The 56823-nt window shown below is 58.5% G+C and carries 52 protein-coding genes, 1 tRNA gene and 1 pseudogene (2 of these 54 running past the window's edge); 21 read left to right on the top strand and 33 right to left on the bottom strand.

Annotated elements, in window-relative coordinates; all coding sequences use genetic code 11:
• From ACFOSS_RS14060 to ACFOSS_RS14040, 5 genes are all read right to left on the bottom strand, one after another.
• On the bottom strand, positions 1–162 hold the beginning of the coding sequence (locus ACFOSS_RS14060) for a hypothetical protein (protein WP_377153583.1). It extends 336 nt beyond the left edge of the window; 162 of the gene's 498 nt are visible here — the first part of the coding sequence; its start codon is at positions 160–162; its stop codon lies beyond the left edge, outside the window.
• 99 nt (positions 163–261) lie between these two features.
• A complete protein-coding gene (locus tag ACFOSS_RS14055; protein ID WP_377153581.1) occupies positions 262–855 on the bottom strand; it encodes a hypothetical protein in 594 nt (197 codons plus the stop codon).
• Positions 856–902: 47 nt separating this feature from the next.
• Positions 903–1310 carry a hypothetical protein gene (locus ACFOSS_RS14050; RefSeq protein ID WP_377153578.1) on the bottom strand — a complete coding sequence of 136 codons (408 nt, stop codon included), beginning with the start codon at positions 1308–1310 and terminating at the stop codon, positions 903–905.
• Between the two features lie 272 nt (positions 1311–1582).
• Positions 1583–1891 carry a hypothetical protein gene (locus ACFOSS_RS14045; RefSeq protein ID WP_377153575.1) on the bottom strand — a complete coding sequence of 103 codons (309 nt, stop codon included), beginning with the start codon at positions 1889–1891 and terminating at the stop codon, positions 1583–1585.
• 113 nt (positions 1892–2004) lie between these two features.
• A complete protein-coding gene (locus tag ACFOSS_RS14040) occupies positions 2005–2442 on the bottom strand; it encodes a hypothetical protein (protein WP_377153573.1) in 438 nt (145 codons plus the stop codon).
• A 925-nt stretch (positions 2443–3367) separates the two neighbouring features.
• Between ACFOSS_RS14040 and ACFOSS_RS14035 the strand changes: the two genes are divergently transcribed.
• Positions 3368–5140, top strand: a complete 1773-nt coding sequence (locus tag ACFOSS_RS14035) for a metallophosphoesterase family protein (protein ID WP_377153571.1) — start codon at positions 3368–3370, stop codon at positions 5138–5140.
• Between the two features lie 72 nt (positions 5141–5212).
• Here ACFOSS_RS14035 and ACFOSS_RS14030 read toward each other — a convergent pair whose 3' ends face one another.
• A complete protein-coding gene (locus ACFOSS_RS14030) occupies positions 5213–6616 on the bottom strand; it encodes an NAD(P)/FAD-dependent oxidoreductase (protein WP_377153569.1) in 1404 nt (467 codons plus the stop codon).
• Between the two features lie 11 nt (positions 6617–6627).
• The gene (locus tag ACFOSS_RS14025; protein WP_377153567.1) at positions 6628–7728 is read right to left on the bottom strand and encodes an extracellular solute-binding protein; all 1101 of its coding nucleotides are present in this window, start codon (positions 7726–7728) and stop codon (positions 6628–6630) included.
• A 494-nt stretch (positions 7729–8222) separates the two neighbouring features.
• Here ACFOSS_RS14025 and ACFOSS_RS14020 point away from each other — a divergent pair, with 494 nt between their 5' ends.
• From ACFOSS_RS14020 to ACFOSS_RS14010, 3 genes are all read left to right on the top strand, one after another.
• The gene (locus ACFOSS_RS14020; protein ID WP_377153565.1) at positions 8223–8570 is read left to right on the top strand and encodes a hypothetical protein; all 348 of its coding nucleotides are present in this window, start codon (positions 8223–8225) and stop codon (positions 8568–8570) included.
• 706 nt (positions 8571–9276) lie between these two features.
• Positions 9277–11595 (top strand): bacteriohemerythrin, encoded by a 2319-nt coding sequence (locus ACFOSS_RS14015; protein WP_377153562.1) that lies wholly within the window; start codon positions 9277–9279, stop codon positions 11593–11595.
• Positions 11596–11627: 32 nt separating this feature from the next.
• Entirely contained in the window at positions 11628–12095 is a 468-nt protein-coding gene (locus ACFOSS_RS14010; RefSeq protein ID WP_377153560.1) for a hypothetical protein, read from the top strand.
• A 138-nt stretch (positions 12096–12233) separates the two neighbouring features.
• On the opposite strand, the gene ACFOSS_RS14005 is transcribed toward ACFOSS_RS14010, so the two are convergent.
• Positions 12234–14417: a TonB-dependent siderophore receptor gene (locus ACFOSS_RS14005; RefSeq protein ID WP_377153558.1), complete on the bottom strand. Its 2184-nt coding sequence runs from the start codon at positions 14415–14417 to the stop codon at positions 12234–12236.
• Positions 14418–14529: 112 nt separating this feature from the next.
• On the opposite strand from ACFOSS_RS14005, the gene fes reads away from it, so the two are divergent.
• Entirely contained in the window at positions 14530–15825 is a 1296-nt protein-coding gene (gene fes, locus ACFOSS_RS14000) for an enterochelin esterase (RefSeq protein ID WP_377153556.1), read from the top strand.
• Positions 15826–15835: 10 nt separating this feature from the next.
• On the opposite strand, the gene ACFOSS_RS13995 is transcribed toward fes, so the two are convergent.
• The 4 genes from ACFOSS_RS13995 to fepB are packed head-to-tail and all read right to left on the bottom strand — an operon-like array spanning position 15836 to position 19654.
• A complete protein-coding gene (locus tag ACFOSS_RS13995) occupies positions 15836–16654 on the bottom strand; it encodes an ABC transporter ATP-binding protein (RefSeq protein ID WP_377153554.1) in 819 nt (272 codons plus the stop codon).
• Complete coding sequence (locus ACFOSS_RS13990; RefSeq protein WP_377153552.1) at positions 16651–17646, bottom strand: FecCD family ABC transporter permease; 996 nt, start codon at positions 17644–17646, stop codon at positions 16651–16653. Before ACFOSS_RS13990 ends, ACFOSS_RS13995 begins: the two co-directional genes overlap by 4 nt.
• Complete coding sequence (locus ACFOSS_RS13985) at positions 17643–18638, bottom strand: iron chelate uptake ABC transporter family permease subunit (RefSeq protein WP_377153550.1); 996 nt, start codon at positions 18636–18638, stop codon at positions 17643–17645. The genes ACFOSS_RS13990 and ACFOSS_RS13985 overlap by 4 nt, the downstream gene beginning before the upstream one ends.
• Positions 18635–19654 (bottom strand): Fe2+-enterobactin ABC transporter substrate-binding protein, encoded by a 1020-nt coding sequence (fepB, locus tag ACFOSS_RS13980; protein WP_377153548.1) that lies wholly within the window; start codon positions 19652–19654, stop codon positions 18635–18637. Before fepB ends, ACFOSS_RS13985 begins: the two co-directional genes overlap by 4 nt.
• 275 nt (positions 19655–19929) lie before the next feature.
• On the opposite strand from fepB, the gene ACFOSS_RS13975 reads away from it, so the two are divergent.
• Positions 19930–20187, top strand: a complete 258-nt coding sequence (locus ACFOSS_RS13975) for a hypothetical protein (RefSeq protein ID WP_377153545.1) — start codon at positions 19930–19932, stop codon at positions 20185–20187.
• Positions 20188–20531: 344 nt separating this feature from the next.
• Positions 20532–21248, top strand: coding sequence for a GNAT family N-acetyltransferase (locus tag ACFOSS_RS13970; RefSeq protein WP_377153543.1), 717 nt, complete (start codon positions 20532–20534; stop codon positions 21246–21248).
• Positions 21249–21355: 107 nt separating this feature from the next.
• On the opposite strand, the gene ACFOSS_RS13965 is transcribed toward ACFOSS_RS13970, so the two are convergent.
• From ACFOSS_RS13965 to ACFOSS_RS13955, 3 genes are read right to left on the bottom strand one after another with little or no spacing between them, the layout of a single operon-like run.
• On the bottom strand, positions 21356–22588 hold the full coding sequence (locus ACFOSS_RS13965; protein WP_377153541.1) for an MFS transporter: 1233 nt from the start codon (positions 22586–22588) through the stop codon (positions 21356–21358).
• A gap of 5 nt (positions 22589–22593) precedes the next feature.
• Complete coding sequence (locus ACFOSS_RS13960) at positions 22594–23364, bottom strand: ABC transporter ATP-binding protein (protein WP_377153539.1); 771 nt, start codon at positions 23362–23364, stop codon at positions 22594–22596.
• The gene (locus ACFOSS_RS13955; protein WP_377153537.1) at positions 23357–24412 is read right to left on the bottom strand and encodes a FecCD family ABC transporter permease; all 1056 of its coding nucleotides are present in this window, start codon (positions 24410–24412) and stop codon (positions 23357–23359) included. Before ACFOSS_RS13955 ends, ACFOSS_RS13960 begins: the two co-directional genes overlap by 8 nt.
• Before the next feature lie 193 nt (positions 24413–24605).
• On the opposite strand from ACFOSS_RS13955, the gene ACFOSS_RS13950 reads away from it, so the two are divergent.
• On the top strand, positions 24606–25724 hold the full coding sequence (locus ACFOSS_RS13950) for an ABC transporter substrate-binding protein (RefSeq protein ID WP_377153535.1): 1119 nt from the start codon (positions 24606–24608) through the stop codon (positions 25722–25724).
• 314 nt (positions 25725–26038) lie between these two features.
• Here the strand turns inward: ACFOSS_RS13950 and ACFOSS_RS13945 are convergent, their stop codons facing one another.
• Entirely contained in the window at positions 26039–29218 is a 3180-nt protein-coding gene (locus ACFOSS_RS13945; protein ID WP_377153533.1) for a multidrug efflux RND transporter permease subunit, read from the bottom strand.
• Positions 29219–29236: 18 nt separating this feature from the next.
• Positions 29237–30439: an efflux RND transporter periplasmic adaptor subunit gene (locus ACFOSS_RS13940; protein WP_377153531.1), complete on the bottom strand. Its 1203-nt coding sequence runs from the start codon at positions 30437–30439 to the stop codon at positions 29237–29239.
• 102 nt (positions 30440–30541) lie between these two features.
• On the opposite strand from ACFOSS_RS13940, the gene ACFOSS_RS13935 reads away from it, so the two are divergent.
• Together ACFOSS_RS13935 and ACFOSS_RS13930 are read left to right on the top strand one after the other, a co-directional pair.
• Complete coding sequence (locus tag ACFOSS_RS13935) at positions 30542–31300, top strand: response regulator (RefSeq protein WP_377153529.1); 759 nt, start codon at positions 30542–30544, stop codon at positions 31298–31300.
• Positions 31297–32367, top strand: coding sequence for an ATP-binding protein (locus tag ACFOSS_RS13930; protein WP_377153527.1), 1071 nt, complete (start codon positions 31297–31299; stop codon positions 32365–32367). Before ACFOSS_RS13935 ends, ACFOSS_RS13930 begins: the two co-directional genes overlap by 4 nt.
• A gap of 114 nt (positions 32368–32481) precedes the next feature.
• Here the strand turns inward: ACFOSS_RS13930 and fos are convergent, their stop codons facing one another.
• Positions 32482–32880: a FosG/FosC2-related fosfomycin resistance glutathione transferase gene (gene fos, locus ACFOSS_RS13925; protein ID WP_377153952.1), complete on the bottom strand. Its 399-nt coding sequence runs from the start codon at positions 32878–32880 to the stop codon at positions 32482–32484.
• Positions 32881–33214: 334 nt separating this feature from the next.
• Between fos and ACFOSS_RS13920 the strand changes: the two are divergent.
• Positions 33215–33430: pseudogene (locus ACFOSS_RS13920) on the top strand (IS630 family transposase); the annotation flags it as partial.
• 274 nt (positions 33431–33704) lie between these two features.
• Here ACFOSS_RS13920 and ACFOSS_RS13915 read toward each other — a convergent pair.
• Positions 33705–33780: transfer RNA gene (locus ACFOSS_RS13915), tRNA-Thr, on the bottom strand.
• 505 nt (positions 33781–34285) lie between these two features.
• On the opposite strand from ACFOSS_RS13915, the gene ACFOSS_RS13910 reads away from it, so the two are divergent.
• Complete coding sequence (locus tag ACFOSS_RS13910; RefSeq protein WP_377153525.1) at positions 34286–35509, top strand: iron-containing alcohol dehydrogenase; 1224 nt, start codon at positions 34286–34288, stop codon at positions 35507–35509.
• Between the two features lie 58 nt (positions 35510–35567).
• Positions 35568–35732 (top strand): rubredoxin, encoded by a 165-nt coding sequence (locus ACFOSS_RS13905; protein ID WP_377153523.1) that lies wholly within the window; start codon positions 35568–35570, stop codon positions 35730–35732.
• A gap of 78 nt (positions 35733–35810) precedes the next feature.
• Here ACFOSS_RS13905 and ACFOSS_RS13900 read toward each other — a convergent pair whose 3' ends face one another.
• Positions 35811–37217, bottom strand: a complete 1407-nt coding sequence (locus tag ACFOSS_RS13900; protein ID WP_377153521.1) for a peptide MFS transporter — start codon at positions 37215–37217, stop codon at positions 35811–35813.
• A 162-nt stretch (positions 37218–37379) separates the two neighbouring features.
• On the opposite strand from ACFOSS_RS13900, the gene ACFOSS_RS13895 reads away from it, so the two are divergent.
• Complete coding sequence (locus ACFOSS_RS13895; RefSeq protein WP_377153519.1) at positions 37380–37526, top strand: hypothetical protein; 147 nt, start codon at positions 37380–37382, stop codon at positions 37524–37526.
• On the opposite strand, the gene galU is transcribed toward ACFOSS_RS13895, so the two are convergent.
• Both galU and ACFOSS_RS13885 read right to left on the bottom strand, forming a co-directional pair.
• The gene (gene galU / locus ACFOSS_RS13890) at positions 37523–38431 is read right to left on the bottom strand and encodes a UTP--glucose-1-phosphate uridylyltransferase GalU (RefSeq protein ID WP_377153517.1); all 909 of its coding nucleotides are present in this window, start codon (positions 38429–38431) and stop codon (positions 37523–37525) included. The two genes, ACFOSS_RS13895 and galU, sit on opposite strands and share 4 nt — an antisense overlap.
• Before the next feature lie 137 nt (positions 38432–38568).
• Positions 38569–38898: a ComEA family DNA-binding protein gene (locus ACFOSS_RS13885; RefSeq protein WP_377153515.1), complete on the bottom strand. Its 330-nt coding sequence runs from the start codon at positions 38896–38898 to the stop codon at positions 38569–38571.
• Positions 38899–39121: 223 nt separating this feature from the next.
• Here ACFOSS_RS13885 and cysQ point away from each other — a divergent pair, with 223 nt between their 5' ends.
• Positions 39122–39883: a 3'(2'),5'-bisphosphate nucleotidase CysQ gene (gene cysQ, locus ACFOSS_RS13880; RefSeq protein WP_377153513.1), complete on the top strand. Its 762-nt coding sequence runs from the start codon at positions 39122–39124 to the stop codon at positions 39881–39883.
• 52 nt (positions 39884–39935) lie between these two features.
• On the opposite strand, the gene ACFOSS_RS13875 is transcribed toward cysQ, so the two are convergent.
• From ACFOSS_RS13875 to ACFOSS_RS13830, 10 genes are all read right to left on the bottom strand, one after another.
• Positions 39936–40883: an L-lactate dehydrogenase gene (locus tag ACFOSS_RS13875; RefSeq protein ID WP_377153511.1), complete on the bottom strand. Its 948-nt coding sequence runs from the start codon at positions 40881–40883 to the stop codon at positions 39936–39938.
• A 434-nt stretch (positions 40884–41317) separates the two neighbouring features.
• Positions 41318–41635, bottom strand: coding sequence for a YciI family protein (locus ACFOSS_RS13870; protein WP_377153509.1), 318 nt, complete (start codon positions 41633–41635; stop codon positions 41318–41320).
• A 69-nt stretch (positions 41636–41704) separates the two neighbouring features.
• On the bottom strand, positions 41705–42250 hold the full coding sequence (locus ACFOSS_RS13865) for a septation protein A (protein WP_377153507.1): 546 nt from the start codon (positions 42248–42250) through the stop codon (positions 41705–41707).
• A gap of 121 nt (positions 42251–42371) precedes the next feature.
• Positions 42372–43181, bottom strand: a complete 810-nt coding sequence (trpA, locus tag ACFOSS_RS13860; RefSeq protein ID WP_377153505.1) for a tryptophan synthase subunit alpha — start codon at positions 43179–43181, stop codon at positions 42372–42374.
• Positions 43181–44371 (bottom strand): tryptophan synthase subunit beta, encoded by a 1191-nt coding sequence (trpB, locus tag ACFOSS_RS13855; protein ID WP_377153503.1) that lies wholly within the window; start codon positions 44369–44371, stop codon positions 43181–43183. The genes trpA and trpB overlap by 1 nt, the downstream gene beginning before the upstream one ends.
• A gap of 25 nt (positions 44372–44396) precedes the next feature.
• Entirely contained in the window at positions 44397–45800 is a 1404-nt protein-coding gene (gene trpCF / locus ACFOSS_RS13850) for a bifunctional indole-3-glycerol-phosphate synthase TrpC/phosphoribosylanthranilate isomerase TrpF (RefSeq protein ID WP_377153501.1), read from the bottom strand.
• Between the two features lie 8 nt (positions 45801–45808).
• Positions 45809–46822 (bottom strand): anthranilate phosphoribosyltransferase, encoded by a 1014-nt coding sequence (gene trpD, locus ACFOSS_RS13845; RefSeq protein ID WP_377153499.1) that lies wholly within the window; start codon positions 46820–46822, stop codon positions 45809–45811.
• Entirely contained in the window at positions 46815–47417 is a 603-nt protein-coding gene (locus tag ACFOSS_RS13840) for an aminodeoxychorismate/anthranilate synthase component II (RefSeq protein ID WP_377153497.1), read from the bottom strand. Before ACFOSS_RS13840 ends, trpD begins: the two co-directional genes overlap by 8 nt.
• The gene (locus ACFOSS_RS13835) at positions 47410–48996 is read right to left on the bottom strand and encodes an anthranilate synthase component 1 (protein WP_377153495.1); all 1587 of its coding nucleotides are present in this window, start codon (positions 48994–48996) and stop codon (positions 47410–47412) included. The genes ACFOSS_RS13840 and ACFOSS_RS13835 overlap by 8 nt, the downstream gene beginning before the upstream one ends.
• A complete protein-coding gene (locus ACFOSS_RS13830; protein ID WP_377153493.1) occupies positions 48989–49273 on the bottom strand; it encodes a hypothetical protein in 285 nt (94 codons plus the stop codon). The genes ACFOSS_RS13835 and ACFOSS_RS13830 overlap by 8 nt, the downstream gene beginning before the upstream one ends.
• Positions 49274–49410: 137 nt before the next feature.
• On the opposite strand from ACFOSS_RS13830, the gene rnm reads away from it, so the two are divergent.
• The 6 genes from rnm (at position 49411) to ACFOSS_RS13800 (ending at position 56547) form a co-directional block, all read left to right on the top strand.
• Positions 49411–50247 carry an RNase RNM gene (rnm, locus tag ACFOSS_RS13825; protein WP_377153492.1) on the top strand — a complete coding sequence of 279 codons (837 nt, stop codon included), beginning with the start codon at positions 49411–49413 and terminating at the stop codon, positions 50245–50247.
• Positions 50248–50276: 29 nt separating this feature from the next.
• Complete coding sequence (locus tag ACFOSS_RS13820) at positions 50277–50897, top strand: L-threonylcarbamoyladenylate synthase (RefSeq protein ID WP_377153490.1); 621 nt, start codon at positions 50277–50279, stop codon at positions 50895–50897.
• A 57-nt stretch (positions 50898–50954) separates the two neighbouring features.
• Positions 50955–52049 carry a 23S rRNA pseudouridine(2605) synthase RluB gene (rluB, locus tag ACFOSS_RS13815; RefSeq protein ID WP_377153488.1) on the top strand — a complete coding sequence of 365 codons (1095 nt, stop codon included), beginning with the start codon at positions 50955–50957 and terminating at the stop codon, positions 52047–52049.
• 14 nt (positions 52050–52063) lie between these two features.
• Positions 52064–52759 (top strand): 7-cyano-7-deazaguanine synthase QueC, encoded by a 696-nt coding sequence (queC, locus tag ACFOSS_RS13810; RefSeq protein ID WP_377153486.1) that lies wholly within the window; start codon positions 52064–52066, stop codon positions 52757–52759.
• A 228-nt stretch (positions 52760–52987) separates the two neighbouring features.
• The gene (locus ACFOSS_RS13805) at positions 52988–54583 is read left to right on the top strand and encodes a TerC family protein (RefSeq protein ID WP_377153484.1); all 1596 of its coding nucleotides are present in this window, start codon (positions 52988–52990) and stop codon (positions 54581–54583) included.
• A 230-nt stretch (positions 54584–54813) separates the two neighbouring features.
• A complete protein-coding gene (locus ACFOSS_RS13800; RefSeq protein WP_377153482.1) occupies positions 54814–56547 on the top strand; it encodes a hypothetical protein in 1734 nt (577 codons plus the stop codon).
• A gap of 104 nt (positions 56548–56651) precedes the next feature.
• On the opposite strand, the gene ACFOSS_RS13795 is transcribed toward ACFOSS_RS13800, so the two are convergent.
• Positions 56652–56823, bottom strand: partial view of an alpha-L-glutamate ligase-like protein gene (locus tag ACFOSS_RS13795; protein WP_377153480.1) — the final stretch only. The gene runs 800 nt beyond the window's last position; the window shows 172 of its 972 coding nt (coding positions 801–972); its start codon lies beyond the right edge, outside the window; it ends in the stop codon at positions 56652–56654.

Raw genomic sequence — 56823 nt, 5'->3', positions numbered from 1 at the left:
ACTAAAAGATGCTTGAAACCTGATTTTCTCGATCTCCAACTGATTTTCATGATTTTTTTTATCTTTATCTAGGAGATGCGTGACCAGATTGCGAGATAAAAAACCAATTATTCCTAAAACAAGTACATTGGATACTAAAGCTGTTGTTAAAACTTCAACCATAAATCCTCCATGACTCATAACATTTTAAATAACCTGCCCGCGTAGCGGGTCCGGCGGAAGCCCGAAGGGCTGTAGCAAAGTTGATTTATTTGTTAATATTTAAGGCTTGCCGTCTAATTCCACAGCTTTGTCTATTTTCCCACAGAGATAGAATAATGCCCAAAGCGACATGGATATAAAAACAAACACAACAATATATAAGAATATGGTGGCCATTGCGTTTTTTGTAAAAGCAATTGTTGTAAAAAGAAGCATGGACATTATCGTGATAGAACAGATTACGAAGGTAAATATCTTTGCGCGCTCTATTAATCGGTGAAACTTTGTGGATACGCGAGTTGTCAGCCTGAATTTTCTATCCTGAAGATCAATCCTAATGTATCTTGAACCAATGGAACCATATTGTTTTAGATTTAGGAATGCACCAGGCTCTTTTATGAACCATTGTATTTCGTCTGTGGTTAGTTTCTTTGTGGTCAATCTGCTCAATACGACTAATATTTCCGCATGGTTGTTTTCTATCGACTCGCTCGATAGTTTTTTAATGTTCTCATATATTTCATGTAAGCCTTTAGATTGCTCGGTCTTAAATTCTTGAATCTTATGCCAAATAGGTATTCCAGTTGCAATCGATAAAACAACTGCAATGATTTTTGCTAGTTCAGGTATGAAGTTATTTAATACGTAATCCATGATTCAATCCATGAAATATGTTGGCCTATCAGATGATTAACGTCTGTTTAACCGGCTGGCTGCAACCGGTGTTGAATAAGGAGCGGCTGCTTATAGCCAGTCCGGTGTTTAAACTTTTGTTGTGCCGTTGCGATGAAGCCGGCTATGCCAGCCGCTTGGGCAACAACGAAATATAGCCGTTGAAACGGACTGGCCTGAACAGCGTCACGAAGAATAGAACGCTGATTCATCGAAACCAACCCAACCTGATTGAGCAAAGAACCGCAGCCGATACGGGCATGGTTCTCGGATTTATTTGGAACAAAGAAGAGTAGGGCGCTGATGCCGATGTTTAACCTGGACCTGCTAACACCACAGAAGAAAACAGCGCAATTGCTGGTATTCAAACTGAACTTCAATCGGCCGCCAAGATGCTGCTGACAGCGCATTGGTTTGGATGATTCACCCAACCACAACGACCGAGCTCGAAGACCTGCAGGATTCAAAATTGCCAGCTATCTAAACCGCTCTTGCCACTACAACTCAGTTGCTTGGCAAACCGCACAACATTTTAAATAACCGGACCGCGAAGCGGGTCCGGCGGAAGCCCGAAGGGCTGAAGCGAAGTTGATTTATTTGTTATGTAAGAAAGAGGCTGATTCATAATGACGGACTATTTTAGTCACCTGCGTAAAACAGTAGCATTCGAACTTTGCGTTGAATGGCTATTGCCCCCTGGATGGAAAAACTAATCTTGTTGGGTATTCTGATTTGATTTTACTTGCACCATATAAAGCAGAACTATGGCCGTGACTACACCAATAAAGACTCCAAAAATTGGTGCGACAGGACAAAGGGTTTGCACCCCAACTCTCCACCATTCTGGTATGGCGATGCCAAATAAAGGGCCACAGTGAGGCTCCATGGTAATGTATATTGGCTCCTCACAAATACCACCAACATTCCACAGTGGGGCAATGAGTGCATATGACGCCATGGATAATATCGCAGCAGCAACAGCAATAAGACAGGCCATAGGGTTTGTAATGTATTTCATTTTTAACCTCTGGTTTGATCATAACATTTTAGTTATGGGGCGCGCGGCTTTATGCGCGTCCCAGTGAGCGAAGCGAACGACTTAAACTATTTGTTAGGAAACTGACTTCAATTTTAAGCTGCTAAAATGGTAGTTGTTATCGCAGTGACAACACCAACGATAATACCAGTAGCTAGTGCAAATAACCTATCATTTCTACGAGTTCGATAGTTTGATAAATAAAGACAACCTTTTGCTGATAACGAAAACTTCTGTTCACTTAACTTTTGTAAATTACCGATCGCTGTAAAGTCCCTATCTCCATCAGAAGCTTTCTTATCGGCGTTATGACAAGCATAAAATTCTCGGGCAAGCAATTGCTCTTTTAATTGTGTGTTATCTCTTTTATCAAAATAATCATCATCTAGTAAATCATTGGCAACCAGAAATGCGATAGGATAGAAGTCTCGATGATCATTATGTTTTTTTGTAATAAGTTTCGATAATTCATACAGTGACACTTCACCGTTTTTATCAATAGCTTTTAATAGCCTAATTACAATGTTACTCACGAGTTACCTCTGCAGTTCCCTAACAATCTTTTTTAAGTGGTGAAATGCCATATATCGTGAATATTCTTGCCATCTATCACGCAAGCGCTCTTCGAGATGGCACTCCTATCCTGTTATCCCTACACAGTTTTTTCCAGCGGAGCAAACTGGCGGCTGGATAGGCGGCATAATCGCCGCCTAGGGCACATATGGACTCACTAGGGCCATTACCGAGCGATGCTCGGCAAACATCATGGCTACCGCCCCTGACTTGCGGCTGTCACTGTGCCGATGGGCGGGATGGCGGCGCGGTCTGGCAGTGCCAACAGGCACCTTGCGCTTTTTGAGTCTCTAGGCTAGCGCAATCGTTTTGCTGATGGAATGGCCTCGTTTGGCCAAGATCATGTTTTATTAAGTTTTTATTCAATAGAGGATGTTTGTGCAGGTCACCGCCACCGGCCGCCAACAGCGATTGGACCGAGGCGCGCCTGGCACGCCTATCGCTAGCTGCGCTGGCTCCGACAAGTGTTTGTGGTTGCTCGGGACATCACGATTGCCCATCAGGGCGGCGGTTGTGTTGATGGGCGCGGGCTGTGGAGCAAGCGGCAGAGCATCGCGCGCTGCGCTGGCTCCTACAAGTGTTTGTGGTTGCTCGGGACATCACGCTTGCCCATCAGGGCGGCGGTTGTGTTGATGGGCGCGGGCTGTGGGGCAAGCGGCAGAGCTTCGCGCGCTGCGCTGGCTCCTTCAGTGGCCTGGCGGGTTCGCTGCCACCTGCCGCCATCGGCCAGGTCAGATTGGGGTCGACTGGCCCGGCCATAGGTCGGCATCGGCCCCGGCTGAGAGCTAGGGCGACAGCCGATGCCTCCTTGTCACGTTGGCGTCAATTGGGCGTCACATTCCCGCTTTAGAGTGAGCACTCCAAAACTCGGGATGGAGTGACAACATGCGTTCGGGATGGGTTTTATCTGCACTGGCAACGGCCCTGCTGCTGGCGGGGTGTGGCAATGATGACGCCGAGACAACGGCTCCGCCAAGCGTGGTCAAGATTGGCGTCATCAGCGACGTGCATGTGTTCGATGCGGTGAAGCTCGGTGGTGTGCCGGGCGAGCCGGCGTATGAAGAGGCCATCGGCAAGGATCGCAAGGCGTTCCTGCAGAGCGAGGCCTTGCTGCAGTCGGCGCTGGATCGGCTGGTGGCGGCGGGTAATCAGCTCATTCTCATCACCGGCGATCTGACCAAGGATGGCGAACAGTACTCCCACGAGGCGCTGCGCGCAGCGATTGCCAGGGTGCAGGCCAAGGGCGTCAAGGTGCTGCTGATCCCCGGCAACCACGATATGAACAACCCTTATGGCAGCAGTGGCGCCATCTTCCTGGAACAGAACAGTCAGGGCGCCGAGGTGGGATCCATCGCCCCCTATATGCAGCATACCGACGGCAGCCCGCTGTATGATGTGCCGCGTTTCGATAGCTTCTATGCCGACTTCGGTTTTAACGATGCGCTGGCGCGCGATAGCCACTCCTTCTCGTATGTCAGCGAGCCGGTGCCCGGTCTCTGGGTGCTGGCGCTGGATCTGGCCAACAGCTCGTTGCCGCAGGCGACCAGCAACTGGTCCACAGAGGCCGGACGGCAGGACTACCCGCCAACCGGCGGCTCGCTGCTGGCGCCGCAACGGGCGCAGACCTGGGCCTGGGTGAAAACCATGGCCGCGCGCGCCAAGGCCGAGGGCAAGGTGCTGCTGACCATGAGCCACTTTGGCGGCATCGAACACTTTACCGGCCAGAACCTGCTGATCCCCGACTATGTGCTGGATGGCGCCGGCAAGGCCTCCTACCTGCAGGGGTTGCAGTGGTCGCCCTATGTCGAGACCTTCACCGCGGCCGATGGCAGCAGCGGGCAGATCAGCTATCAGACCAGCAGCGAATACGTGTCGCGGGCGCTGGCCGAGGCCGGGGTCAACCTGCTGCTGAGCGGCCATTTCCACGCCAACGACATAGCGCGCCGCGATTATGGCAATGGCAACTTCCTGATCGACATCGAGACCGGGGCTACCGTCAGCTATCCCGCCTCGATGCGCCAGCTGGTGCTGGATTTGCCAAGCAAGAGCCTGAGCGTGACGACCGATATCGAAGCGGTGCAGGCCGATGTGCCGGCGGCGGATCTCGAGGAGCTGGTGGATGCCATGGCGGATAACCTGCTGGCGGCATTGGGGCTGGAGGTGCCGGATGCATTGGCCAATCTGCTGGATGCGCTGCTGCTCAAGCGGCCGCTGTGGAACTTGATGGTCGATCTCTACCTGGTTGGCCAGGGGCTGAGTCCGCAGACTGATCAGGCGCAAGGCGAGGCGGCCATGCTGGCGGCGCTGCCCAGCGGTGTGACGAAAGACGAGCTGCAGGCCACCACCCTGACCACGCTCATCTCGACGCTGCTCAAGGCGCACTACGCCGGCGACGAGGGCAGCAATCCGGATCTTGGTGCCAGCCAGCGCTTTGCCATCGGCTGGCTGACCCAGGTCAACGCCAGTCAGCTGCAGGCGTTGATGACGGCGCAGCTCACCGCGATGCAGTTGCAAGGCCAGGTGCCTGACAGCGTGCTGGCGCAATTTAGCCAGATGGTGCCGTTGATTGGCCTGGTCGGTTACGGTGTGGTCAACGATCCGACCCCGGATCGCAACGTGCACATCGACTTGACCAGCGGGCAGCTGGAGGCGCGCTGAGGCGCGGGCCGGTTGACCGTCTGCAGGACAAGGTTGCGGCACGCCGGTTTTCAGCCGGCGTGCCGCAACGGCTCAGGATTCGAAACCGAGCCCCAGCTTGTCCATGGTCTGCAAGAACCAGTCGCGCTGCCCCTGATTGTGGTCTGAACAATCCAGCCGCCACTGCATCAGGCGGATTGCCGGGTAGGCGATGGGCTCCGGCGGGAACGGCAGCGTCGGCTGGCGTACCATCTGCAGCCGGGTGCGCTCGGTATCCAGGCCATGCACCAGATCCAGCAGCACATTGCCGGCAAAGCGGCTGGCGCCGACGCCGAGGCCGGTAAAGCCGGCGGCGTGGGCCACCTTGCCGCGGTAGGCACTGCCGAAGAAGGCGCAGAAGCGGGTACAGATGTCGATCGCGCCGCCCCAGGCATGGCTGAATCGCAGCCCGGCCAGCTGCGGGAAGGTGGTGAAGAAGTGGCTGGCCAGCTTGTGGAACGAGGCGTGGCTGTGCTCGTACTCCTCACGCACCTGGCCGCCGAAGTGGTACAGGGCGTCGTAGCCGCCGAACAGGATGCGGTTGTCACGGGTGATGCGGTAGTAGTGGAACTGGTTGGCCATATCGGCCAGCCCCTGACGGTGCTGCCAGCCGATGGCCGCCAACTGCTCGGCGCTCAGCGGCTCGGTCATCAGCGCGAAGTCGTAGACCGGAATGGTGTGCAGCCGGTAACGCTTGAGCAGCGATGGAAAGACGTTGGTCGCCAGGATCACCCGCGCGGCATCGACGCTGCCGTGGGGGGTGACGACGTCAACGCGTCCACCCGCGAGGCGGCGCAGGCGCTCGACCGGGCTCGATTCATGGATGATGACACCGAGCCGGCTGGCCAGCTGGCCGAGACCGACCACCAGTTTCGCCGGGTTGAGCATGGCGGTGTCGGTACCGTCCCAGTGGCCGGCGAGGAAGGTCGGCGAGTTGACCTCGGCGCGCACTTGCGCCTGATCGAGGAAGCCGTCGCCACGCAGTTCGTCGACCTGATGGGGTTCGACCGCCACCACCAGTTCGCCGGTGCGCTCGAAATCGCAGTCGATCTGGTACTTTTCCAGCGTTGCCTGCATCTCGTCGAGGTTGTCGATGCCCATGCGATACAGGGTGTCGTACTCCTCCGGCCAGCGACGCTGGCCGTTCTTCTCGCCGTGGGTCAGGCTGGCCTCGCAGAAGCCGCCGTTGCGCCCGGAGGCGGCCCAGCCCAGCTGGCGTGCTTCCAGCAGCATCACCTGGCTGTCGGGGAAGCGCTCCTTGGCCAGCACGGCACTCCACAGGCCGACCAGGCCGCCGCCGACGATCACCAGATCGCTGCGGCCATCGCCCCCTAGGCGCGGGTAGCGTGGGCGCTCCGGCAGGGCATCCAGCCAGTAGGGGGCGTGGCGGGTGTCAGCGAGTGCCGCGCGGATGGTCTGTTCCGGGGGTAACTGACGTTCAAACACCGTCTGTAACATAACAACTCCTGTTATTTTCCTGTCATCACCTTGGTCCACTCGCGCGTGATCACCCGGGTGATCTTCTGCGGCAGCACCTGCTGGACAAACATCTTCGGCTTCATCGCGTCGCCATAGTAGATATTCGGATTGCTGCGGATGCTCTCGTCCACCATCGGGGTGGCGGCGGCATTGGCATTGGCGTAGGCGACATAGTTGGTGATCTCGGCGATCACCGCCGGCCGCAGCAGGTAATTGATAAAGGCGTGGGCATTGTCGGGGTGACGGGCATCGCTGGGGATCACCAGCATGTCGTAGAACACGTCGCTGCCTTCCTGCGGGATCACATAATTGATCTGCTGCTTGTTACCGGACTCTTCGGCCCGGCTGGCGGCTTGCATGACGTCACCGGACCAGCCGATGGCCACGCAGATATCGCCGTTGGCCAGATCGTTGATGTACTGGGACGAGTTGAAATAGGTGATGTAGGGCCGCAACTTGGCCAGCATGGCACTGGCATCCTTGTAGTCTTGGGGATCGTGGGAGTTGGGATTCCGGCCCATGTAGCGCAGGGCCACGGTAAACAGATCGGTCGGTGAGTTGAGGAAAGCGACACCGCACTGATGCAATTTGGCCAGGTTTTCCGGCTTGAACACTGCATCCCAGGTGTTCATCTGGAAATCCTTGCCCATCACGGCGGCGACCTTGTCGACGTTGTAGCCGATGCCGGTGGTGCCGCCCAGATAGGGCACGGCATGGGCATTGTCCGGATCCTTCTCCTGCAGCAGCGTGAGCACCGCCGGGTCGAGGTTGCCAAGGTTGGTCAGCTTGCTCTTGTCCAGCGGTTTGAAGATGCCGGCCTGCAACTGGCGCCCCAGATAGTCGGAGCTGGGCACCACCAGATCGAAACCGGTGTTGCCGGAGAACAGCTTGGCCTCCAGCACTTCGTTGCTGTCGAACACGTCATACACCACCTTGATGCCGGTCTCTTTCTCGAAGTTGGCGATGGTGTCCTTGGCGATGTAGTCATTCCAGTTGTAGACGTGCAGTATCTTCTCCTCGCTGGCTACCGCGGGCTGGGCACACAGCACCAGCAGGCCAGCGACACGCATCCACGCTTGTCTCTTGTCCATAACCTTGATCTCCTTGGTATTGCACTGGGTTGATCCGCACCTGGGGTGTGGCATCGACATAGGCGTACCGGATCCGGGCGGCAGCACGGGTCGCGGTCAGGCATAAGCCCGGCCGATGACGCGTGATAACGTCCGCATACGATGCGCAAAACTCAGGACTGGCGGCGCGGCTTACACGGGTGTAACGCCGCACCGCTGCGGGGTGATCATGACGTGTAACGGGTTGGCAACGACGGTACGGTGCCGTGTCTGCGCCGCTCAGGGCGCAGATTGCGGCAGGCCATGGGCGATGGGCGCCGGCAGGGCGCTGGCGCAGGCCGCGGCAGCATCCGTGCTGCCAGGTCCGGCTGGAGAGGGGGCGGCCGCAAGCCGCCTGCATCATGGGACACATAGGCACGCGCTCCTGCGTAGGCTCAGCGCCGGGCTGGAGCAACGGCTTTGATTCCTCTGTCGTCTGTTATCCAACATCGAATATCCGTAGCGATTAACCAAAGATGGCACGGCCATCGTGGCACAGGTTTGCGTCTGGCTGGACGCCGGGTGTCGCCTCGGTAGTGAGTGACGCCTCACCTGCTGTGTATCAGCTGCAAAGCAACCCCTGTGCCAGCAGTGCAATACCGTCGCCAGGAGCTGGCTCCGCCAATGCGGCACACCACCGACAAATCGCGAGCTACAACGGCGTGCCGGCGGTGTTTTACACCATCACGGACGCTGTCGGGCAGGGGGGAGCCAACCGCGCCATGGCGGGGAAAAGGGCACCGAAACAAGCCGTGGGGTTGCACCACAATAATGCAGGCTGGGTCAGTGAGTCCTCACCGGGTGAGGGCGAGCACCGCGAATGATAAACCCGTTGTCATCGCTCGGTTGCCCTGCAGCTGCCTGGTCACGCGCATTGACAGCCACAGCGCCAGCTAAAGAGCGGTTCCGAATAGTCGCTCACTCCCGACATTGATTTAGCTAGCGCTAAGCGGACCCTCTGCGCCAGGGATGGCGCTGTGCCGCCCCCGGGATGGGGTTACGGCGTGTCAGCGTGTGCTTCCTGGTCGATGGCGCGCTACCAGGAGCGGCTATCTAGCCAAAACAGACCCGCAGCCGCCCGGCATCGGCGTCAGCGCCACTATTCCCGGCGCATCCGCGTAGACATCATCAACGAAGACGGCTGGGCTGTTTGCCATTGTGCTTCAGCCCTTATCGCGCAGAGTGAATTCACTGTTGGCACTGCAATTTCGTCATCGTAACGATTGATTTACGCCTTGCGCTGGTAATGACAATCTAATTAATTAGAAAGAAGCTGGTTATTAATTTCACTGAAGACGGTGCTGAATCGAACGCTATACTCCCTCTAATTGTAATGCATTGATATTTATTGTTTTTTTGTTCTTTACGGCTTGAGGTTTGCTGGCTGGATATGTATGAAAGTGTGAACGGGATCGGCGCTTTTTAACCATGCAAATATATCCTGAAGATGTCACTTTTACAGAGGAGAATTAACAATAATTTAACGAATGACAGTGGTAAATAAATAGATGTGCACACAGCACACGGGACATGATTATGAATAAAAGAATATTGGCTCCACACTCAGCATTGCAGGTTTTTTATTGGGATAGCCGATATGCAACTGGCAATGAACAGGTAGATTCCCAGCATAAAAAATTGATGTCATTGGTTAACCAGTTGGCAAATGGCGTCGTCAATTCGTCAGTGCATACCAAGCTGGATAGCTTGTTCCTGGAATTGATTGATTATACCGGCTACCACTTTACACATGAGGAAATGCTCTTTTCCCATTCGTCACTCCCAGACGAGGCATTACGCCGGCACAAGGCGTCGCATTCTGACTTTGTTGCACGCGTGCTCAGCTTCAAGCAGGCCCTGGCGCAGGCCGACACGGCCAGCGTTTACCACGCGCTGACACTGGAGTTGCTGGGTTATCTGGTTAAATGGCTGGCTGTGCATATTTTGCTCGATGATAAGAGCTTAATTCAGTCGCTAGATCAGCCGGCGAATCACATGGCGGTAAATAGGGCTGGAAATACCGCTGAGGGCGCTCCATTTTTTGATTCGATAGATGTTCTGGTGGATACCCTGGTCAAAACCCAAGTATCGATTCTGGATATATATCGAGATAGTTCACCTAAATCGAAATTCAGGCTGCTGGTTGAAAATTCACAGGATGCTTATTTATGGTTCGATCTGCAGGCGGAATTAATCTGGTTTAACCAGGCGTTTTCGACGCTGTGTCTTGCGACCGGGGCAATGCAACCGCTGATACCCAGCGACCTGGTGGCGCGTTTGCGACAAAGCAATGGCCAGTCGGTGCGCAGCCTGATCGCCGAGGTGATACGCCAGCCAGACATCCGTCGCCAGTCCACGCTGTTCTTGCCGGCAGGCTCGGCAGAGCAGGGAGATGGGCTCGAGCTGCACAGTAAATGGCAACCGGTTTTCGACTGCGACCGCGCCGTGGTCGGAGTCTTTGTCGCCATCGAGGATGTAACCGAGAAGAATCGCCACCACCGGCGGCTGAAACTGTTTCGTGCCGTCATGGATCAGGCCAGCGATGCCATGTTTATCGTCGATCCGCTCAGTTCGCAGATCCTCGATGTTAACCAGCCGACCGCCCGCATGTTGGGTTATACCAGCGCAGAGCTCAAGGCCATGACCCTCTGTCAGCTGACGCTTGGGCTGGGTGATGCCAGCCGCTGGCGGCGCCACGTGCAGCAGGTGCAGCGTCAGGGCGCCTTGATGTTTCGCGATCGGCAGCGCTGCAAGGATGGCGCCGTGTTGCATGTTGAGGTATCGACACGTCCTGTGGTGTTCGAAGGGGTGGAGTACCTGATCGGCATTGCGCGCGATATCAGCCGTCGGGTTCAGAATGAGCGCAAGGAGCGGCTGCGCAACCGGACCTTGTCCCGCTTCTTGTCGCGCAATACCTCACCGGAGCTGGTGCTGAAGACGCTGGCCGGCGAGCTGGCCGACTGGTTGCTGGAAATGGAGATGCCGCTGACCAAGGTGATACTGCATGACCACATTCATCGCCGGCAGCATGTGCTTACGCGGCGCGGTCAGCATGCGGTGAATCCTGGTGCCTGGCCGCCGGCCGCGACGGCGCCTGTGGCGCTGCCGTCGGAGACCTATGTGCGGCAATCTGAGAATGGGATGGCCCGCTATTGCTTTGTCTGCCGCTCATCTGGCCATCATCATGCCGATCTGCAACTGGAGCTGGATGTGCAAACTCACCAGTTGAGTCAGAACGAGATCCGCGCCATCAATACTGCGCTGCAACTGGCGCGGGTGATTTTCGACAAATACCAGGCCGAGCAAGCGTTGCGGCAACGCGAGGCACAGGCGGCATTCGAGGCGCGCCACGACAGCCTGACCGGGCTGGCCAATCGGTTGCAACTGTTCGAGTTTGTCCCCTTGGCGCTGGAGCGCGCCCGGCGTCGGGGCCAGAAAGCGGCGTTCGTCTATGTGGACATCGACCACTTCAAGGCGATCAACGATCGTTACGGACACGCCGTCGGTGACACTGTGCTGCTGGCGTTCTCCCGGCTCTTGCAGCAAGGCGTGCGCCGCAGTGACCTGGTCTGTCGTCTGTCCGGCGATGAGTTTCTGATCGTGCTGGAGGAGTTTGCCGAGGCCGGACAGATTGAACCGCTGATGACAAAGCTGCAGCGGCTGCTGGCGGTGGATATCCCGGTGCATGATGACGAGACGATCCGCATCGCCGCCAGCATGGGGGTCGCCATCTACCCGGACGATCACGACACGCTGGACGGCCTCATCCACTGCGCCGATGAGGCCATGTATCAGGTCAAACAGCGTGGCCGCGGTGATTGGGGCCGTTTTTCCGGCGCGGGACTGTGACGCCTCTTGGCGGTCGAACGAGGAGGCATGTGATGAAAAAGTACTATACGACCCTGTCGGCACTCGGTGGATTGGATAATGATCGCCGCCACCTGGTGGCGCTCAAGGAGGTCGGGGATCTGGTCTACCGCGAGCAGTATCCCCATGCCAGAAAGCTGCTGCACTCTGTCTGTCAGGAGCTGATCCGCTTGGGTCATGCCCGCGAGGCGTTGCATCGGGCGGCGCTGATCAATGGCATCACCGATTATCAAAAGCACAACCTGCTATCCGAGCTGGAGGTGCAGGCATCGCAAATCGAGACCCTGAGCTGGCTGCTCTCGATTGAAGCCGAGGCGGTGATAACCATGTATGCGGCGCGGCTGATCAACGAGAAAAATCCGCTCTCGGTGATTCTTCAACAGATAAGCGATGTGATCGCAACGCGGGAGAAAACGTTGCGCAGCGGTAAAGAGACGGAGCGCTGGGAGTACTACTGCAATCTGGCCTATGGCTGTCGCTGAAGAGGGAAAACAGCCCAGGTGCCGTTGGCGCCTGGGCTGGGTAATAACAGGCCGCTGGGTAGCGGCGGCGCGGGGGCTTTGGCCATGCCGCCCACCAGAGATGGCCGGCGTGGCTGTAGCGCCCCGGCTTGCCTGCGCTTACCAGCTGTAGCCGATCTTGGCCATGGCGCTGCGGCCTTCGCCGTAGAAGCAGGCCCAGGTGGCGGAGCAGCTGGACACATACTCATGGTCAAACAGGTTGTTGACTGTCAGCTGTGCCTTGGCCCCCTTGAGGCTGGAGCTGGCCTTGCCGAGATCGTAACCCAAGGCCAGATCGGCGAGGGTGTAATCCGGCACCGTGATCCGGTTGTTACGGCTATAGGTTTCCCCGACATAACGCACGCCAGCGCCGGTGGTCAGGCCCATATCAAACTGGTAATTGAGCCAGGTGGAGGCGGCATGGCGCGGGATATACTGCGTCTTGAGCCCGACTTCGGCCGGATTTTCCGACTTGAGGGTCTTGGAATCGGTATAGGCGTAGGCGGCGGTCCAGGTCAGGGCCTCGGTCAGGCCAAGGCGGGACTCCACTTCGACCCCTTTGGACCCGACTTCACCGGTCTGTTCGCTGAGGCGAGTCTGTGAGTTGGTGGTGACCACATTCTCCTGATGCAGATCAAACACGGCCACGGTGGCCTGCAAGTCCCGTTCTTTGGGCGCGTACTTGATGCCCACTTCGCTTTGGCGAGCCGTGGTCGGTTCAAACAGCTCACCGTTGGCATCCGTGGTGGTGATGGGTTCGAACGAGGTGCCGTAACTGACGTAGGGTGCCAGACCGTTGTCAAAGGTGTACAACAGGCCGGCACGTCCGGTGCTCTTGCTGGCCGTGGTGTCGATGCGGGTGCCATCGAGGCGATCTTCGACGCTGATGTCAGCGTGGTCATGTCGACCGGATAACACCAGATCCCAGCGCCCCACACTCATCTGATCCTGCAGATAAACCCCGAGCTGCTTGCGTTTTTGCAACTCGTCGGTGACCGCCGACAGGCTGATCTTGCTGGTATCGAGGCCGTACTGCGGGTGGGTCCAGTCCAGATCCAGATCGCTGTCGGCATCCCGATCGGACCAGCTCTTGTTGTCGTACTGATAACGCTTGTAGTCGACACCGGCCAGCAGCGTGTGCGCCACCGCGCCGGTTTGCAGCTGGTATTGGGCCTGGTTGTCGAGTCCGGCGCTGATCACCTTGTCATCAAATTTCTGTGCCCAGCGGTTCATCACCGTCTGGCTGCTGTCGGCCCAGCTGTCATAGATCACGGTCTTGGTCTGTTGCGTCAGGTGGGTGTAACGGGCCGTCTGGCGCAAGGTCAGCTGGTTATTGACCAGGTATTCCATCAGGTAGCCGATCGAGTTTTGCTTGCGGCTGGCATGTTCCCAGTTGGGATCGCTGGCGAAGAAGTCGCTCGGGATCGACCCGTTGGCGTTCGGCAACACGGTCCCTTCTGCCGGCAGGAAGTTACGGTAGCCGGCATCCGGATCCTTTTGCAGGCTGGCCAGCAGCGTAAAGCTGAACTGGTCGTTGGGCAGGAAGGTGACCGCCGGTGCGATGGCGTAACGCTCCTCTTCGACAAACTGCTCCTGACCATCGCGGGCGCGGGTCAGACCGGTCAGGCGGTACAGCACGGTTGCGCTGTCAGTGGCCGGACCGGCCAGATCGAATGCCGCCAGACGCTGGTTATCGCTGCCGTAACCGATCTCCAGCTTGTGCAGCGGGGTGGCGGTCGGGCGTTTGCTGGTCAGGCTCAATAAGCCACCCGGCGCCGATTGGCCGTACAGCACCGAGGCCGGGCCGTGAATCAGTTCGATTTTTTCCAGCAGCCAGGGATCGACCTGGGGCGACAGGCTGGCGCCACTGGAGCCGGAAGCAAAGCTGATGCCATCCAGATACTGCGGCAAATAGCCACCCATACCGCGGGCCATGACTTCGTCATTACGGTTTGAGGTGCCCCGATAATTGGTGACCAGGCCACTGGAGTAGTTCAGCGCCTCGGCAACCGAGTCGGCGCCTTTTTCTTCGATGTCGGCTGCGGTGACCACGGACACGCTTTGCGGCGTCTTGCTCAAGGGGGTAGCGGTCTTGGTTGAACCTGTGCTGACCTTGCGGCTGGTGGCGGCTTCGTCGCTGACGGCGCTGGCCTCGACGTTGACGGTGTCGAGGGTGACCGTCTGCTCGGCGGCAAACACCGGGGTGAGCAGTGCCGGGATCAAGCAACCGAGGGTGGTGAGTCGCAGTGGGTTACGAGATGAGGGGAGTTGGCTACGCGTGGCCAAGACAATCTGTTCAGGCATGGATGGTATTCCTTGTTGTGTAGTGTGAGGGCAAGACCCTTCATCCGAAAGGGGTGACAAACATCATATTATTAATGATAATTATTATCAATTGATCGTATGGGAGAGTCGGATGGACGTTTCCGAGCACGGGCTATTTGCCCAATGGCTGGATAGAAGTGCCGTGGCCGTAGGCAGTGAGGCCTGGTGGCAACAGGTCAAAAGCAGCGAGGTGCCGCTGATTCGCGCCATGGCCGCAGATCGGTATGAGGTGTTGTTCCTGTGGCAGGATCCGCAGGGGACGGCTGAGCGCTCATCGATCGCAGCCGTGTACATGGACGTTAATTCGGTGACCGACCACCACAGTCCGACACCGGCGAGGATGCAGCGCTGGCCGGGGACGGATGTCTGGTTCTGGATGATGCAGGTGCCGGCTAACTGGCGCGGTGCGTACCAATTCATACCTTGTCAGGCCCGGCAGTTGCCGGACTGGGATCTGGCTCAGCGCGACGCAGATCGCCAACGGCAGTGGTGGATAAGCCTGCAGCCGCTGGCGGTGCGCGATCCACTCAACCCGGTTCGTGCCCAGATGAGCCAATGGGGGATCCGCCAATCGGCATTGCAGATGCCGCAGGCGCCGGCACAACCGGCCTGGGTCGCGTTTGATCTCGGCGCCGATACCCTGCCGCCCGAGGTGGTCGAGATGTCGTGGCACAGCGAGCTGTTGGGAAACCGGCGCAGTGTCTGGCGCTACCAGACGGGCTCGACCTGCGAGCGCCGTGAGCCGCTGCCGCTGGTGTTGCTGCTGGATGGCCGCTTCTGGGCGCAGAATATGCCTGTCTTTGATGCCTTGGACTATGAAACCCGGCGCGGCCGCTTGCCGCCGGCGTTGTATCTGTTGATCGACGAGATCGACAACGTCACGCGCGCCAGCGAGCTCCCCTGTAATCCGCTGTTCTGGCAGGCGGTGCAGCAGGAGCTGTTACCCGAGGTTGCCCGTGCCGTGCCCTTCACCGACGAGCCGGCGCACACCGTGGTGGCCGGGCAAAGTTATGGCGGTCTGGCCGCGCTGTACGCGGGACTGCATTGGCCTGAGCGTTTCGGTGCCGTGCTCAGCCAGTCGGGATCGTTTTGGTGGCCGGATCGTTCGCTGGTACACCAGGTCAGTGACCCGATCCAGGGCCGGCTGCCGGGAGCTGGTGGCTGGTTGACTGAACAGGCCCGTCTGCACCCGTTATCCTTGCCGTTGAAGATTTGGCTGGAAGCGGGCACCCGTGAGGGTGAGATGATCAGCCTGTCGGAGACGATGTGCGAAGTGTTGCAGCGCGGCGTGCATGACATCAGCTTCCGCGCCTTTGAAGGGGGCCATGATCGACTGTGCTGGCGCGGTGGGCTGCTGGATGGATTGAGTTGGTTACTGGCGCCTTGAGGGCGCCGTTTTACAACTGCAGCGGCGCGCGATGAGGCAGAATCAGCGGGGTTCCGGTGACCGGATCGGCGATCACGCTACAGCGCAGACCAAATACCTCAAGCAGTAGATCGGCGTTGACAATCCGCCCCGGCTCGCCTTCGGCGATGATGCGGCCATCGCGCATGGCAATCAGGTGTCCGGCATAGCGGCAGGCCTGATTGATGTCGTGCAGCACCGCCACCAGGGTACGCCCTGTCTGCTGGTTCAGCGCATGGAACAGCTCCAGCAGTTCGATTTGATGGCTGATATCCAGATAGGTTGTCGGCTCATCCAGCAAAATCAGCGGGGTCTGCTGGGCCAGCACCATGGCCACCCAGACCCGCTGGCGTTGCCCACCGGAGAGGGCATCGACCTTGTGGTTGGCCAGACTCTGCAGACCGGTCATCTGCAATGCACTATGGACGGCAGCCTCATCGTCGTCGCCCCAGCCACGTAGCCAGGATTGGTGCGGATAACGTCCGCGAGCGACCAGCTCCTGCACACTGATCCCCTCCGGCGCGACGGCGCTTTGCGCCAACAGCCCCATCTTGCGGGCCAGTTCGCGCCCGGAGTAGTGATGCAGGGCCTTGCCATCGAACACTATCTCCCCCTGCTGTGGTGTCAGCAAACGACACAGGGTGCGCAACAGGGTCGATTTCCCACAGCCGTTGGGACCTATGATGGCCGTGAAGACGCCCTGGGGGATCTGGACATTCAAATCCTCGGCGACCGGATGATCCCGATAGCCGAAACTGAGGTGTGTGCCGCTCAAAAGCGGTTGGACGTGGTGGTGCGAGGTCTGGGTCATGGCATGCTCGTGCGGGTTTGGCGCAGCAATAACAGCAGCAGGTAACCGCCACCGAGGCTGACGGACAGGATGCCAACAGGTAACTGGGTACCTGGCAGCGCGTGTTGTGCCAGCAGATCGGCGGCAAGTAACAAGACAGCCCCGGTCAGGCCGATGAGCCATAGCGCCGGAGAGGGCTGGCCGGTCAGGCGTGCCGTGATCGCAGGGGCGGCCAACGCAATAAACGGAATGGGCCCGGTCATTGTGGTGGCGATAGCGGTCAGTGCCGTCGCCGCGAGCATCAATAGTACCCGCACCGGCTGAACCCGGACGCCAGTGGCTGCGGCGGTATCATCTCCGAGTTCGAGCTGGCGCAACGGCGGTTGGCCGGCCAGGCACAATAACAGGCAAGGCAGAACCCCGGCCATGACCGGCAGGCATTTCTGCCAGGTCATGCCATTGAGGGAACCCAGACTCCACAATACGGCGGTCATGGCCGAGTCCAGTGTCGCACTCATCATCAACCAGACATTCAGGGCGCTGAGTATGGCACTGACGGCAATACCGATCAGTATCAGCCGCAGGCGTGACAAACCGTTCTGCCAGGACAGCGCGAAAATCAGTGCGGCGGTGAGTGTGCCACCGAGCAGCGATCCGAAGGCCATGGCCATCTCACCACCGTGCAGTACGACCACGGTCACCAGGACGCCGCTCCAGGCGCCGGTATTGAAACCGATCACGTCCGGACTGCCCATCGGATTGCGTAACAGGGATTGAAAAATGCCGCCGGCAACGGCCAGTGCCATGCCGACCAGAATGGCCATCAGCAGCCGTGGCAGCCGCCATTGCAGAATCACGGTCTGGTGCATCGGCACGCCTTGCAGCCACAAGGCGTCCCAGATTTGCTGCGCAGAAAGTCGCAATGTCCCTAGCCACAAGCCGGCGGCTATCAACAGCAGACCGAGCGCCAGCAATGAGCAGGCGGCCAGATGGGGGAGGCGGCGTGCGCTCATCTCAGCGAGCCGCCATGGCGGCGGACCAGCCAGATCATGATCGGTGCTCCGAGCAGGGCGGTCACCACGGCGACGCGGATGCCGTTGGTCAGCATGAAGCGACCGAGAATGTCGGCCGCCAGCAACAAGCTCGGCGCCAGAAAACAGGCCAGCAGCATCATGCGCCTATGGTCTTGACCTGCCAGCCAACGTACGAGCGGGGGGATCATCAGGCCGATAAAGCCGATGGGGCCGGTCAGTGCGGTGCTGGTGCCGACCAGCAAGGTGAGGCTCAGCAGTGAATACAGCAAGATGAGGCCATGCCGGAGGCCTAGTGACGTGGCAGTCTGCTGCCCCAACACCATGGCATTGAGCGGGGTGGCCAGCCATAGTGCCAGGCCCAGTCCAAGCAACCACAAGGGGCATGCCCAGAGCACCGGGGTGAGATCCAGGATGTCGACTGAGCCGGCATTCCAGAATCTAAAGCGTTCGAAAGCGGCGGGGTTGAGGAGCGTGATCGCCGACGATAAGCCGCTCAAGATGGCGTTGATGGCAATCCCGGCCAGAACAAAGTGTGCCGAGTGCACACTCAGGCCTCGTAGATTGCCGAGAAAGAAGACCAGCAGTGCGGCGCTCGATGTGCCGAGCAGGGCACTGAAGATCACCGCCTGTTGACTGGACAGCCCGAGCAGGCCGACGCAGAACACGACCGCAAAGCTGGCGCCGGCGTTGATCCCCAAAATACCGGGATCCGCCAGCGGATTGCGGGTCAGAGACTGCATCATGATACCACTGAGTCCGAGCGCGACGCCGGCCAGCAGTGCCAGCAAGGTTCTTGGCAGGCGACCATGCAGAATCAGCGGTGAGAAGTCGTTGACGCCACCGCCGAGCGTATCCCAGATGGCGCCGACAGGGATGGGCCGTGCGCCGAGCAGCAGGCTCAATGCCAACATCAGTGACAGCGTCAGTGCGGCGGTCAACCAGAGTAGCGTCTCGGATCTTGCCGGGCTCATGGTGTCGACTGCGTCGCAAACTGCGCGCCCAGGCGAGCCAACAGATGCCGTGCGCTGTAGTAATCGAGGCGGAAGGTATCGGCACCAAGCGCATAGATGCGCTGTGCTTGTACCGCACTCAGGTTTTTGAGCAGGGGGTTGCGCAGAACCTCCGTTACCGTGCTCGCTTCGGTAGCAAACAGCAGCACACTCTGGCCGGTCAGCGCCTCGGCAAAGCGTTCGCCGGAAACCGGCACTATGTCGCGGCGCCCCAGTGCGACGCTCTGTGCACTCAGGCTGGCCGGCAAGGGGGCCAGACGCAGGCCGATCTGTTGCAGCAGCCGCCCTTGTGCGGACTCTTTCGTCCAGATATTGGCGCCGGAGCCATCCTCGTAATAGACCATGGCGGTCACGGCGTCTTGTGGCAACCTGGCTTGCTGATGCAAGGCGCGAATATCGGCCTCAAACTGTTGGCTGATGGCCGCGGCCTGTGCTTCATGGCCAGTGGCCTCGCCAAGCAGGGCGGCGACATCCTGCCAGCGGCGGTCGTCGTAATTGACGACCAGCACCGGAGCGATCGTGGCAAGCAGATCCCGCGATTTCAAGGCCGAATCTCCGCCTGTCGCCGAGATGACAATCAGGTCTGGCTGCATCTCGAGGACGGCGTCCGCATTCACTTCGCCTTGATACAAGGGGACCACGCCGCGGGCCAATGCCACGTCGGCCCATTGACTAAAAAAACCGGTCTTGTCGGTAACACCACCGCTGTGGCGCACCGTCGCCGAGGCCACGACTGGCGCATCAATGGAGAGTAGGGCGCCGGTCAGGGTCACGCTGGTTGACACGATACGTTGTGGTGGCGCATGCAGCGTCAGTGGTCCGGCGGCGGTGTGCAGGGTTCTTGGCCAACCCGATGCTGCGGCGGCATTGTCCGGCTGTGACGTCGCAGCAGCGGGCGGTAATGACACGGCCTGATCACAAGCGGTTAACAGCGGCAGCCATAGTGAGAACAGGATGAGTAGAGATGGACGCAGCATGAGGGCACCAAATAGGAATAATTATCATATGATAACTATTATCATCTTATCAGGCTAGTCTGCAACCATGCCGATGGTAACGGCTCATCCGCGGCGGGCCAGCAATCAGGATGCCTGTGGCAAATCAGACACAGATGCTGTCCTGGATCCGACAGTCGGTCGGACGAAAGTGACATGTTGGCGCCAAATACGCAGTGCTGGCAGTTGGCATAGATATTGATGCAAGCCTGGCTAATGCGTGCATTGTCCATACCCAGGCGGTTGCAGGAGAGAACATGATCAGCGAACAGACACTCGAACAATTAACGACGGCGATTGCAAACCATGGGCTGGGAGACAACGCGATCAGCCAGCTGCGACAGGCGTTCGCCGGGGTGCGGTTGACGTTCTGCCTGCTGGACGAGATGGAGGCCAGTCTGCCGTTTCGGGAGTATGAGGGGTTCAGCCTGTTTTTGGTCGGCGCCAGTGACCACTGCCTCGGCCTGACGCGTCATCTGGAAAAAGCCGTCGGTGTGGTGATTGCCGCAGCGTGAGTCTCATCGCATGCTGCGGTAATTTGAGTCTGCAGCTGTGGTTTACGGGACTTGAACGCTTGTAACCGACCTTGACTGCGCAGCGAGTCTCGATACGCCGTATCGGGGCCGATGGCGTATTCATCTTGCAGGCTCATGCTCTGGATCGACATATCACTATGGATCTGAATGCCGCTCGCTGCAGACGTGCTGCGTGCCGAGGCGGCGCGCGAGGCCCCAAGAGGGCATCGACGAGGCGCAGGCCAAAGTGCGAATCGTGCCGCTGATGGTGTTGCGTGTGCACATCACTCGTTCATCCTGGCATGCTACAGTGGCGAAGAGATCAACGCGACAGGGCACAGCGAATGAGTAGATACAATGAGTACGGACAGCCGGTCGGAGAGGCCGTGAGCGGTTGGTCGCGACGTGCGTTGCCGGAGAGACGAACGTTCCTGGGTGCCTATTGCATGCTGGAGCCCCTGGATGCGTCACAACATGCCGCAAGCTTGTTTTCGGCTTTCTCCCAGGCTGCCGATGGCCGCGACTGGACCTATCTGCCGGTTGGTCCTTTTCCCGACCTGGCAGCCTACCGGGACTATCTGGCCGCCGCGGCCAGCAGCCAGGATCCCGGGCACTATGCGGTTATCGACCTGGCGTCCGGTGATGCGATAGGAACGCTGGCGTTGATGCGAATGGATCCTGGTTCCGGGGTGATTGAGGTCGGACATGTCACCTTTTCGCCCCGTTTGCAGCAGACCCGGCTTGCCACGGAGGCGCATTTTTTATTGATGCGCTACGTGTTTGATGAATTGCGTTATCGTCGTTACGAGTGGAAGTGTGACGCCCTCAATGCACCGTCCCGGCAAGCTGCCTTGCGCCTTGGCTTTCAATTTGAAGGGATATTCAGGCAAGCGCTGGTATACAAACAGCGGACCCGGGATACCGCCTGGTTTTCGGTGATCGATAGCGATTGGCCACTGTTGCGGGCGGGTTTTGCGCGTTGGTTATGCCAAGATAATTTCACGGCGCAGGGCCAGCAGCGCTGTACGTTGGCCGCCTGTCGCGCACCGTCTGCAGGCTAGCCTCTGGTTATGTTGTCCAGGGTCCAAGGGGTTCTAAGGGACTGGTCAGGCGGGTAGGTCCGTTTGCCCGAGACGGCATGCTGATAAACGCGCCCAGGCTGCGAGCGCTAACACGTCGCGACCTCGGCGATTTCACGCCTGACCTGGCGATAAAGAGCACAACCGGCCACCAGACCACACGTCGCCAGCAGATACCAAATCCACTGGGGCGGCGTGGTACCCGAAGCGCCGAGACAAAGACCGAGCAGCACATTACTCAGCAAGGCGACCACGCCCCCCACACTGGCATAAAACCCGTAGTGGCTGGCCAACAAGCCGGGAGCTGCATAGTGCGGCAGGCGTGCTGAGAACAGCGGATAGCACAGAATAGAGCCCAGAGAAAAGAGCACCGCCTGGCTCAGGACGGCCAGGACGGGCCACGCAGCCAACCAACTGAGCAGCAGATAACTGCAACCCATACAGGCCAGCCCCAATCCCATGCCTCGGGCTACTCCTAAACTCCGTTGTACCCAGAGGCTGGCGGGTAGCTGCAGCAGGACACCGATCAGGGCGGTGACGGTAAAGACGCTGCCTAACAGGGTGGCAGTTTGCTGCTGGCTGTGAATATATGCCGGTATGGATAGATAGAGCTGATGAAACAGCACGCCATAGGCGGCGGAGAAGATCGTAAAGCATAAAAAAGCGCGATTGCGAAGAATGGTGCGCCACTGCTGCCAGACCCTCTCGCGAGAGTGAGAAACCGCTGTGTGATGAGGTGGCAGATAGCGCCACTGCAACCCGGTCAGCAGTAAAAACACGCCACCGGACACCCAGCCCGTGAGTGCATAACTGGATTGCGTCAGCCATAAGCCAAGTAGCGGACCGAGCAGCATGCCTGCCTCGCTGGCCAGATTGTGCAACGCAAACGCCTGTTGTCGCTGGGTCGGATGCGGGCATTCCTCAGCCAGATAAGCCTGGGCACAGGGCGTAAAAAGGGCTCCGGCAAATCCGGTCAGGAAGGCCGCCAGCAGTAAAACGGGCAGTTGCTCGGCCCAGCCCAGCAGTGCAAATCCGCCCGAGCGGATCAGACAGCCGCCGATGATGGCTGCCCGATACCCCAGGCGATCACCGAGGGTTCCTCCCAGCAAAAACAAGCCTTGCTGGCTGAACACGCGCATCCCCATGACCAGGCCGACCGCCCAGCCAGCCAGTTCCAGACCGCTGCCCAGATGATGAGCCAGGTAGGGCATCATCATGTAGAAGCCCAGATTGAAGGCCAGGGCATTGATAACCAGCAGACGAGCCGCACGACTCAGCCCGCACCAGCTCTCCCAGCCGGCATGCAGGATCTTGATGACCATCGGCTTCAGCTCGCTCGCCGTAGAGTCCGAATGTAAGGCAAGCCTGCAGCATCATGGTGGATCTGCACCGGTACCTGGTACAGCTGACTGATCAACGCTTCGGTGAGCACCTCGGAAGGGGGCCCCATGGCTTGCAGGCGACCATCGGCAAGGACGATCAGCTCATCGGCAAATTGAGCCGCCAGATTCAGATCATGCAACACCACCAGGCTAATCCAGTTTCGCTGACGAGTTTGATGGTGCAGATGTTCCATCAGTTGCATCTGGTGCTGCAAATCCAGTGCACTGACCGGCTCATCCAGCAGCATGATCTGCGGCTCCCGCAGCAGGACCTGAGCGAACAGTACCATCTGACGCTGTCCGCCACTCAGGGTGCTCATCGGACGATCCGCCAGATGCGCCATCCCCAAACTTTGGAGTGCCGTCATGGCGGCGCGCAGATCATCATCGCTCAAGCGTAATTTGAGACTTTGCAACCGCCCCAGGACCACCACTTCCAGCACACTCAGCTCGAGCTCCAGCTGGTTATTTTGTGGCATATAGCCAAACTGTTGTCGCCACCGGTTGGCCCCCAGGTCGGCAAGGGTGTGGCCATTAAAGCGGATCGTGCCCTCCTGCAGCGGTAATTCACCGAACAAGGCCCGCAACAAGCTGGTCTTGCCGGTACCGTTGGGGCCGATAATCACATGCAGCCGCCCGGGAGAGAGCTGCATACAAAGGTCGCGGGACAGTAGCTGTTTCCCCAGGGCAACCGCGACATGGCTGAATTCAAGCATGCTTGCGTCCCCGTCCCAAAATCAACCAAATAAAAAACGGCACGCCGATGATGGCGGTCACGATGCCGATCGGGAACAGGGCCCCTGGCACAATGGATTTGGATATCACTGAAGACATCGACAACATAGCGGCGCCACAAAGTGCAGAGAGCGGGATCAGAAAGCGCTGGTCTTCGCCGATCAACATGCGGCCAATATGCGGTGCAACCAGACCGATAAATCCGATGATGCCGACAAAACTGATGGCGGTTGCCGTCATCAGCGCTACCAGCACCAGCGTCTTGATCCGTAACGCGTTGATGTTGACTCCCAAGCTGCGCGCGCGGGCCTCACCCAGACGTAAACAGGTCAACTTCCAGGCATCACGATACAGCAGCACGCTACACACCAGTGTGATGACGAACGTGATGGTCAAGGAGTCCCATGTGGTCCGCATCAGACTGCCAAACAACCAAAATACGATCTGCTGATTGAGCTCCGGCGAAGAGACAAACTGCAGCAACGAGAGCAAGGACTGGAACAGGAACAGGAGGGCGATCCCCGCCAGTATGATGGTCTGACTGTTGACATGGCGCATCAGTGCCAATCCGAACAACATCGAGGCAGCCAGCATACTGAACAAAAATGCCCCTAGCGGAATACTCAGCAGAGACTCCAGACCGAATAGACTATTCACCACCAACGCCAGCGCTGCGCCAAAGCCCGCGGCCGCGGCGATGCCGAGCGTAAAGGGGCTGGCCAGCGGGTTATCCAGCAAGGTTTGCATCTGGGCGCCGCCCAATCCCAGAGCGGCTCCGACGACCAGTGCCATCAGCGCAATGGGCAGGCGCATCTCGAACACAATGGTTCGGGTCATGGCGTCGGTGTTGGCGGGTGACCATAAGGTGTGCACCACATCGAGCAACGGCAACCGGGACGGACCGGTTGCGATATCTAACAACAGGGTGATCACAATCAGCACGATAAACGCAGCCAGAAAACGCCAACGACGGGCCTCGCGCTGACGTTGCTGAACCAGCGCCTGTTCCAGCATTGCCACCTCAGCCATGACAAACTCTCCAACTCACGACATTAACCTCGACAGATAAACAAGCCCGAGAAACCCGACGCGACCATGCCGAGCGCGTCCTGGAGCCGCATGTCATCGGGTAGGCAGATTGGGATTGATATTCTCAGCGTCTTGTGAGAATCATTATAATGATAACTATTATCTACATCTTTAGCACTCCTTTGAGGACGTTATGCCCCTGAAAAACGCAATAATTAAAGTCACTTCGCTGTTAACTCTCTGTCTTTGCTCCTGTCTGGCTTTGGCCAAACCCACGATCATTGAAGATGTGCTGGGGCGAAAAGTCAGCGTCGAAACACCGGCCAAACGTGTATTGCTCGGTTTTTATATCGAAGACTATTTTGCTGTCGGTGGTGATGAGGCTTTCGATCATTTGGCGGGGATCTCCAGCGGTTGGTTTATCAAATCGCGGCCTGCCATCTGGAATATGTATCTGGCCAGCAAGCCGCAGCTGGCCCGGGTGCCGGATGTCGGTAATGTGCAGGATCAGACCTTCTCGATAGAAAAGGTGCTGGCCAGCAAACCGGATGTGGTGCTACTGGCTGATTGGCAATTCAAGGCGCTGGGGTCCGAATTAGGGCGACTGGAGCAGGCCGGCATTCCGGTTGTGGTTATTGACTACAATGCGCAGACCCTGCAACGCCATGTGGCCAGTACGCGGATCCTGGGCCAACTGACGGCCAAACCCGAACGCGCCGAACAGATAGCCAGGGCGTATGAGCAAGTCGTCACCACCATTCGCGAACGCGTGGCCGCGGCTCATGTTGCCAAACCCAAGATCTACATCGAACTGGGAGATAAGGGGCCGTCAGAATACAGTTACACCTACGGTAAAAATATGTGGGGCGCGATGGCGGAATTGGTAGGTGGCGACAACATTGCCGCGCCATTTGTCGAGAGTTGGGGCACCATCCACCCGGAGCAACTCCTGGCCAGCAAACCCGATGTCATCCTGATGGCCGGCTATGAAAGTGTGGTCAGCCCTCAGGCCATGCAAGTGGGTCAGGACATTGCTGCCGATAATGTGCTGCGTCGTCTGAAAGGTTTCACGCAGCGCGCCGGTTGGTCCAACTTGCCTGCCGTGAAGAATCACCGCGTGTATGCCGTCTACCATGGCGCCACCCGCAGCATTATGGATGCGGCCTTGATGCAGTTTATGGCCAAGGCGCTGTATCCCGATCTGTTTGCCGATCTGGATCCCTTGGCGACTTACCTGAATTTTTATCAGCAATATCTACCGATTCGCCCACAAGGGACCTTCATGTTAGGGATAGAGCCAACCGCCTCCTGAGTCTGCAAATCGATGGCATCCGGTCAATGCCGTACCCTTCATGGCGGTACGGCTATATAGAGCGATTTAACCGGATGGTCTGCTATGACTGGCTGGGCCATTTCTATCCTAATAGAGCAACGAGGTGCAGGAATACTCAATCGCCTGGATGTGGACAGATAATCACGAACGCCTGAATATTGGGCTGGGTGGGATCACGCAAAAACAAAAACTGACTGTATAGAGCTAGTGATCACCTTACACCGGGCTCCCGGTGTAAGGGATAGCTGCGTCCGGCTTTCAAACCGGACGCAGGTTCGGGGAGTTTTCAACGCTCAGTGTGCGGGGCTGTCTTCTTCAAGCACTCTCTGCTGCTGGTTCATTGAGGAGGCGGGCTGCGGATCCGGGGACGCGGATGAGCGCCATGCCTGGAGCCGCTGCTGCAGAGCCATGACCACCACGAAAAAGACCGGCACAAAGAAGATCGCCAGCAGGGTGGCACTCACCATACCGCCAAATACGCCGGTGCCGATGGCGTGCTGGGTTTCAGCACTGGCACCCGTCGCCAGCATCAGCGGAATAACGCCCAGGCCAAAGGCCAGCGAAGTCATCAGGATCGGCCGCAAGCGCAAACGCGAGGCCTCGACGGCGGCCGATATCAGCGTGTGTCCCCGTTCATGCAGTTGCTTGGCAAACTCGACAATCAGGATCGCATTCTTGGCGGACAGGCCGATGACCGTGATCATGCCTACCTTGAAAAACACATCATTCGGCAGATCCCGCAGCAAGACCGCCAGCACGGCACCGAGCAGGCCCAAGGGCACAACCAGCATCACAGCTAAGGGGATGGACCAGCTTTCATACAGCGCGGCCAACACCAAAAATACCACCCCCATCGACAATGCCATCAGCCAGGGCGCTTGCGCTGCTGCACTGCGCTCCTGCAAGGATTGCCCGGTCCAGTCGATGGTGAAGCCTTTGGGCAACTGTTCGGCCAGACGCTCCATCTCTGCCATGGCCTCCCCACTGGTGACGCCCTCCGCGGCCTGACCCGAGATCAAAACGGCGGGGTAGCCCTGATAGCGCATCAGCTGCAAAGGGCCATCTTGCCAGCGGGGGATCACCACCTCGGACAAGGGCACCATGCCGCCGTTCAGGTTGCGTACATAGAGCTTCAACACATCTTCCAGCTGCATGCGTGCCGAAGCATCGGCTTGCATGATCACCTGCTGCATCCGGCCGGCGTTGGGAAAGTCATTGATATAGAGGGATCCCATCGCCGTGGAGAGGGTATCGCTGATGCTGGTAAAGGAAACCCCGAGGGCCTCGGCCTTTTGGCGATCGATCGCCAGATGAATGGTGGTTCCGGGTGGCAAGCCAGCCGTCATGACCTCCGACAGGTGCGGGTTTTCTGCGGCGAGGGCCAGCAAACGCGCCTCCGCCGCCTTCAGTGCCGCATATCCCCGATTGGCTCTGTCCTGCAGATAGAAGGTAAAGCCGGAATGGGTACCCAGCTCGTCAATGGAGGGCGGCATCTGGTTCATCACTTGTCCCTCGGGCGCACTCGCCATGGCCGCGTCGGCCAGCGCGACTTCCTGCCGGGTGGAGGAGCTGCCTCGTTCGGCGTTCGGTTTGAGCGTGGTGAAGGCCTGGGCTGTGTTGGTGCCAGATCCCGAGAAGCCGAAGCCAACCACCGCCATGGTGGAGTCGATGGCCGGACGGGACAACACATGCTGCTCAAATTGTTTGACGATGGCCAGCGTGCGCTCCGCCGTTGCCTCGGCGGGCAGCTGGATGCTGGTGACAAAGTAGCCCTGATCCTCCTCCGGTAAAAAGGCGGAGGGCAGTTGCCGGAATGCCAGCACCAGCACCAGGGACAGCAGGCCAAACACCAGCATGACGCGACCGGCGCGCCCCAGCAGGGTCTGGACGCTCTGGCCATAGCCTTCGGTCATCCGCTCCACACCACGGTTGAACCGCCCCCAAATTCCCTGGCCGGAGCCGTGGGGCCGCAGCACAGGTTTGAGCAGGGTGGCACACAGGGCTGGGGTCAGCGTCAGGGCCAGGAAGGCCGAGAACAGAATGGAGACCGCCATCGACAGGGTGAATTGTCGATAGATCACGCCCACCGAATCACTGGCCAATGCCATGGGAATAAACACCGCGGTCAATACCAGCGTGATGCCGATGATGGCGCCGGTGATCTCCTGCATCGCTTTGGCGGTGGCGGCCTTGGGGGATAAACCCTCCCGGGCCATCAACCGCTCGACGTTTTCCACCACCACGATGGCATCATCGACGATGATGCCGATAGCCAGCACCATGCCGAACATGGTCAGCACATTGATGGAGAATCCGCTCACCAGCATGATGCTGAAGGTGCCCAGCAAGGCGATAGGCACCACTATGGCCGGGATCAGGGTATAGCGCACATCCTGCAAGAACAGATACATCACCAGAAATACCAGCGCCATGGCCTCGAGCAGGGTGTAGAGCACCTTCTCTATGGAGACTTTGACATAGGGTGCGGTATTGAACGGGATCGAGTAGCTCATTCCTGCGGGCAAACTGAGGCTTAACTCGTCGAGCCGGGTGGCAATCTTGTCGGCGGTGATGACGGCATTGGTGCCCGGTGCCAGCTGAATCGCCGCTGCCGTTGCATTCTTGCCGTTTTCGCGGTTGATAAAGCCATAGGACTGGGCACCGAGCTCTACTCGTGCCACATCGCCCAACACGACTTTGGCGCCGTCAGTCGTCGCCCGCAGCACGATATTGGCAAACTCCTCGACGCGGCTTAGCTGTCCCTCGATGGTCAGCGGGATCGTGATCGTCTGTCCGGCCAGCGTGGGGGCGGCGCCGATGCTGCCAGGGGCTATCTGGATGTTTTGCTGGCTAATGGCCGATGAGAGGTCGTTCATGGTCAGACCGTATGCCAGCAGCTTGGTGGGATCGACCCAGATCCGCATCGCTTTTTCCGCACCGAACATCTGGATCCTGCCGACACCCTCCACCCGCCGTAACTCGTCGACCACATTGCGCACCATGTAGTCGCTCAACTCGGTCTCATCAAATTGTCCGCTTTCCGATTTAAGGCCGACGATCATTAAAAATCCGGAGGAGGCGGATTCCACGGTCAGCCCGCTCTGCCGGACGGCCTGAGGCAGGCGCGATTCAACAGCCTTGAGTTGATTCTGGATATCCACCTGGGCCAAATCCGCATTGGTTCCCGGCTTGAAGGTGGCAGTGATGGTCGCCGAGCCCGAAGTATCCGCCGAGGATTCGAAATAGAGCAGATCCTTGACGTTGGACAACTCGCGCTCAATCAGCCCAAGAACGCTGTCGTTCATGGTTTGCGGTGTCGCCCCCGGGTACGTGGCATAGATGCTGACCGAGGTGGGCGCGACCGAGGGGTAGCGGGCGATCGGCAACTTCGGGATAGCCAGGATCCCGAACAGCACGATAAACAGCGCGATAACCCAGGCAAAAACCGGACGTTGAATAAAAAAGTGTGGCATGCAGGGATCCTCTGGCGGCTAGTGGGGGAGCGAGCTGGCGTTGGTGGGCGTCCAGTCCTGCACGGCAACCAGCTGATCTTCGCTCAGCCGCTCCATGCCTGCGACAACGATGCGCTCGCCTGCCCGAAGGCCTGCGCTGACCCGATAGTGCTGAGCCACCAGCTCGGCAAGGGTGATGGCGCGACGATTAACCTTGCGCTGCGCCGAAATAGTCCACACATAGGCTTTGCCTTCGCTGCGGACCACAGCCTGCTGGGGAATGGTCAGGGCATGGGGGTAACGGGCTTGCGGCACCCGTGCTCGCAAAAACATGCCGGGCAGGAATCGCCGCTGCGAGTTATCGACCAGAATGCGCAACAGCACGTCGCCGGTGCCGGGATCGACGCTGACCCCCGAGAACAGGATGCGGCCGGATTCGGGGTAGGGCTGGCCATTGCTGCGCAGCAGCGCCACGGGCAGACCGCTCTGATCTTGAGCCTGAGCCTGAGCCTGAGCCTGAGCCTGAGCCTGAGCCTGAGCCTGAGCCTGAGCCTGAGCCTGAGCCAGGGCTTCGCGCAAGGTATCCAGGGAGGAGGCCGGGCGGCGGACATCGACATAGACCTGGTCGATCTGCTGGATCCGCGCCAGAGGCGAGCTATCGCTGCTGCTGACCAGGGCGCCTTCGGAGATCAGGCTCTGATCGATCCGTCCGGAAATGGGCGCCACCACAGTGGCAAACTGCAGATCCAGCAGTCGCCGGTCCAGATTGGCTCGGGCCTGGGCCACATCGGCGGCGGCCTGATCCCGGGTCGAGACCGCATCATCGTAATGCTGCTGACTGATTGTCTCGGTCCGTAATAGCGGCTCAAGTCGTTTGACCTGTAAACGCTCGCGCACCAGGGTCGCTTCGGCGCGCTTGAGGGCGGCCGCGGCGGAATCCACCTCGATCTGGAACGGGCGGGGGTTGATTTGAAACAGTGGCTCGCCGGCGGTCACTTCACTGCCCTGCTCGAACAGCCGCTTCTGCACTATGCCGCTGACCTGGGGCCGGATCTCGGCTGCGCGGATGGCCGTCACCCGTCCTTGTAATTCCTCCGTGACATCGAGTGCCACCGGGGCCAGTGTCAGGGCGGATACCCGGGGCGTCGCCTCGACGGTAACGGCATCATGGGGGCGACAGCCCGCCAGCAGCACCAGCAGAAACAAGTAGCGGCTCGGGGTATAGCGTGGTCTGGTTTTCATGCGATCTCCTGAAGTGAGACCCGACGACGATGGATGCCTGGATCTACTCCGCGAGTCTAAATGTCGAAATTGGGGTTTCTGCTGCGCTACTATGGAGATCTGATGGAGATTAAAAAAATGCCTCACGTTGCGGATCCCCCGTTGCAAACCCCCGTGCCGCCCCTTCAGCCGCTGATCCTGATTGCCGAGGATGAGCCGGAGATTGCCGACATCCTGGTGGCTTACCTGGCCCGGGATGGACTCAGGACCGTCCAGGCGGCAGATGGTCAGCGGGCACTGGATCTGCACCTGCAACTCAAACCGGATCTGGTATTGCTGGATGTGCAGATGCCGAAGCTCGATGGCTGGCGCGTGTTATCCGAACTGCGTCATCGCGGCGAGACACCGGTCATCATGCTGACCGCCATGGATCAGGATATCGACAAGCTGACCGGGCTGCGGATTGGTGCCGATGACTATGTGGTGAAACCCTTTAACCCTGCCGAGGTGGTGGCCCGGGTGCGGGCCGTGTTGCGTCGGGCCGGCAACCAGTCTCTCCGTCAGGCCCACTCGGTATTACGCGTACCGCCATTTCACATCGATCTGGACTCCCACGAGGTCAGCGTTCAGGTCAACGCCAGCGATCGCCCGCTGGCGCTGACCCTGACCGAGTTCCGGCTGCTGGCCCAACTGGCCCGGGCGCCCAGACGGGTTTTCAGCCGTGCCGAGCTGCTGGCCACCTGTTTACCCGAGGGGGATGCACTGGAGCGCACCGTGGATAGCCATATCAGCAAGCTGCGCAAAAAGCTCGAAGCGCTGGATATTCACGGCATTCCGGTCGTGGTGCGCGGCGTGGGCTATCGGTTGCAGGGGGCAGAATGAAGCTGGAAGGGCTCAGTCGTCAGATCGCATTATCGATGATTCTCATCGCCGCGGGCACCGCGCTGTTGGCGATCCTGGGATCCTTCCTGTTCTATTATCTCTGGGACGTCTACTGGCCGAGTCAGGTGCCGAACGAGGTCGGGCTGGCCCCCTCCTGGCCGGAATGGGCGTGGATTGCCGCGACGGTTCTGACAGCGATGGCGCTGGCTATGGGGGTTGCGGTCAAACTGGCGCGGCGAATTCTGCAGCCGCTGAATTCAGTCGCCGAAGGGCTCCGCTGCATGGCGCGCGGGGATCTGGAAGTACGGGCGATCGCCGCTGACCCCTCGTTGGGGGAGGCGGCACATCTGGTGGATGACTTTAATACCCTGGCGGACAAACTGCGGCAGATGAGTGAGGAGCAGGTGTTCTGGAATGCGGCGATCGCCCATGAGCTGCGCACGCCTGTGACCATCTTGCGCGGGCGATTGCAGGGGCTGGCGGATGGGGTGTTTGCTCCCGAGCCGGCGCTGTTTCATCGCTTGCTGGATCAAGTGGAAGGGTTGGCGCGCCTGCTGGAAGACTTGCGGGTAGTGAGTCTCGCGGAGAGTGGCCACCTGCGGTTGCAGTGGCAGAGCGTGGATCTGGCCGCCGAGATCCGGGATGTCGTCGAGCTCTGTGCGCCCATGCTGCAACAGGCACAGCAATCCGTAGAGCTGGAACTGATGGCTGGTCCTGTGCGCTGCGATCCCGCCCGGATCCGGCAGGCGCTTCTGGCGTTATTGGAAAATGCCCGCTGTTATGCGCTGCCCGGGGTGATCCGGGTCCGCAGTGCGCTGCGGGATGGACACTATCATCTGTGTGTCGAGGATCAGGGCCCGGGCGTTCCCCCCGAGCTGGTGACGCATATCTTTACCGCCTTTCGTCGGGCTGCCGATGATAAAACGGCAGGCAGTGGCCTGGGATTGGCGGTGGTCGCTGCCATCGCCAGCGCCCACCACGGCAGCGCCCGCTGCTACCCAGCGCCGAGCGGCGGTAGCGTCTTCGAACTCTGCTGGCCCGTTCAGGGCACGGCGGGCCAGCATTAGTTTCTACTAGTGATTCGCCGGATTAAATGTTGCCATAGCCCGATATAAATCATCGGGAGTATCGTCATATAAAATATTCAATTCTCTGTTTTAGATATTAATTGCGGATCCTATTTAAAGCCAAACGAGACCGCTGTATGGCTTTATTTTCAACGACGCTAGTCGGCTTTGAAGTGAGCCAGCATGGATTTCTAATTTATGCCCATCAGGATCCAGGATATAGAGTGACTGCCCCTCGCTCTTATTTTCTTTCCAAACTTCGACACCTGATGAAGTGACGCGTTTTGCAAAGGCTTCAAACTCGTCTGGTGCTATATCAAAGGGGATATGGGTATAGTCGCTTTTGGGGCAGGGAGCATCGACAGAAAGACAAAACCAGAGCTCGCCAACCGATAAATAGGCCCCATTGTCCCACTTAACATGAGCCGTAAACCCTAGAATATCTCGATAGAAGTGAAGAGATCGCTCGACATCACTGACAGCAATGGTTATATGATTCAAACCTAAGATCACCATTTTCTCCATTCAACATAACATTATTAAATAACTGGGTTGCGCAGCGAAAAAATAGGGAGCAAGAGCAAGGCGCATTGGGCCAAGGATAATAGTGTTCATGATGTATTTCACTAATATAATTTGCTTTGCCAATAAATCATTATTATTTCTTTGTCGTGAGTTAACGGGAATAAACAGGTGTCTACTGGTTCACAGAGCCGTCAATAGTGTACAGATCTAAATAACCGTTTCGAAATGTAGATTATTTATCCAGGAAACAAGGCGGCACGGCGTCGATAGTGCGATCTGATTAGTCGCCAAATCATTCAAAGACAAACGCGCCGAGCCCGAAATGATACTAACACTCTCCAACCACGATGAGCGATGCCGGATCATCAACAAGATGCACCGGACCAAAGATAAAGATCTCTGCCGCAGGCTCAACGCTATCGTGCCCCTTGCTGACGGGCACAGTGTCTCGGCTGTGTCTCGGCTGTGTCTCGGCTGTCTCTCGGCTCAGTGCCGCCGCTGGTCATCGCTCAATCGCTGGGTGAACTGGTACAGCTTGTTGAACCAGATTGAGCGGCTGTGGCATGCCCTCAATGCAACGATCATCCGCAACCACCAATACCGCACCTTGGGTGAATTATTACGTCGCGTGTTTTACTGCCTGGACCATACCGTCCCGTTCCCCGGTAATGTTCCCCGGTAATGGACATGGGCTAATGCAACTGGAGCGAAATTAGGATCAGCTATTTAGCAACAGAGAGGTACAGGGAGGAGGATGGAGCCAAAAAGCACAAAGGGTTAGCCTCGTGAAGAAGCTAACCCTTTGTTTTAACTGGTGCCGGTAATAGGAGTCGAACCTACGACCTTCGCATTACGAATGCGCTGCTCTACCAACTGAGCTATACCGGCGCTGTGATGCCTATTTTGCCTTCTTTATCAGGCAGATCAATCCCCTAAGTGCGCTTTGTATCACGCTTGCCACTGTGAACTGGTGCGTTCGCTGGTTTTTTCGCCATTGATATCCGGGTATCTAAATCCGGTGCGTAAAATGCGTACAGCCTCAGCCTCAGCCTCAGCCTCAGGTTAGCGGCTGTGAACCGTGTCGTCCGCTGACCTGCATTCTGGCCGCCTGGCAGGGCGACTCACCCAGGGCGTCAACAGGCCAAGCAAACAGGTCCCGCACCTAGTATGGAAGAGACCTGATTCGTTGCTGCAAATGGCAAAGGATCGGGCTGTCATCATCGCTTCTCGCGTTGCCGAGCGTTATTGATATTAAATTAAAATAACGCTTTTATTGCATTAAAAAAACAATTCAAGAATGCAACCATTTGATTAATAAGTGCATGCCTAAGTTTTGTGGATGTTACGTATCCTGTTATAGTGCATAAAAGCTCAACTTAACCGGGAGAGAACCATGTATAACTTTTCTTTTCACAACCCGACCAGGATTCTGTTTGGCCAGGGGCAGATAGCGCAGATTGGCGATCTGATCCCCGCGGCAGCCCGTGTCTTGATTACGTTTGGAGGGGGAAGCGTCGTTCGGTTCGGCATTCTGGATGAAGTTAAGGCCGCATTGGGCGAGCGATTTTGTCTTGAATTCGGCGCTATTGAGCCCAATCCGAGTTATGAAACCTTGATGCCCGCCGTGGAGTTGATCCGTCGAAATAACATCGATTTTCTGTTGGCAGTGGGGGGCGGCTCGGTCATTGATGGCACTAAGTATCTGGCGGCGGCGGCCTGTTGGGTGGGGAGTGATCCCTGGGATATCCTGCTCGATGGGGGGGCCACCGTGCAAAAAGCGCTGCCATTTGGCACTGTGCTGACGCTGCCGGCAACGGGCTCCGAGATGAATTGTGGGGCGGTCATCAGCCGCAATGTCACGCGTGTGGCGCTCCCTGCGGCGAACGGTGCCAATGCCGGAGTATCGCTGATTACCAAGAGCCAGCATGACAAGTTGGTGTTTTCGTCACCACGGGTCTACCCGCAATTCTCGGTCCTGGATCCGAGCAAAACCTATACCCTGCCCGCACAGCAAACCGCCAATGGTATCGTTGATGCTTATGTGCATGTGCTCGAGCAGTACCTGACGTTTCCTGTGGATGCCAAGGTGCAGGACCGCTTTGCTGAAGGTGTCTTGCTGACCCTGAAAGAGGAGGGGCCGCGGGTCTTGGCGGAGCCGGAAAACTACGATGCCCGAGCCAATCTGATGTGGGCGGCGACCATGGCGCTGAATGGTCTGATTGGCTGTGGCGTACCGCAGGATTGGGCTACGCATATGCTCGGACACGAGGTGACAGCGTTGCATGGTCTTGATCATGCGCAAACACTGGCGGTGGTATTGCCGAGCCTGCTGGCGGCCCAGCGTGATGCCAAGCGGCAGAAGCTATTGCAATATGCGGCTCGTATTTGGGGGCTGACGGAAGGCGATGAACAGCGCCGTATCGATAGTGCCATCGCCTGCACTCGGGATTTTTTCGAATCCTTGGGAATGAAGACCCGCTTGAGCGACTATGGTATCGGCAGCGAGGCCCTGGATGCGCTGGTGGCCAAACTGGACCAACATGGCCGCTATCCGCTTGGCGAGCGTCAGGATATTACGCTAGAGCGGAGTCGTGCCATTCTTGCCGCCGCAATCTAGGCACTGTGTTGCATTCGCTGCTATGGTCATCACTAAGGTAGATAACAGGAGATCGACGATGAAGCGATGGCGATGTGAGGTCTGCGGTTATATCTATGATGAGGCGGTCGGTGATCCAGAAGAGGGTATTCCACCCGGTACCCTGTGGGATGATCTGCCTGAGGATTGGTCTTGTCCGGAGTGCGGGGTCGACAAAGAGGAATTCGTGGCCGAAGGGCACTGACATCACCTTGGCCCGGCCTGAATAGACAAAACCCCGGCGCGCCGGGGTTTTGATTTATTGGATTTTTTCTGTGTCACATCAGTGACTGGTGACGACCACATCGTCGGCCGTGTGCTGCGGCTCTTCAGCATGGCCTTCGGCGCCGTGCATCCAGTAGATCAGCTTGTTGGCAAAAGCCAGCAGGATAGCTGCGCAGATGATTGCCGTGATGGCGATGCCACCAAAGATGGCCATGGGGCCGGCTTCACCGACGAAGGAGCCGATCATGCCAGCAGCGTAGTTGGCCAGGGCGACGAAGCCAAACCAGGCACCCATCATCAGAGAGGCCAGGCGCAGCGGAGCCAGCTTGGTGACCATTGACAGGCCAATCGGCGACAGGCAGAGCTCACCCAGGGTATGGAACAAGAAGGCACCTACCAGCCAGAACATGGACGTCTTGACGCTAGTATCGCCGCCTTGTTCCAGTACTGCCCCGATCATGAACAGGAAGCCCAGCGCCAGGAAACCCAGACCCATGGCGAATTTCACCGGGGAGCTCGGCTCACGTTGACCCAACTTCACCCAAATTGCCGCCACAACCGGTGCCAGCGTAATGATGAAGAAGGGGTTCAAGGACTGGAACCAGGCGGTCGGTACTTCGAAGCTGCCGATCATGCGATCGGTATAGTTTTCGGTGTACAGGTTCATCAGACCACCGGCTTGTTCAAAGCCAGCCCAGAAGATGATCGTAAACAGACCCATCACCAGGATGACCTTGATGCGGTCAACTTCCTGCTTGGTCAACGGTGCTTTCTGCGTCGTGCTGCGCAGGGCGGCCGAGCGCTTGGCTGCCGGTACCTTGCCGATGTCGCCCAGATAACGTTGAGCAAAGAACGTCTGGATGACCAGCGAGAACAACATACCGATACCCGCAGCGACGAAGCCAGCTTGCCAGCCCCATTCGGTGGCGACGGCACCGGCGACGAAACCGGCCAGCAAGGCACCGAGGTTGATCCCCATGTAGAAAATGGTGAAGGCACCATCTCGACGATGATCACCCTGTTCATACAGGTCACCCACCATGGTGGAGATGTTGGGTTTGAACATACCGTTACCGGCGATCAGCAGGCCCAGACCGATGTAGAACACCTGATTGACCATATCCGGGAACATGGCGTGCGGCAGTGCCAGCGTGAACTGACCTGCGGCCATCATGATGGCACCAAGGATAATGGCACGGCGTTGGCCGAGGAAGGTGTCGGCTAACCAACCCCCGATCAGCGGCGTGATGTAGACCAGGCCGGTATAAATGCCGTACAGCTTGAGTGCATCGGCCTGGGTCCAGCCCAGACCACCGGCAGTGGTTTGGGCAGTCAGATAGAGCACCAACAGGGCACGCATGCCGTAGTAGGAGAATCTCTCCCATAGTTCGGTGCTAAATAGCAGGAACAACCCCTTGGGGTGGCCCCAAAGAGTGCCTTGTGCGCTTGGAGTCGCTTTTGACATGAACTTCACCTTGAATCTGGTTGTTATTGTGCTCCCCATCAGGGAGGAGGCAGTTTTATATGTCAGACCAGTTATAAAATCCAGATTCTCGATCAATTATTCGGTTAATTATTTCGCATTTGGTTGCAATATCTGGTTTTTTGTTCCGTTATGGCGCCGTGCATGGATACAAACGTTTCCGGCATGACATTGCAGGTGGATGGACAACCTCGGCAAGATGGCGACATGCTCTGGTTCAAGGATAGTCATGATTGGCGGGTAAAAAAAACGGCAGCCGAAGCTGCCGTTGCGGGGTGTATTGGCATTTAGAGCTTGGCGACCACTTCTTTGAGGTAGGCGCGGAACTCGGTTCCAATGGCCTTATGTCGAATACCGTATTCAATATTCGCCATCATGTAGCCGAGCTTGCTACCGCAGTCGTGGCTCTTGCCCTTCATCGCGTAGGCATTGACCGCCTCTTTTTCCATCAGCATGGCGATGGCGTCGGTCAGCTGGATCTCGTCACCTGCGCCGAGGGGCGTTTTTTCCAGCAGTGGCCAGATGCTGGCTGACAGCACATAGCGTCCGACGACCGCCAGATTGGAGGGGGCCTCGTCAACCTTGGGTTTTTCAACGATCTGGGTCATCGGCAGCGATTCCCCGGCGTGCAGGGTTTCACCATTGATGTTGGCGATACCATAGTCACTGACGCGCTCGCGCGGTACCGGTTCGACCATGATCTGGCTGGTGGCAGTTTCGTTAAACAGCCGCACCATGTCTGCCAAATTGTCAGTGGTCGGATTGCTGGCAACATCATCGATCAGCACATCCGGCAGCAAGACGGCAAACGGGTTGTCGCCGACCAGCGGACGGGCACACAGTATGGCATGGCCCAGGCCTTTGGCCTCACCCTGACGCACGTGCATGATGGTGACATCCTTCGGGCAGATATTCTGGACTTCAGCCAGCAGCTGGCGCTTGACGCGCTTCTCCAGCGTGGCTTCGAGTTCGAAGCTCTTGTCGAAGTGGTTCTCGATGGAGTTTTTACTAGAGTGGGTGACGAGGATAATTTCCTTGATGCCGGCGGCGATGGCTTCGCGCACGACATACTGGATCAGTGGTTTGTCGACCACCGGCAACATCTCTTTCGGGATGGCCTTGGTGGCAGGTAACATACGGGTACCGAGGCCGGCGACCGGCAATACAGCTTTGCGAACAGCATTCTGTTTTTTCATTGTTCTTCCTTGCTCTGCAGAGGTAGCTCCGCGGCCATCATAGCCGAGCTTGGCGTCGGGTCCAATTGTATTCCTGCACTGTCATCAAAAAGCCACAGACTGAGTCGTCGTCAGCCTGTGGCGCGTATTACTGACGGTCAGTTCAATGACAGTTCAGTCTGGTGTTCGGTGACGAAACGGTCACTGATGCCATTGACTTCGGCCAACTGCTCGAGCGATGTAAAACCGCCGTGTTCAGTTCGCCAGGTGATGATGGCCTCCGCCTTTTTTTTGCCGATGCCCTTGAGCGTCATGAACTGCTCGGCGGTGGCGGTATTGATATTGACCTTGTTGCCACTGACCTCACTGATGGCAGTGGCTGGTGACGTTGCTGGCGCTACGACCGGGTCATCCGCGGCGAGCACCATATTGCCGAAAAACGGCTGGCTGGCCAGCAGCAGGGCAAAGGCGATCTGTTTGAGTTTCATCAGGTTCTCCTGTGTTGGGGTAATGGCAAGTGCCAGAATCAGCATGCAGGAGGTGTGGCCATGCCATGACTGCCGGATCCGCTAGTGGAGGAGGTCATCGCCTGCCGGCACAGGCAGTCTCGTTTTGCTGCTCGCGATACACACGGCAATAAGTCATTGATTTTTGCTATAAGACCTTCAGTGCCGTTGCAGATAGAATGGTGTCATACCAAGGAGTTTGAACATGCAACTGACAGACAAACTGATTATGTCCGCCATTCGGGTGGCTGAAGAGGCGGGGCGGGCGATTCTCGGCGTTTACGATGGCCCGATCAATGTAACAGTCAAGGAAGATGCCTCACCGTTGACCCAGGCCGATCAAGCGGCCCATGGCATCATCTGTGATGCCTTGTCGCAACTGACTCCGCAGTGGCCTGTGGTGTCTGAGGAGTCCGATGACGCGGCCAAGGCGTTGCGACTGACGGCAGATTGTTACTGGCTGGTCGATCCGCTCGATGGCACCAAAGAGTTTATCCGCCGCAATGGTGAGTTCACGGTCAATCTGGCGCTGATTCATCATAGCCGGCCGGTGCTCGGCATAGTGCATGTGCCGGTGCAACGACTGACGTACTGGGGGGGCCTCGGTTTGGGCAGCTGGCGGCGCAGTGATCAGGGGCAACAGGCGATCAAGGTCAGTCCGCCGCTGCCGGGTCAGGTGCTGAAAGTGGTGGGCAGTCGCTCGCACCTCACCGCCGAGACGCAAGTCTATCTGGCGGGGTTGGGTGAGTACGAGCTGGTTTCGGTCGGCAGTTCGCTGAAGTTCTGCCTGCTTGCCGAGGGGCGTGCACACCTCTATCCGCGCTTGGGACCGACCTGCGAATGGGATACTGCCGCTGCGCAGGCCGTAGTGGAGGGGGCTGGCGGCCATGTCGAGACTCTGGAGGGTGAACCATTGCGCTATGGCAAAAGCGAGATCCTCAATCCGTGGTTTGTTGCGCGCACTTGAGTTCGTTCGCTACGCAACCTGGGGCCAACGGCCCCAGGTTGGCAGACGTGCGTTAGTTCAGCCCGCTCTGGGCGCTCACCTGCTGTGCCAGCTGTTGTAGATAGCGGGCCGAGTGGTGCAGTTGCGCCAGCTCCTGTGCGGTGAGCGGATAGCTGAGAATGCGCGCAATCCCGCGGCCATCCACCAGTGCCGGTACGCTAAGCACGCAATCCTCCAGGCCATATTCGCCTTGTAACAGCACGCCAACCGGCAGAATGGAGCCCTCGTTGAACAAGATGGCCTGTACGATGCGATACAGGCTGGCGGCGATGCCATGATTGGTGTTCTGCTTGCGCTGGAATATCTCGAAGCCGGCCTGTTTAACTGCTTCCAGCAGTTCCACCTGATCGAAGCGCGCCGCGCCGACCATGTCGCACCAGGCATCCATGCTCAATCCGCCGATGTTGGTCAGGCTCCACGGGATGAAGCTGGTTTTGCCATGCTCGCCCAGTACATAGCCGAACACGTTTTTCGGATCCAGATTTAGCCGGTCGGCGACAATTTTCATGAAGCGTGCCGAGTCCAGCACACAGCCGGAGCTGATCACGCGCTCGGCCGGGTAGCTGGTGTTGCGGATGACGAAGCGGGTGACCAGATCTACCGGATTGGTGGCAAACAGCAGAATCGCCTCCGGGGCGACCTGTTCCAGTTCGCGGGCAATCTCGACCGTGATGCGCGCATTGATCAGCGCCAGTTCGTCGCGGGTCTGACCAGGCTTGAGCTGTGCCCCGGCGGTGATGATGACCAGACGGCTGCCGGCGCAATCGGCATAAGTGCCATGTGTAAGACGCACATTACGGCTGAAGGTCAGCGAGGTGGTATGGCCAAAATCGAGGATTTCGCCTTCGGCTTTCTGGGCATTCAGATCGACCAGCACCAGACTATCGCAGGCACCGTTAAGTAATAGGTACTGACACACCGACACGCCGACGGCACCGGCACCGATCACCGAAACTTTCATGACTGACTCCTGTTAGGCACTCAAATGAGTGCAATCCTGATCCTTAGCAAAAGCTTTGCCACATTTATATCTGCAAAAGCGCCGCTTATATAGCAATAAATTCACTTTACATGGTCTGTGTTAGTGCAAATGGATCGTCGCAGTGCAATGGATGGCGAGAATGATCTGTCAATGATGACAGGGGTGGGGAAATAACGTGCATTCTGGTTGGTGGATATTTAATCACTGAACAATGACGGGCGGAGAAGAATAAAACTCGAGTGCGATGCTTTATGTCATGTGCTTGATTTTATTTGGTTATTTTATTTTTTCTGAATGAATTAATTGCATCGGCGGTAACGATGGCAGCCTCAGCGATATATTACCGAGGTCGGCAGGGCATAATAACCGCAGCGGCTGAGGCACGGGTACGGCGTCGCCGCACCCGTAGCGGTTCAGAAGAAGGCCTGTTCCGGTTTGACGGTGATCTTCAACGGCTTGACGCTGACCTTGGCATAGACACCGGCGGCGACATAGGGGTCGGCGTTGGCCCAGCTTTCTGCTTCGGCCAGCGAGGCGAAGCGGGCGATGATGGTGCTGCCGGTGAAACCAGCCTGCCCCGGATCGTCACTGTCGATGGCCGGATGGGGCCCCGCGAGCAGGACCCGGCCCTCGGCGTTCAGGGCTTGCAGACGGGCCAGATGGGCAGGGCGCGCCTGTTGGCGCAGCGGCAGGCTGTCGGCGACATCCTCGGCAAAAATCAGATACCACATGGTGATGCACTCCTTGGCGTGAGAAACAACACAGGCGACCCGGGGTCGCCTGTGGCTAAGTGATATGGGCTACTCGGAGCCTTTCTCTTCGGCGGGCAGATGGCGATACAGGTAGACCACCGTCAGCACGGTAAACAACAGCGTCATGCCAAGCAAGCCGAAGACCTTGAAGTTGACCCACAACTCCTGACTCATGGTAAAGGCGATCCAGGTGTTGAGTGCGGCACACAGCGCGAAGAACAGCGACCAGGCCAGGTTGATCCGATTCCAGATGGCATCCGGCAGCTTCATCTCCTTGCCCAACAGCTGCTTGATCAGCGGCTTCTTGAACACCCGCTGGCTGACCAGCAGCGCGCCGGAGAACAGCAGGTTGATGACGGTGACCTTCCACTTGATGAAGGCGTCATTGTGGAAGAACAGCGTGAAGCCGCCGAACACCAGCACCATGCCGAGGGTAATCAGGTGCATCTTCTCCAGCTTGCGCAGCGTGAACCAGGTGATGGCGATCTGCAGCACGGTCACCACCATCAGGGCACCGGTGGCCGCATAGATGTCGTAGAACTTGTAGACCGCAAAAAACACCAGCAGCGGGATAAAGTCGAAAAACTGTTTCATGCCTGTACCTCATCAAAATCGAGGCCCCAGTCTAGCGACTGTGTGCGGCGAAAAAAAGCAAAAAGCCCGCGTCATCATCGGCGGGCTTGGGTCTATAGGCCGCTTGCGTGTTAGCGGGTCATTACGCCTGGCGTGTTGCCGCCTTCATCTGCCGCACAAATTGCTCCAGCTGCGTCAGCATCTGGGCCGGGGCGGCCAGGTTCTTCTCGATGATCTTGACCACCGCCGAGCCGGAGATGGCGCCGGCGGCACCGGCGGCAATCGCCTCCTTGACCTGAGCCGGCTCGCTGATGCCAAAACCCAGCAGCGCGGGGGCGGCATTGAACGCTTTGAGCGTCTCGATGAGGTGGCCCACCGGCTTACCGGCCCGGGTTTCGGTGCCGGTCACCCCGGCGCGGCTGAGCAGATAGGTGTATCCCGAACCCAGCTCCGCCACTTTTTGCAGCGTGGCTTCGTCGCCATTGGGCGGCGCGATAAAGATCGAGGCGATACCGGCCTTATCGGCGGCCGTTTTGTAGGGGGCGGACATCTCGACCGGCACGTCGGCGACCAGCACCGAATCGACGCCGGCAGCGACGGCGCGCTGATAGAAGCCATCGATGCCCTTGGCATAGACCAGGTTGGCATACAGCAGCAGACCAATCGGCAGCGTCGGGTATTTGGCACGCACCTGCTCGAGGATCTGGAAACAGGTATCGGGGGTGGTACCGGCATTCAGCGCGCGCGTGGTGGCATCCTGAATGGTCGGGCCATCGGCCACCGGATCGGAGAAGGGAATGCCCAGCTCCAGGGCATCGGCACCACCGGCTACCAGGGCATCGATGATCTGCAATGACAGCTCGGGTGTCGGGTCGCCCAGCGTCACGAACGGCACAAAGGCGCCCTCTTTTTTCGCGGCCAGGTCGGCAAACAGGTCAGCGTAACGGCTCATTAGAAGGCTCCTTGCTTGTGCAGAATATCGGCGACGGTGAAGATGTCCTTATCGCCACGGCCGGAGAGGTTGACGATGAGCACCTGCTCCAGCTCCGGATTTTCACGGGCCATTTTCAGGCCATGGGCCAGGGCATGGGAGGATTCCAGGGCCGGAATGATCCCTTCATGCCGTGCCAGCTCCTGGAAGGCGTCCAGCGCCTCCTGATCGGTGATGGAGACATATTCGGCGCGCCCGGTGGCCGCCAGGTGGGCGTGTTGCGGGCCGACGGAGGGGAAGTCGAGCCCCGCCGAGATGGAGTAGGACTCCTCAATCTGGCCGTGTTTGTCCTGCATCAGGTAGGAGTGCATGCCGAAGAAGACCCCCTTGGTACCATGGCCCAGCGGCGCGCCATGTTCACCACTTTCGATGCCATGACCACCCGGCTCGACGCCGATCAGGCGCACGCCGGCTTCGTCGATGAAGTCGGCAAACATACCGATGGCATTGGAGCCGCCGCCGACACAGGCGATGACGGCATCGGGCAGGCGGTGTTCGACCTGTTGCAGCTGCACCTTGGCCTCCTCACCGATCATGCGCTGGAACTCGCGCACTATGGTCGGGAAGGGGTGGGGGCCGGCGGCGGTACCCAGCATGTAGTGGGTATCTTCGTAGTTGGCGGTCCAGTCGCGCAGCGCCTCGTTACAGGCATCCTTGAGGGTGGAGGAGCCAGCGGTGACGGCGACCACTTCGGCCCCCATCAGGCGCATGCGGAACACGTTCGGCTTCTGGCGCTCCATATCCACGGCGCCCATGTAGACGCGGCATGGCAGATCGAGCAGGGCACAGGCCAGGGCGGTAGCCACGCCGTGTTGACCGGCACCGGTCTCGGCGATGATACGGGTCTTGCCCATGCGCTTGGCCAGCAAGGCTTGGCCCAGCACCTGGTTGGTCTTGTGGGCGCCACCGTGCAGCAGGTCTTCACGCTTGAGGTAGAGCCGGGTCTTGGTGCCCTTGGTCAGGTTGCGACACAGGGTCAGCGGCGTCGGCCGGCCGGCATATTCGGTCAGCAGGGCGCGGAACTCCTCATGAAAGCTCGGATCGGCCTGGGCATCGAGAAAGGCCTGTTCCAGCTGCAACAGCGCAGGGACCAGGATTTGCGGCACATACATGCCGCCAAATTCACCAAAAAACGGATTTAACTGAGACATTCTGTAAGTTCCTCTTGGGGTGCCATCAACGGGCACGCAGGGCGGCAAAGGCGCGTTGCAACAGGGCGGCGTCCTTGATGCCGGGGGCGCTTTCGACGCCCGAATTCAAATCCACACCGATGCAGCCAACCCGGCCCGCTTCGGTCGCGTTGTCCGGTCCTATGCCACCGGCCAGCATGATGTGCTGTTTGTCGATTCCGGCCAGCAGGGACCAGTCGAAGCGCTGGCCGGTGCCACCGCTGTGCTGGCCGACTTGCGTGTCGAGCAGCAGGCGATCGACCTGCGGCTGATAACGGGCCATGGCCTCGCTCGGCAAGGTGCCGCTTACCGGCAGCGCCTTCCAGATCTGGCAGTTGGCAGGCAGGGCGGCACGCAGTGCGGCGATGTCCTCCAGGCTTTCGTCACCGTGCAGCTGCACGGCAGCCAGTCCCAACGCCTTGACCGCGTGCACTATGGTCTCCGGCGGCGTGTTACGGAATACACCGACATAGCGCAGCGGCGCGCCAGCCATCACACAACGGGCTTGCTCATGGTTGACGCAGCGCGGGCTGCCGGCCACGAAGATCAGGCCGCCGAATACGGCGCCCGCCTGGTAGGCGGCGGCGGCATCTTCCGGGCGGGTCAGGCCACACACCTTGTTCTGCCCCAGGATCAGCTGGCGACAGGCCAGTTCGATATCCGGCTGCGACATCAGCGACGAGCCGACAAGGAAGCCGTCGGCATAGTGGCCCAGCTCCTTGACCTGGTCGTGGCTGTAGATGCCGGACTCGCAGATGACGATACGATCCGCGGGTAGACGTGGCGCCAGATCGCGGGTGCGCTGCAGGTCGATGGTCAGATCGCGCAGGTTGCGGTTGTTGATGCCGACCACCGGCGCCCCCAGGGCGATGGCGCGATCCAGCTCCTCGTCATTGCTGACTTCGGTCAGTACGCCCATGTTCAGCTCGGCGGCGACGGCGGCCAGCTGAGTCCAGGCCTCATCGGTCAGTACGGATAGCATCAACAGCACCGCATCAGCCTGATAGTGACGTGCCAGGTAGATCTGATAGGGATCGATGACGAAGTCCTTGCACAATACCGGCACCGATACTTGGTCCCGCACGCGCGGCAGGTAGTCGAAGTTGCCTTGAAAGTACTTCTCGTCGGTCAGCACGGAAATCGCGGCGGCATGCTGGCCATAAATGCGGGCAATGGCCGCGGGATCGAAATCGGCACGGATCAGGCCTTTCGACGGCGATGCCTTCTTGCACTCGAGAATGAAGACGGCACTGTCACGGCGCAGCGCGGCCACGAAATCGCGATCGCTCGGTTGCAGGCCGGCACGGAAACTCTCCAGCGGCTGCTGCGTGCGGCGCTCGGCAATCCATAGCTGCTTGTCGGCGACAATCTTGCCGAGGACAGTCTCGTTGATGGAAGCATGGTTCAACATGGTGACGCTTACTCCTCGCTATGACTGAGCTGAGCCAGACGACTGACGCGCTCAAGGACCTTGCCGCTTTGCAGCGTGGCCAGTACCTGTTCTGCCCCTTCTGCCAGCGAACCAACACGGTTGGCCATCAGCAACAGCGGTGCCAGGTTCAGGGCGATGGCGGCATTCTGCGCATCGCTACCCTGGCCCAGCAGGATGTTCTCGCTGATGCGGCGATTCTCATCCGGTTCTCCGCCGCGAATGGCATCCAACGGATAGCGGTGCAAACCAAAATCTTCCGGCGAGAGCGTGTATTCGCGGATCTGACCGTCTTTGATTTCGGCCACCAGCGTGCTGCCATGCACGGCGATCTCATCCAGGCCGGCACCGTGTACCACCATGCCGCGCGGCAGACCCAGCTGCTGCAGGGTTTCGGCGATCGGTCGTACCAGCTCGGCGCTATAGACCCCCATCAACTGGTAGCTTGGGCGGGCCGGGTTAATCAAGGGACCCAGCACGTTGAAGAGGGTGCGCGTCTTCAGCGCATTGCGGACCGGCATCGCGTGGCGGATCCCGCTGTGATACTGAGGGGCGAACAGGAAGCAAACATTCTCTTCATCCAGGCAGCGGCGGGCGATGGCCGGGCTCATGTCGAGACGGACGCCCAGCTTGTCGAGCAGATCCGATGAGCCGGTTTTGGAGGAGACACTGCGATTACCGTGCTTGGCCACCTTGATGCCGCACTCGGCACCGACCAGCGCCGACAGCGTGGAGACATTGATGGTGTGCAGGCCATCGCCACCGGTGCCGACGATATCGCAAAACGCGTAGTCGGGACGGGGGAAGGGTTTGGCTGCGGCCAACAACGCACTGGCTGCTCCGGCAATTTCGGCTGGCGACTCGCCCTTGATCTTCAGTGCCGTCAGCAGCGAGGAGAGGATGATGGGATCCATCTCGCCGCGCAGCAGCACGTCAAACAACTGCTGCAGGGTTTCCCGGCTCAGGCTCTGGCCGCGATAAAGTTGTTCGAGGGCTTCATGCATGGCTGGTCTCCTGGCTAGTGATGAACGCCAGGCTTTGGGTCAGCAGACGGGCGCCTTCGGTGGTCATGATCGACTCTGGATGGAACTGGAAGCCGAGTACGCGATCGGTGCGGTGCAGCACGGCCATCGGCATGTCGCGGTACTGGGCGATCACCTCCAGCTCGGGCGGCACATAGGTGGCGACCAGCGAGTGGTAACGGGCCACCGGCAGCGGGCTGGTGAGGCCGCGGAACATGTCGGCACCGCTGTGCTCGATTTGCGAGGTCTTGCCATGGATGATCTCGCCGGCCGAGCCGACGGTACCACCGTAGTATTCGCATATCGCCTGGTGACCGAGGCAGATACCGAGCATGGGTACCTTGCCGCGGCACAAGCCAATCAGCTCAATCATGCAGCCGGCTTCATGCGGGGCGCCGGGACCGGGGGAGAGTACCAGTACAGGGTCGTCTTCACAGGCGGCTATCTGCGCATAGATCTGCGCGGCCGGCAGGCTGTTGCGGTAAATGCGGACCGAGTGACCCAACGAGCGGAACTGATCCACCAGGTTGTAGGTAAAGGAGTCGAAATTATCGAGCAGGAACAGGGTATTAGCCATGGGTCACCTCGGCGAGCGTCTTGCCATGGGCCAGCGCGATGGCATTGAGTACGGCGGCGGCCTTGTTACGGGTCTCATCGGCTTCGGCTTGCGGGCGCGAGTCGTAGACCACGCCGGCACCAGCCTGCACATGGGCGACACCGTGTTTGACGAACGCGGAGCGGATGACGATGCAGGTATCCATGTCGCCGTTACCGGAGAGGTAGCCGACGGCACCACCGTAGCTGCCGCGGCGTTCACCTTCGACATCGCGGATCAGCTCGGAGGCGCGGATCTTCGGTGCCCCGGTCAGAGTACCCATGTTCATGCAGGCCTGATAGGCGTGCAGCGCATCCAGATCATGGCGCAGCGTGCCGACGACACGCGACACCAGGTGCATGACGTGGCTGTAGCGGTCCACCTTCAGCAGGTCACGCACATAACGGGTGCCCGGCTCACTGATGCGCGCTATGTCATTGCGCGCCAGATCGACCAGCATCAGATGTTCGGCCGTCTCCTTGGCGTCCTGACGCAGCTCCAGCTCCAGGCGGCCATCCAGATCCAGGTTGATGCTGCCATCGGCGTTGATGCCGCGACGGCGCGTGCCGGCGATGGGGTACATTTCAACCTGACGGCTGTGTGCCTCGAATTTGACTGCACTCTCGGGCGAGGCGCCAAACAGCGTGAAGTCGCGGTCGTTCATGTAGAACATGTAGGGGCTGGGATTGGTCTTCTTCAACTGACGGTAAGCCAGCAGCGGCTGCGGGCAGGGCAGCGAGAAGCAGCGGGATGGCACCACCTGAAAGATGTCACCCTTGCGGATGTGGCCCTTGAGGCGTTCGACATCGGCACAGTAAGTCTTGTCATCGCGATTGCTATGAATATGGCCATCCAGCGGCAAGGCGGCCGGTAACGCCGGGGCGACAAAATGGTCGCAGCTGTGTTTGAGCGCGCGCAGGCGATCTTCCAGCCGGCGGAATTCGCTGGCAAAGGTCTCGCCACCGAAGGCGACGGCGCGCAGCTGGGTGCATTGCTGACGGTGATCGATGTGGATCAGCGTTTCGGCGACATAGAAACAGAAGTCCGGGCAGTCATTCAGGCTCTCGGCCACCTGTGGCAGCTGCTCGAAGTTGGCAATCAGATCGTAGGCGAAGATGCCGCCGAGAAAGATCGCCTCCTGGCCCTGTTCGCAATGCAGCTGGGTCAGCAGGGTGCGCAGGGTATCCAGCACGGACAGCGATTTGAGACGGCTGTCTTCGTCCTGCACTGTGTCTATGGTCGGAAAGTCCAGCGTCAACCGGTTTGCATCACGGCGCTGGATGACGGCGTCCGGCAGTCCGCTTTGCAGGCGATCGAGCACCGCCAGACCGTTCGCATTCAGGGCGTCGGCAGTGACGTTCAGGCCGCGGCAGACCAGACGCACACAGGCATCGATCAACAGCAGGCTCTGGGTGCCGGCCTTGGTGTCTATTTCAGCCGACTCCAGTAACAGGCTGTTGTCTCCATCCTGGGTCAGCTGGCTGAACAGGGCCAGCGGGTCGGCCACATAGGCCGCCTCAGACAACAGGGCATGCAAATGATGAGGGTGGAGTTCAGTCATGATGAACTCCGGTATTCAGCTGAGCCTGCTGGCGGCAAAAACAAAAATAACACATGGCGAAATCCTTATTAGGTGAATAAAAACAAGCGGTTGTTAAGCCTGTGTTCACCATCGCCAAGTCTGTTTGTGGTGTTTTGGTTTCATCTCGTCCCTGTTTCCCGGATAATAAAAAAGCCCGCTGTTCCTGGCGGGCTTTTTTTGGGTATTCTGTCTGCTTAACCGTTTTTTGACATAGCAAAAGTCCCACGCCCGCTTTTAGGGAGTGTGCCACCACCAACGAATGTTCAGGGTGTACTGCTGTGTCATTTGAAATGTCCTTCGGTGTCGCTCAAGATGGCGGGCGTTGCCCGCAATGTGGCTACAGTTAAACGAGAAAGCCGGAAGTTTGTCAAGTCTCTTTTATCAGGAAGCCCGATGCGAGTCGATTTGCATAGTCATTCAACAGCCTCTGACGGCCGCTTGTCGCCAACCGAATTGGTGCGTCGCGCAGCTGAACAACAGGTTGATTTGCTGGCGCTGACCGATCACGACACCGTGGCCGGTCTTGCTGAGGCGCACCGCACCATCGCAGAAGAAAATCTCGCCGTGCGGCTTATTGATGGTATAGAGTTATCAACCAGTTGGGACTCTATAGAGATACATGTTGTTGGTCTGCATATTGATGCAAGCCATCCGGCGCTAGCTGCCACCATTTTGCAACAGGCGACGGCGCGTGAAGAGCGTGCGCGTGAGCTGGATCGGCGTCTGGAAAAGCAACGTATCACGGGGGCTTATGCAGGGGCATTGGCCCTGGCAAATGGCGCCACCTTGACACGGGCGCACTTTGCCCGCTTTTTGGTAGAGCATGGCCACTGCAGCTCGCAGCAGAAGGCGTTTGATCAGTATCTGGGGCGCGGAGCCCGTGCCTATGTGCCCCACCACTGGATGACAGTGGCCGAGGCCGTGGCGGTGATCCATGCCGCGGGAGGTCAGGCTGTACTTGCCCATCCCGGTCGCTATAAACTCTCTACCAAGTGGCTAAAACGCCTGCTGAGCTTGTTTGTGGAAGCCGGTGGTGATGCCATTGAGGTCAGTCTGCCGCAGCAAAGCCCTCATGAACGGGCTAATCTGGGGCAGTGGAGCCGGGAGTTTGGTCTCAAGGCGTCGGTGGGTTCGGATTTTCACTACCCGACGCCGTGGCAGGAGCTCGGCAAGAACCTGTGGTTGCCCAAGGATGCCGATCCTGTGTGGCACCTGTTTACCGACTGTTAAGAGTCGATACCATTCCGGGAGGAATTGTTATGAGTCAGTTTTTCGTGGTCCACCCCGAAAACCCGCAAAGCCGCCTGATTAGCCAGGCTGTCGGCCTGATCCGTGATGGCGGCGTCATCATCTATCCAACCGATTCCGGTTACGCGCTGGGTTGTCTGCTGGAAAACAAGGCGGCCATGGAGCGCATCTGCCGCATTCGTCAGCTCGATAGCGATCACAACTTCACTTTGGTCTGCCGCGATCTGTCTGAGCTGTCACTCTATTCCCGGGTCGACAATCAGGCTTTTCGTCTGATCAAAAACAACACCCCGGGTCCTTACACTTTCATTCTCAAGGCGACCAAGGAAGTACCCCGCCGCCTGATGAACGAGAAGAAGAAAACCATCGGGATTCGGGTACCAGATAACCGTATTGCCCTGGCCCTGCTTGAGCAGCTCGGTGAGCCCTTGATGTCAACCACCTTGATCCTGCCAGGGTCCGATGTGGCCGAGTCCGATCCTTACGAGATCCGTGATCGGTTGGAAAAACTGGTCGATTTGATCATTGATGGCGGCTATCTCGGTGAACAACCGACAACTGTCATCGACTTTGCTGACGATATGCCCGTGGTCGTGCGTGAAGGCGCAGGCGATCCGGCGCCATTCCGCTAACCGAATTTCTTTTTTTGCCGCTGCCCCTGGGCGGTGGCTGTGACCAGAGAACAGATGATGAGCGAAAAATTACAGAAGGTACTGGCGCGTGCCGGTATCGGTTCCCGCCGTGAAATGGAAGCGATGATTGAAGCCGGACGCGTCAGCGTCGACGGCAAGGTGGCCACGTTGGGCGACCGGGTTGGCCCGAGTGCCGCGATCCGCATTGACGGCCACCCGATTTCCGCCAAGCCAGCCGATGAGGTGATCTGCCGCGTATTGGCGTATCACAAACCTGAAGGTGAAATGTGTACGCGCAAGGATCCGGAAGGGCGCCCAACGGTGTTTGATCGTCTGCCGCGCATTCAGGATGCGCGTTGGGTCGCTGTCGGTCGCCTTGACGTCAACACGTCGGGATTGCTGTTGTTCACCACCGATGGCGAGTTGGCCAACCGCCTGATGCACCCGCGCCATGAAGTGGATCGCGAATATGCGGTACGCGTGTTTGGTGAGGTGGATGATGCGATGCTGCGCCGCCTGCGCACCGGTGTGCAGCTGGAAGATGGTCCGGCCAAGTTTGATCAGGTGGTGCGTGCTGGCGGCGAGGGGTTGAACCACTGGTTTAATGTCACCTTGAAAGAGGGGCGTAACCGCGAAGTGCGCCGATTGTGGGAAACGCAGGAAGTCCAAGTCAGCCGCCTGATCCGGGTGCGTTATGGCGATATCAAACTGGAGAAATCCATTCCACGTGGTGGCTGGATGGAACTGCCGCTGGATAAGGTCAACTATCTGCGTGCTCTGGTTGGCTTGCCGCCGGAGAGCCGTAGCAAGGTGCTGGTGGATGATCAGCGTAGCCAGTTCAAGGTCAATGCCCAGATCCGCCGTGCTGTGCGCAAGCACCGCGAACGCCAGCATACGGATAACCGCCAGGCGCATCCGGAGCGAGATGGCAGTACAGTGGCAGCGCCTGGAGCGCGTCCTGTGCTGTCGCGTGGTGAACCGCAGCGTGGACAAGCCGCGCGTGGTGAGCCGGGCAAGGGGCGGCGTGCTGACGGTGCGTCAGGCGAAGGGCGCAAGCCGGCGCGTCCACAACCCAAGCCGCGTAGCCGTGCTGGTAGCAGTGAGGCACCGCGGACACCGCAACGCCGTCCTGGCGGTAACAAGCGCGGTTGAGGCGAGGGCTGATCATGACTCAAAGCAAGGCAGTAGTGGTTTTCAGCGGCGGACAGGACAGTACCACTTGTTTGATCCAGGCGCTGGCGCAGTACGACGAAGTGCATGCCATCACCTTCTTTTATGGCCAACGCCATAGCCAGGAGGTAGAGGTGGCCCGTGCTCTGGCTGCCGAGTTGGGGGTCGCCGCACACAAGGTAATGGATGTCAGCCTGCTCAATGAACTGGCGGTATCGTCACTGACTCGTGAAGCGATCCCGGTCAGTGGCGAACTGCAGCAAAATGGCTTGCCGAACACGTTTGTGCCGGGCCGCAACATCCTGTTTCTGACGTTGGCGGCGATCTATGCCTATCAGGTCGGCGCCCGCAGTGTCATTACCGGTGTCTGCGAGACGGATTTCTCCGGCTACCCCGATTGTCGCGATGAGTTCGTCCGGGCTCTCAACCGTGCCGTCGAACTGGGAATGGAGCGTCAATTGCAGTTTGTTACGCCGTTGATGTGGCTGGACAAGGCTCAGACCTGGGCACTGGCCGATCAGTATGGTCGTCTGGAGCTGGTTCGCAGTCGCACGCTGACCTGTTATAACGGGATTGTCGGGGATGGGTGTGGCGCCTGTCCTGCCTGTCAGTTGCGTCGACGTGGACTGGAGCGCTATCTGGCCGCACCCGAGCAGGTCAGGGCATCCTTGATGCATCGCGCTGCGCGCTGAGCGGTGGCGGCGCAGTACGGCCCTTGACCGCAAACGCCGCCACACATACCCTGTGGCGGTGTTTTTCCCAGATGAGGCCATTATGAACAGTGACAGTAGTCCCTCGTGCTACTTGCCATCCCCCCGCGTACTGATGTCTGACATTCCGTCGACCCGCATTGATGTTCCCTTTTCCACTGTCGCCAGCACTATCTCCTGCATAGCATCGCTATCCTGCGGGAGGCCAGCATGAGTGAATTGGTGTGGTTGATGGATCCCACCGCCTGGCTCGGCTTGCTGACGCTGGTGGTGTTGGAGATAGTCCTCGGTATCGATAACCTGCTGTTCATCGCCATTCTGGCCGAAAAACTACCACCTGAATTACGCGACCGCGCCAGACGGCTCGGGTTGGCATTGGCATTGCTGATGCGCATGGCGTTGCTGGTCAGCATCTCCTGGCTTGTCAGCCTGACCACGCCCTGGTTCACGTTGCTGGGGCATGCTTTCTCGGGACGCGATCTCATCCTGCTGGCGGGGGGCCTGTTTCTGCTGTTCAAGGCGACCCGTGAACTGCATGGCCGTCTTGAGGGCGAGTTGCAGAATGAGGAGCAGAATAAGGTCTATGCCGCTTTCTGGACCGTGGTAGCCCAGATAGTGGTACTGGATGCGGTCTTTTCGCTGGATGCGGTGATCACCGCGGTAGGGATGGCCGAACACTTGTCGGTGATGATGCTGGCGGTGACGATCGCGATTGGCATCATGATGTGGGCGAGCAAACCATTGACGCTGTTTGTCAATCGTCACCCGACACTGGTGATCCTCTGTCTGGGATTCCTGCTGATGATTGGTTTCAGTCTGGTGGCCGAAGGCTTCGGTTTCCATATCCCCAAAGGCTACCTGTATGCCGCCATCGGCTTCTCCATCCTGATCGAACTGTTCAATCAGGTTGCCCGTTCCAATCAGAGCCGTTTGCTGGAGGGCAAGTTGCGCCGTCGCGAGCGAACCGCGGAACTGGTATTGCGCCTGATGGGCGACAGTCGTCAGCCGGACTCGGGCTCCTTCCAGGAGTCGCTGCTGCCATCTGCCGATGCCAGCATGTTCGCCGCAGAAGAGAAGGAGATGGTCTCCCGGGTGCTGCAGTTATCTGGTCTGCCTATCCGCGCCGTGATGACGGTGCGCCGGGATGTTGACATGCTGGACCTGACCGAAGATGAGTCACAGGTGTTGCAGCGTCTTGCCGAAACACCGCATTCGCGACTGGTCACGATTCGTCACGGCAACAAGGACGCACCGCTGGGCATCATCCGGAAACGGGATGTGCTGGCGCGCTTGCTGAATCAGGAGCCGATGCAACTGGATCAACTGATCCAGCAACCCCTGTGCCTGCCAGAAACCATCAGCGTGCTCAATGCGTTGGAGCAGTTCCGCCAGGCTCGGACCCATATGGCGTTTGTGCTGGATGAATTCGGTAACTTCGAAGGGCTGGTATCGATTCGCGACATCATGGAGGAGATTGCCGGCAAACTGCCGGAAATTGGCGAGGAGGAGAGCGATGTGGTCGAGTTGGCCGTCGACAGTTTCCGCGTCAGTGGTGATACCCTGCTACAAGATCTGCAGCGGCGGCTCGAATTTCCGGCACCACCTACAGCGCATTACCATACCCTGGCGGGGTGGTTGATGGACTGGCTGCAGCGGCTGCCGCAAGTCGACGAAGAGTTCGATTATCAAGGCTGGCGGATTACGGTGGTGGCAGTGCGTTCACATCGGATCGAAAGCGTCTGGTTGAGCCGGCAGGAGCGCGCTGCCGGTGACACCTCTGCCGTTGTCGGTGAGGGTAGCGTATAATCGCTGGCATACAGCAGCGCCTGGCCCGGATGATATGTCGGGGCAAAGCGAAGCGTGTTGAACAGCATCAGCGGGTACGAAGAGCCATTTTCGTGCCCGTCTTGCTTTATATCGTGCATTGATTTTAAAGAAGAATGACCGGATTGGTGCTCAACGAACGGCTGGGTGACCCGTCAGGTGGGTACAGATAGACCAAGCGGCGTCGACAGCCGTACAGATGAGGGATGAGGATGAGGGCAAGATGGCAGATGCTGCTGAGTGGCAGTGGGCTGGTGCTCTGGGAGCAGGAACAACAACAACGTGAACAACGCGGCGAGTGGCGTGGTATCAGCCTCTTGCTCGCGGCCATGGCGTTGTTGCTGGGGATCCAGAACCCGCTGTGGTATGGCATGGCCCCGGCATTCGATGCGTCGCTGTTTGCCGCCATGGGAAAAATGTGGGCGCAAGGGGATGTCCTGTACCGCGACATGCTGGATATCAAGGGCCCGATGATATTCCTGTTTGATGCGCTGGGTTATCGATTGGCCGGTTTCCCGGGAATTGCCTTTCTGGAAACACTGCTGCTGGCATTAGGCCTCAATAGCACCTACCGGGCACTGGCACTGATCGGGATCCGCCCGCTGGCTCGGCTGGTGGCATTGCTCGGTGTGTTGAGTCTATGCGGCTACCGGTATTACTACGGCAACATGACAGAGGACTATACCCTGTGTCTGGCGCTGATTGCTCAATACCCCTTTATGCGCTTGCTCGTGGATGGCGAGTTTCGCTGGCGCTGGGCCTGGCTGCCGGCATTGACTCTGGGCCTGATCGCGATGATGCGGTTGAATAATGCGGCCTTTTGGGCTGCATGGTATCCGGTGTTGTTTTTGGGGTGGGTCTGGCAGCGCCGCTGGCGTGATGCCTGGTGGCTGTTTGTTTCCGCCCTGCTGGGGTTGCTGGCTGTGGTCGCGCCTTTATTGCTCTACTTTCAGTGGCAGGGAGTGCTGGAGAGTTTCTGGTTCTACTCTTTCGCCATTTTTATGGGCAAAAGCTACGGCTCTGGATTTTCACCCGCTGTCGGCGCCGTCGGACTGTTTCGCACGGGTCTGATACTGTTATTGCCACTTACCCTTTGGGTATTACATCGCTGGCAATATGACCTGCCAGCTCGGCTGCCACGCATTTGGCTCTCTGTCGCCGGCGTGGTGGTGATGGGGGCGGTAACCGGCACCGTAGCCAACTCGGTCTCCGGTCATATCTTCGATCATTACGATCAGTTGTTTTTGTGCTTCTTGCCTTTGCCGCTGGCCATTCTCAGCGAGGTCATGCGTGCCGGTTGGCGCCATCGCTGCCGACTGAGCTGGCTTGCTGCCTTGACCCTCTGTTGCTGGGCTATCTACTTGTGGATGCCGCATCTGGTGTTTGACTGGACACGGTTCGAGTGGCCGATGCATCAGGTGGTACGTGTCTTGGCTTCATCCCTGGCGATAGGCCTTATGGTGTGTGCCGTGCTGGCTTTCTGGGTGAAGTTTGAGCGCGGGCACCATCAAGCCAGGCGGCTGGGCGTCATGCTGCTGTGGCTGGCGCCAGTGGGGTTGGGAATCTATTCCGGCTGGCAGGGGCTGCACAATGGCCGTCCGTATGGTGAGGCGGGGCGGAAACAGATTGCCCAGATCCGGGCAGAAAGCCAGCCAGAGGATCGGCTCTGGGTTGAAGGCACCATGCCACAGTTTTACGTCTGGACAGATCGTAAGGCCGCCACACCTTATCTGTTTTTTGATAACGTGACACCGCCATACGACACCAAGGCGGAGGTGCTCAAAGCGCTGCAAGCTGCACCGCCGAAGTTTATTGTCGTGCGCAAGAAGCTGCTGGATCGCTATCAACAACAACCCGAGCTGTTCAAGCCATCCCAGCAAGCGTTGTTCGGTTATATCCTCGGCCAGTACGATCAGGTTCAGCCAGGGTTGTTTCGTCGCCGTTAAGCCAACGGGCACAGTGTGCCGCAGTCGGTTGCTGCAGCTCGACTGCGGCAGCCAAAAAAAAGAGTCCGCCAAGGCGGACTCTTCTGTTTTTGCGAGCGGCAGACTCAATCGCGTGCCGGGAAGACACCGAAATGCTCCATGGCATAGGCAACCCGCTCATCAACGCTCATCTTGACGTTGCCGAGCTTTTCGATCTGGCGCAGACGCGGCAACAAACCGGCGGCGTTAGCTATCTGGATGGAAAGACCGGGACGGGCATTAAGCTCCAGCAGCATG

The organism is Pseudaeromonas sharmana (assembly GCF_042649925.1).
Taxonomy (GTDB): Bacteria; Pseudomonadota; Gammaproteobacteria; order Enterobacterales; family Aeromonadaceae; genus Pseudaeromonas; species Pseudaeromonas sharmana.
The sequence above is the reverse complement of the archived record's forward strand: the minus strand, read 5'-3'. Positions and strand labels throughout refer to the sequence as shown.

Excerpts from the sequence above, each read along its gene's own strand:
- trpD (WP_377153499.1), bottom strand. The coding sequence starts at position 46,822 with ATGCATGAAGCCCTCGAACAACTTTATCGCGGCCAGAGCCTGAGCCGG.
- ACFOSS_RS13975 (WP_377153545.1), top strand. The coding sequence starts at position 19,930 with ATGATCAGCGAACAGACACTCGAACAATTAACGACGGCGATTGCAAAC.
- ACFOSS_RS13840 (WP_377153497.1), bottom strand. The coding sequence starts at position 47,417 with ATGGCTAATACCCTGTTCCTGCTCGATAATTTCGACTCCTTTACCTAC.
- ACFOSS_RS14055 (WP_377153581.1), bottom strand. The coding sequence starts at position 855 with ATGGATTACGTATTAAATAACTTCATACCTGAACTAGCAAAAATCATT.
- ACFOSS_RS14005 (WP_377153558.1), bottom strand. The coding sequence starts at position 14,417 with ATGCCTGAACAGATTGTCTTGGCCACGCGTAGCCAACTCCCCTCATCT.
- fes (WP_377153556.1), top strand. The coding sequence starts at position 14,530 with ATGGACGTTTCCGAGCACGGGCTATTTGCCCAATGGCTGGATAGAAGT.
- ACFOSS_RS13985 (WP_377153550.1), bottom strand. The coding sequence starts at position 18,638 with ATGAGCCCGGCAAGATCCGAGACGCTACTCTGGTTGACCGCCGCACTG.
- ACFOSS_RS13995 (WP_377153554.1), bottom strand. The coding sequence starts at position 16,654 with ATGACCCAGACCTCGCACCACCACGTCCAACCGCTTTTGAGCGGCACA.
- ACFOSS_RS13910 (WP_377153525.1), top strand. The coding sequence starts at position 34,286 with ATGTATAACTTTTCTTTTCACAACCCGACCAGGATTCTGTTTGGCCAG.
- ACFOSS_RS14015 (WP_377153562.1), top strand. The coding sequence starts at position 9,277 with ATGATTATGAATAAAAGAATATTGGCTCCACACTCAGCATTGCAGGTT.
- trpA (WP_377153505.1), bottom strand. The coding sequence starts at position 43,181 with ATGAGCCGTTACGCTGACCTGTTTGCCGACCTGGCCGCGAAAAAAGAG.
- ACFOSS_RS13930 (WP_377153527.1), top strand. The coding sequence starts at position 31,297 with ATGAAGCTGGAAGGGCTCAGTCGTCAGATCGCATTATCGATGATTCTC.
- ACFOSS_RS14030 (WP_377153569.1), bottom strand. The coding sequence starts at position 6,616 with ATGTTACAGACGGTGTTTGAACGTCAGTTACCCCCGGAACAGACCATC.
- ACFOSS_RS13960 (WP_377153539.1), bottom strand. The coding sequence starts at position 23,364 with ATGCTTGAATTCAGCCATGTCGCGGTTGCCCTGGGGAAACAGCTACTG.
- ACFOSS_RS14020 (WP_377153565.1), top strand. The coding sequence starts at position 8,223 with ATGGCACGGCCATCGTGGCACAGGTTTGCGTCTGGCTGGACGCCGGGT.
- ACFOSS_RS13885 (WP_377153515.1), bottom strand. The coding sequence starts at position 38,898 with ATGAAACTCAAACAGATCGCCTTTGCCCTGCTGCTGGCCAGCCAGCCG.
- ACFOSS_RS13935 (WP_377153529.1), top strand. The coding sequence starts at position 30,542 with ATGGAGATTAAAAAAATGCCTCACGTTGCGGATCCCCCGTTGCAAACC.
- ACFOSS_RS13820 (WP_377153490.1), top strand. The coding sequence starts at position 50,277 with ATGAGTCAGTTTTTCGTGGTCCACCCCGAAAACCCGCAAAGCCGCCTG.
- ACFOSS_RS14025 (WP_377153567.1), bottom strand. The coding sequence starts at position 7,728 with ATGGACAAGAGACAAGCGTGGATGCGTGTCGCTGGCCTGCTGGTGCTG.
- trpB (WP_377153503.1), bottom strand. The coding sequence starts at position 44,371 with ATGTCTCAGTTAAATCCGTTTTTTGGTGAATTTGGCGGCATGTATGTG.
- ACFOSS_RS13865 (WP_377153507.1), bottom strand. The coding sequence starts at position 42,250 with ATGAAACAGTTTTTCGACTTTATCCCGCTGCTGGTGTTTTTTGCGGTC.
- ACFOSS_RS13965 (WP_377153541.1), bottom strand. The coding sequence starts at position 22,588 with ATGGTCATCAAGATCCTGCATGCCGGCTGGGAGAGCTGGTGCGGGCTG.
- ACFOSS_RS13800 (WP_377153482.1), top strand. The coding sequence starts at position 54,814 with ATGAGGGCAAGATGGCAGATGCTGCTGAGTGGCAGTGGGCTGGTGCTC.
- ACFOSS_RS13805 (WP_377153484.1), top strand. The coding sequence starts at position 52,988 with ATGAGTGAATTGGTGTGGTTGATGGATCCCACCGCCTGGCTCGGCTTG.
- ACFOSS_RS13940 (WP_377153531.1), bottom strand. The coding sequence starts at position 30,439 with ATGAAAACCAGACCACGCTATACCCCGAGCCGCTACTTGTTTCTGCTG.
- ACFOSS_RS13955 (WP_377153537.1), bottom strand. The coding sequence starts at position 24,412 with ATGGCTGAGGTGGCAATGCTGGAACAGGCGCTGGTTCAGCAACGTCAG.
- galU (WP_377153517.1), bottom strand. The coding sequence starts at position 38,431 with ATGAAAAAACAGAATGCTGTTCGCAAAGCTGTATTGCCGGTCGCCGGC.
- rluB (WP_377153488.1), top strand. The coding sequence starts at position 50,955 with ATGAGCGAAAAATTACAGAAGGTACTGGCGCGTGCCGGTATCGGTTCC.
- ACFOSS_RS13990 (WP_377153552.1), bottom strand. The coding sequence starts at position 17,646 with ATGAGCGCACGCCGCCTCCCCCATCTGGCCGCCTGCTCATTGCTGGCG.
- ACFOSS_RS13945 (WP_377153533.1), bottom strand. The coding sequence starts at position 29,218 with ATGCCACACTTTTTTATTCAACGTCCGGTTTTTGCCTGGGTTATCGCG.
- ACFOSS_RS14045 (WP_377153575.1), bottom strand. The coding sequence starts at position 1,891 with ATGAAATACATTACAAACCCTATGGCCTGTCTTATTGCTGTTGCTGCT.
- cysQ (WP_377153513.1), top strand. The coding sequence starts at position 39,122 with ATGCAACTGACAGACAAACTGATTATGTCCGCCATTCGGGTGGCTGAA.
- ACFOSS_RS14010 (WP_377153560.1), top strand. The coding sequence starts at position 11,628 with ATGAAAAAGTACTATACGACCCTGTCGGCACTCGGTGGATTGGATAAT.
- fepB (WP_377153548.1), bottom strand. The coding sequence starts at position 19,654 with ATGCTGCGTCCATCTCTACTCATCCTGTTCTCACTATGGCTGCCGCTG.
- ACFOSS_RS13835 (WP_377153495.1), bottom strand. The coding sequence starts at position 48,996 with ATGACTGAACTCCACCCTCATCATTTGCATGCCCTGTTGTCTGAGGCG.
- ACFOSS_RS13870 (WP_377153509.1), bottom strand. The coding sequence starts at position 41,635 with ATGTGGTATCTGATTTTTGCCGAGGATGTCGCCGACAGCCTGCCGCTG.
- ACFOSS_RS13900 (WP_377153521.1), bottom strand. The coding sequence starts at position 37,217 with ATGTCAAAAGCGACTCCAAGCGCACAAGGCACTCTTTGGGGCCACCCC.
- rnm (WP_377153492.1), top strand. The coding sequence starts at position 49,411 with ATGCGAGTCGATTTGCATAGTCATTCAACAGCCTCTGACGGCCGCTTG.
- ACFOSS_RS13905 (WP_377153523.1), top strand. The coding sequence starts at position 35,568 with ATGAAGCGATGGCGATGTGAGGTCTGCGGTTATATCTATGATGAGGCG.
- ACFOSS_RS13875 (WP_377153511.1), bottom strand. The coding sequence starts at position 40,883 with ATGAAAGTTTCGGTGATCGGTGCCGGTGCCGTCGGCGTGTCGGTGTGT.
- trpCF (WP_377153501.1), bottom strand. The coding sequence starts at position 45,800 with ATGTTGAACCATGCTTCCATCAACGAGACTGTCCTCGGCAAGATTGTC.
- ACFOSS_RS13950 (WP_377153535.1), top strand. The coding sequence starts at position 24,606 with ATGCCCCTGAAAAACGCAATAATTAAAGTCACTTCGCTGTTAACTCTC.
- queC (WP_377153486.1), top strand. The coding sequence starts at position 52,064 with ATGACTCAAAGCAAGGCAGTAGTGGTTTTCAGCGGCGGACAGGACAGT.
- ACFOSS_RS14035 (WP_377153571.1), top strand. The coding sequence starts at position 3,368 with ATGCGTTCGGGATGGGTTTTATCTGCACTGGCAACGGCCCTGCTGCTG.
- ACFOSS_RS13970 (WP_377153543.1), top strand. The coding sequence starts at position 20,532 with ATGAGTAGATACAATGAGTACGGACAGCCGGTCGGAGAGGCCGTGAGC.
- ACFOSS_RS13895 (WP_377153519.1), top strand. The coding sequence starts at position 37,380 with ATGGATACAAACGTTTCCGGCATGACATTGCAGGTGGATGGACAACCT.